Source organism: Bacillus sp. IS1, from assembly GCF_032461585.1.
Classification (GTDB): Bacteria; Bacillota; Bacilli; order Bacillales; family Bacillaceae; genus Bacillus; species Bacillus velezensis.
In genome coordinates this window covers 56536-114206 of the sequence record NZ_JAWCWR010000008.1, presented here as the reverse complement: position 1 = coordinate 114206, position 57671 = coordinate 56536, and the positions used below count along the sequence as shown (strand labels likewise).

The following is a 57671-nucleotide window of genomic DNA, read 5'->3' as shown; positions in this document are numbered from 1 at the left end:
TTCATTTGCGCAAAAAGGTTTATAATAAGAAATGCAGGCATTTTGTCGTGCTCAAATCTGTGTGTTTGACACAAAGTCATCACAGGTGTATTGTATTAAAAGCATTTAACGGATTATGGAGGAATGTCTCATGGTGACAACGGTGCAGCATACGTTCCGAGAGGAAGCAGATCATGCATTACATAAAGCCAAACAAGTCAACCATGCTGTCTTATTGAGCTATTCAAGACGTATTGCGTCTTTAGACCCTCTATCATTTTTCAAAGACGGAGCAAAAAAATATAAAGGCAAACGATTTTTTTGGTCAGAACCCGGTAGTGAATTAACAATAGTCGGTCTTGGCACAGAAGCGCTGTTCCAATCGAATGAAAAAAATGGAAAGCGTTATCACGACGTTTTTGAACAATGGGAGCGCTTTAAAAAGATGGCTTTTCATATTCATGAAGAAGAAGAGGCGGCGCATACCGCGGTCGGCCCTGTCTTATTCGGCGGTTTTTCATTTAATCCCGCTGAAGAGAGAGGAGACGAATGGAACGGGTTCGAAGAAGGACTGTTCTTTATCCCCTCACTCATGCTGACAAAGACGGCAGATGGTGATTATTTAACCGTCAATCAATGGGCGGCAGACGGTAATCAGGCAGAAGATACGCTGAAACGTCTGAAATCTTTTTCGGAAGCTTTTTCAGTTTCTTCAATTGAGTATGAAGAATATCCTGTTTTAACAAAAGCGGAAGAACTTGATGTGGAAAACTGGCTTGAAGCCATTAAAACAGCAACAAATGATATGAAAGCAAATCAATATGATAAAGTCGTGCTGGCAAGGGAAGTCGTTTTGTCATATGATGGGCCTATTCCGGCAGAGAGCGTTGTCCGTAAGCTTTTGAAAGACCAAACGACAAGCTATGTTTTTGCGATTGAGCAGGGAGATAAATGCTTTGTCGGCGCTTCACCGGAACGGCTGATCAAAAAATCCGGCAAAGACGTCATGTCCACCTGTCTGGCAGGTTCAATTAAGCGCGGAGAAAATCAACAAGAAGATGACCGTCTCGGCAAGGAATTGCTGCATGACGAAAAAAATCTCGCGGAACATGATTTTGTGGTTCAGATGATACACGATTCTTTCTTGTCGAGCTGCAGCGATGTGAAAAAGCCTGCAGGTCCGCAATTATATAAAACAAAAAGTGTTCAGCATCTATATACGCCGATCACAGGCCATCTTAAAACGTCCGCTTCGCTGTTTGATTTAATTGAAAAGCTGCATCCCACACCGGCATTGGGCGGAGCTCCCCAGCAGAAAGCTGTTGAAGTTATCGCTGATATTGAACCGATGACACGCGGATGGTACGCGGCACCGATCGGCTGGATGGACGGCAGGGAAAACGGAGAATTTGTCGTGGCTATCCGATCAGGGCTGATTGAAGGCAAAAGTGCGCGGCTTTTCGCAGGCTGCGGTATTGTTGAAGATTCAGATCCGCAATCAGAATATGAAGAAACACAAATTAAACTAAAGCCGATGATCTCTGCTTTAGGAGGTGAAAGGCTTTGACAAACCCGATTACACATTATATCGGAAGCTTTATTGATGAATTCGCTCTATCGGGTGTCACCGACGCGGTTGTTTGCCCGGGATCGAGGTCAACTCCCTTGGCGGTTTTGGCGGCGGCCCACCCGGATATTCAAGTCCATATACAGATTGATGAACGGTCCGCAGGTTTTTTCGCACTCGGTCTTGCAAAAGCCCGCCAGCGTCCGGTCATGCTGATTTGTACGTCAGGAACGGCAGCGGCTAACTTCTATCCGGCCGTGATTGAAGCTCATTATTCAAGAGTGCCTCTTATTGTCCTGACTGCTGACCGGCCTCATGAATTGAGGGAAGTGGGGGCGCCTCAGGCGATTAACCAGCATTTTCTGTTCGGTAACTTTGTTAAGTTTTTCACAGACTCGGCTCTGCCTGAGGAAAATCCTCAAATGCTGAGCTATATCAGAACATTGGCCGGCAGAGCCGTAAGTGAAGCCGGGAAGCGCCCGATGGGGCCGGTCCATATCAATGTGCCGCTCAGAGAGCCTTTGATGCCGGATTTATCAGCCGGACCTTTTGAAAGAATGAGAAAGGGGCGGCACGTCTCAGTCACAACAGGGATTCAGTCAGCTGATCAAGATTCTCTCTGTCATATTACAGAGCGTCTCGCGGGGACCGAAAGAGGTATGATCGTCTGCGGCGAAATTCACGGTGAAGCAGAAAAGCAGCAAATCATCGCGCTTGCCGAGATGCTTCAGTTCCCGATTTTGGCTGATCCGCTTTCAAACCTCCGAAACGGGGAGCATGATAAGACGCTGATTATTGATGCTTATGACTCGTTTTTAAAAGATGAAGAAATAAAAGAGGCGCTGCGCCCTGACGCTGTGATCCGCTTCGGTCCGATGCCGGTTTCCAAACCGCTCTTTTTATGGCTCAGAGATGATCCTGCCATTGAGCAGTTTATCGTCGATGAAGGCGGAGGATGGAGAGATCCCACCCAGGCCGGCGCGCATATGATTCATTGCCATCCGTCTGTGTTTTTGGAAGCGGTCCGTTCAGCTGAAACCGGAAAACGGCCGTCCGGATGGCTTGAGAAATGGCAATTTGTCAATGACCGGTTCCGGAGTCATTTACAGGCCGCGAGCATGGATGATTTATCATTTGAAGGAAATGTATATCGTCAGCTTCAGCACCTTGTCCCTGAAGGCAGTTCGATTTTTGTCGGCAACAGCATGCCGATTCGCGACGTGGATACGTTCTTTGAAAAACAAGATCGCTCCTTCCGTGTCTATGCCAACCGCGGCGCTAACGGAATTGACGGGGTTGTCTCCTCGGCTATGGGGCTGTGTGAGGGTACAAAAGCTCCTGTCACGCTTGTAATTGGAGATTTATCGTTTTACCATGATTTAAACGGGCTGTTAGCGGCTAAAAAACTTGGAATTCCGCTTACGGTTATTTTAATAAACAATGATGGCGGCGGGATTTTCTCGTTTTTGCCGCAGGCATCTGATAAGACTCATTTTGAAGAACTGTTCGGTACGCCGACGGGTCTTGATTTCCGGCATGCCGCCGCACTGTACGGCGGGACGTATACTTGCCCTGAGACATGGGAAGCATTTAAGGATGCGTATCAGCCGCAGGCGGACAAGCCCGGACTTCATATAATCGAGCTGAAAACAGATCGGACATCAAGAGTTCAATTCCATCGCGATCTGCTGCAGGCCGCAGTGCGGGAAGTGAAAAAAGAATGGAAACTGTAACTGTTAAAACGGCCGACGGCGTGTGCTATCGGGCGGCTGATAGCGGACACGAATCGTCTGAAGCTATTGTTTGTCTGCATGGATTTACGGGCAGCAAAGAATCATGGATGTTTTTACGCGGCATGTTTCCCGGCGAACGAATTGTGATGATTGACTGCCTGGGTCACGGGGAGACAGACGCGCCTGTGCAAGCGGCAAGGTATAGTACGAGCCGGCAGGTTGCGGACCTTGCCGCCGTTTTTGATCAATTAAAACTTCACAAAGTGAAACTTATTGGTTATTCTATGGGGGGAAGACTTGCGTATTCCTTTGCACAGGCATTTCCGCATCGGGTGTCAGCGCTTGTTTTGGAAAGTACAACCCCGGGCCTCAGCACGCTTCAGGAACGGAAAAAGCGGATTCAGTCAGACCGGAAGCTTGCTGACTTTATATTGCGGGAAGGTATAACATCGTTTGTTGATTATTGGGAGGGCATTCCGTTGTTTGCCACGCAGCTTTCTCTGCCGGACAGTGTAAAGGCATCCATCCGTGCCGGCAGGCTGAAAAATAATCCGTCCGGACTTGCAGGAAGCCTGCTCGGAATGGGGACGGGCTCACAGCCTTCCTGGTGGGAGGCATTACACCGCATCAAGGCGCCCGTCCTGCTCATATGCGGTGAATGGGATGAAAAGTTTTGCGCTATTAATCAAAAGGTGCATAACCTGCTCCCATCAAGTAAAATAGAGGTTGTCAAACAGGCGGGGCACACGGTACATGTGGAACAGCCGCGAATTTTTGGTAAGATAGTAAGTGAGTTTTTATACGGCTTGTAAAGCATAAAGAAAATAGCTTTTCGGCCGGACTCAGGCAAAAATGAAGGAGGTCATATCAATGGCTGCAGAATGGAAAAGTGAACGTCAGTACGATGAAATCCTGTACGAGACGTATAACGGTATTGCAAAAATAACAATTAACCGCCCGGAGGTACATAACGCATTTACTCCTAAGACGGTATCAGAAATGATTGACGCGTTTGCTTGTGCGCGTGATGACTCCAATATTGGTGTCATCGTTCTTGCGGGAGCGGGAGATAAAGCATTCTGTTCAGGCGGAGACCAAAAAGTCCGCGGTCACGGCGGATATGTCGGAGATGATCAGATCCCGCGTCTGAATGTGCTTGATCTTCAGCGTTTGATCCGTGTTATTCCTAAACCGGTCGTAGCGATGGTATCAGGCTATGCCATCGGCGGAGGCCATGTGCTTCATATCGTCTGTGATTTAACGATTGCGGCCGATAACGCGATTTTCGGTCAAACCGGACCGAAAGTGGGAAGCTTTGACGCCGGTTACGGCTCAGGTTACCTGGCGCGTATCGTCGGACATAAGAAAGCCCGTGAAATCTGGTACCTGTGCCGTCAATACAACGCGCAGGAAGCGCTCGACATGGGGCTTGTCAATACGGTTGTCCCATTAGAGAAACTTGAAGAGGAAACAATTAAATGGTGTGAAGAAATGCTTGAGAAAAGCCCTACAGCCCTTCGTTTCCTTAAAGCGGCATTTAACGCAGATACAGACGGCCTCGCCGGAATTCAGCAATTTGCAGGAGATGCAACGCTTCTTTATTACACGACTGACGAAGCGAAAGAAGGCCGCGATTCCTTTAAAGAGAAACGCAGTCCCGATTTCGGTCAATTCCCTCGTTTTCCGTGATCAGATGACACTACGAAACAGCTTGAGCCGCTCTGGTCCAAGCTGTTTTCTTTTCAAAAAAAGTACTTTTACCTCGGAGATGATAACATGCTGACAGAACAGCCGAATTGGCTCATTCAAAGGGCTCAGCTGACACCAGAGAGAATCGCTCTCATATTTGAAAACAAACAGATGACATTCAGAGAATTATATCATGCTTCTAAACAATTGGCCGCGCGGCTGTCCAAATACTGCTCGCTTAAAAAAGGAGACCGTGCCGCGATTTTGCTTTCTAACAGACCGGAAATGGTTTATGCCGTTCATGCATGCTTCTTATTAGGGGCGGAAGTTGTGCTGTTGAATACGAAACTCTCAAAACAGGAACGGTTGTTTCAGCTCGAAGATTCACAGGCAAAGCTTTTATTGACGGAGGACGGTTTTTGCCGCGAAGATTATGAATCTGCGGTCGCCGCCGCGGACGTGGACGAGCTGCAGGCCAAAGCCGCGGGAGACATTGAACCTGAAGCTTATGTAACACTTGATGATACGGCGACTCTTATGTATACGTCAGGAACAACGGGAAGGCCGAAGGGGGTGCAGCAGACTTTCGGTAATCATTATTCCAGCGCTGTATCGTCTGCGCTGAATCTGGGGGTCACGGAGCGGGACCGCTGGCTTATTGCGCTGCCGCTGTTTCATATCAGCGGTCTGTCTGCGCTGTTTAAGTCGGTCATTTACGGCATGCCTGTCGTGCTTCATCAAAAATTTTCTGTCACTGATGTGCTGGACAGCATCAGCTCCCATCAGGTCACGATCATTTCAGCGGTGCAGACCATGCTTTCGGGCCTGCTTGCGGAAACTGAACAATGTCCTGAATCACTGCGCTGCATTCTGCTTGGCGGGGGGCCGGCACCGCTGCCGCTCCTTGAAGAATGCCGCAGGAAACAATTTCCGGTATTCCAATCTTACGGCTTGACTGAAACCTGCTCGCAGATTGTCACGCTTTCTCCGGAATTCAGCATGGACAAGCTCGGCTCGGCCGGTAAACCGCTGTTTTCATGCGAAATTAGAATTGAAAAAGACGGAAACCCTTGTGCGCCGTTTGAACACGGTGAAATTACGGTGAAAGGCCCGAATGTAATGAAAGGGTATTACCATCGTGACGACGCAAACCAGGCCGCTTTTCATAATGGATGGTTTAAAACGGGCGATCTTGGCTATTTGGATGATGAAGGGTTTTTATACGTGCTGGACAGGCGGTCGGACCTCATTATTTCAGGCGGAGAAAATATCTACCCGGCAGAAGTGGAAGCGGCGCTGCTTGCCCATCCGGCTGTAGCGGAGGCCGGTGTTTCGGGAGCCGAAGATCCGAAGTGGGGGAAAGTGCCGCATGCTTTTCTCGTGCTGACTTCTTCTGTCAGTTCTGAGGAGCTGACCGCCTTTTGCCGTGAGCGGCTTGCAAAATATAAAATACCGGCTGCTTTTTTCGAGGTTGACGAGCTCCCGCGGAACGCGTCCAATAAACTGATGAGACATCGGCTGAATGAGCTTCGTAAAGGAGAATTGTCATGATTAAGATTGAAAAAATCACCCTTTATCATGTAAGTATGAGGCTGAAAAAACCGTTTAAAACAAGTATTGAAACGCTGCAGGACCGTAAATTTTTGATCGTGGAAGCGATCGATGAAACCGGGAGAACCGGCTGGGGGGAGGTATCGGCGTTTTCTTCTCCGTGGTATACAGAAGAAACGATTCAGACATGCGCGCATATGCTGAGAGATTTTTTCATCCCAAATGTCGTAGGCCGCGAGTTTTTCCATCCGTCAGAGGTGCCTGACAGTCTCGCGCGTTTCAAAGGAAACCGCATGGCAAAAGCGGGGCTTGAATCAGCCGTGTGGGATCTATATGCCAAGAAAAAAGGGATATCACTCGCAGAAGCCTTAGGGGGCAAAAGAGATAAAGTGCCCGCCGGCGTGGCGGTGGGTCTGGCTTCGGCTGATGAGATGCTTCGGGAAATTGAGCAATACGTAAAAGAAGGTTATCAACGTATAAAAATAAAAATTCAGCCCGGCCATGACGTTGATCTGGTCAGAGCCATCCGCAGCCGTTTTCCGAACGTACCGCTGATGGCGGATGCCAACTCGGCATATGAACTGAAAGACATCAGCAGGCTGAAAGAGTTGGATGAATTCCAGCTCATGATGATAGAACAGCCGCTTCAGGCAGATGATATTGTCGATCACCGCCACCTGCAGAAACACTTGAGAACCGCGGTATGCCTTGATGAAAGCATATGCTCATATGATGACGCAAGGCGGGCGATTGAGCTTGGGAGCTGTAAAATCATTAACATAAAACCGGCGCGTGTAGGAGGCCTGACAGAGGCTTTAAAAATACATGACTTATGCAGAGAGCATCACATGCCGGTTTGGTGCGGCGGAATGTTTGAAACCGGCATTTCGAGAGCGCAGACAGTCGCGCTTGCTTCGCTGCCGCAATTTACGATACCGGGTGATATTTCCTCATCAGACCGATACTGGGAGGAGGATATTGTCACTCCCGACATCCGTATCGAAGAGGGGTTCATCTCTGTTCCGGACGGTCCCGGACTGGGTGTCGAAGTCAATCAGGAAATAATGAGAAAATACGTCACCCAAATGGACGTTTTTACGACAAACAACTGATAAAAAGACATTTCAGCGTGTTGAGCTGCCTGTAAGCTGCTGTTATATTGAAACTGTTCATCATCACCCCTTCCCCCGTTTGAACCGGCTGTATCAGCCGGTTTTTTTAATGAGCGGACACTTGACAAATGTGAGTTTGTGCGATAATTTTGCACAAAGGAAACTTTTTGTCCTGTATCAATCATTTGTTCTTAAATATAAAGAATTGTCATAAGACTGACATCAACATCACATTTAAAAGAGAACGGGACAAAGGAAAGGGGACGGATATGAAAAAAAGCAGTGTATTGGCGTCTGTGCTGATGGTTTGTTTTGCATTGTCTTCATGCAGCTCTGAATCTTCAGGCGGACAAAAAGGAAAGCTCACGATTACGGCTACCACTTCTCAGGTGGCTGACGCCGCTGAACATATCGGCGGAGACCATGTTGAAGTGACGTCACTGATGGGGCCGGGAGTCGACCCGCATCTTTATAAAGCATCACAAGGAGATACGAAAAAATTAACGGAGGCGGATGTTGTTTTATACAGCGGACTTCACTTAGAGGGGAAAATGGAGCATATGTTAACGAAAATCAGCAGGCAAAAGCCGTCCGCAGCAGTGGCTGAATCAATACCGAAGGAGAAATTGATTCCAGCGGGTGAGAATATGTATGATCCGCATGTATGGTTCAGCATTCCGTTATGGCTGTATGCCGTTGACGAAATCGAAGCGCAATTAAAAAAAGCAAAACCCGAATATGCAGACGACTTTACAAAAAACGCCCAAGAGTATAAAGAGAATTTGAAATCTTTAGATAAAAAATCGAGAGAAAAGATCGGGACAATTCCCGAAAAAAGCCGTGTACTAGTTACAGCACATGATGCCTTTGCGTATTTTGGCAAGGAATACGGATTTGAGGTCAGAGGACTTCAAGGGCTGAGCACGGACTCTGATTACGGACTGAAAGATGTTCAAAAGCTTGTCAGTCTGCTTGCGGATAAGGAAATTAAAGCTGTGTTTACGGAAAGCAGCGTATCGAAAAAGTCAATAAACGCGGTTGTTGAGGGCGCCAAAGAAAAAGGTCATGATGTTTCCGCCGGCGGCTGGCTGTATTCAGATGCCATGGGCGAAAAGGGGACAAAAGAGGGCACGTACGCCGGTATGTTCGCCCATAACATAGATACGATTGTCAGCTCATTAAAATAAACAGGAAGGGAGAGAATGACGTGTATCCTGTCAGCATTGAAAATGTGACGGTAGCCTATCACAAAAAACCGGTCCTGCAGAACGTCACCATGCAGGTGCCGGAAGGAAAACTGATCGGGATTATCGGGCCGAACGGAGCCGGAAAATCAACGTTGATAAAAGCTGTTTTAGGATTAACGCCAAGCGCCTCCGGAACGGTCTCTATTTATGGGAAATCATCAGAAAAGGAGCGGAAGAGGATCGGCTATGTTCCGCAGCGCGGTTCTGTGGATTGGGATTTTCCGACAAGCGCTCTGGATGTCGTTTTAATGGGAAGATATGGGCATATCGGCTGGTGCAGGCGTCCGAAAAAACGTGATATTGATTTTGCTGAAGCCTGTTTGGATAAGGTCGGTATGCTTGATTATGCCAAAAGGCAGATCAGCCAGCTTTCAGGAGGCCAGCAGCAGCGGGTTTTTCTGGCCCGGGCTTTATGTCAGGATGCGGATATATACTTTATGGATGAACCGTTTGTAGGAGTTGATGCCGCTACGGAGCGGGCGATTATCACGCTGTTGACGGAATTAAAACAAAAAGGAAAAACCGTGCTCGTCGTCCATCATGACCTGCAGACGGCAAAGGAGTATTTCGATTGGATGCTGCTGCTGAACATGAGAAAGATTGCTTTCGGACCGACTGAACACGTGTTTACAATCGAAAATTTACAAAAAACGTACGGAGGAAGGCTTGCATTTTTGAAAGATCACCTCCTGGCCGAAGGGGGAACGGGCTGATGGCGCTGTATCATATATGGCTTCAGCTTCAGGAACCGAATACCCAATGGGTGTTGGCGGGAACTTTGCTTCTCGGCATGGCAAGCGGCGTGCTGGGAAGCTTTGTGCTTCTCAGGAGGCAGAGTCTGATCGGCGACGCCATGGCTCATTCGGCTTTGCCCGGAGTATGTCTTGCGTTTCTCATTGCCGGAGAAAAGACGATGCTGTTCTTCTTGATCGGAGCGGCTGCCGCGGGGCTTGCTGGAACTTGGTGCATCCAGAACATCACGGAGCATTCAAAAACGAAGGAGGATTCTGCGATCGGCATCGTATTGTCCGTGTTTTTCGGGATCGGCATTATTCTTCTGACCTATATTCAAAGACTCGGTTCCGGAAGCCAGAGCGGGCTTGATTCTTTTTTATTCGGTCAGGCGGCGTCACTCGTTAAACAGGACATTGTCATCATCGGAGTCATTTCTGCCGTTCTGCTTTTATTGTGCGCCGTCTTTTTTAAGGAATTCAAATTGATCACATTTGATATGGCATTTGCGAAAGGGGCGGGACTGCCTGTCAGGTTTCTGAACGGACTGCTGGTTTTTTTAATTGTTTGTGCGGTTGTGATCGGGCTGCAGACGGTCGGTGTCATCTTAATGGCGGCCATGCTTATTACGCCGGCGATCGCCGCAAGGTATTGGACGGAGCGTTTAACGGTCATGATCGTGCTGTCCGGATTAATCGGCGGGTTATCCGGTGTGGCGGGAACGCTTTTAAGTACGACGACGGACGGTATGGCGACCGGGCCGTTAATTATTTTAAGCGCGGCTTCCGTTTTTCTGTTTTCTCTATTATTCGCTCCGGATCGCGGACTGGTGTCAAAGACGGTTAAACTTTTCCGGCTGAGAAAAAAGACCGCTTTTGAACAAACGCTCTCAGCTATTTACGAGATGAGTGAACAAACGAATGAAACCTCAGTCACCGGGCAGATGTTGAAAAAAGAATGGGAGCGCCCTATCAGGAAACTGGAGAAAAAGGGATACCTCAAGCGCAGCGGAGCCGAACAATGGCGGATGACCGAGGCAGGGCTGACGAAGGGATACGAAATTGTCTTATCACAGCGCATGTATGAAGTTTACCTCATGCATGAAACGGAACTGGCCGGTATAGAAACGGCCGCCAGGGACGAATTTCATCCGGATCTTCTGCCGAAAGAACTGAAAGAAAAGCTTTTGCAGCTTTTACGATTGCACGGGCGAATGCCGAATGAATCACTTCAAAAGGAGAAAGGAGGCGCTTACAATGAGTTATGAAGCGTGGATTATCGCAACGGGAATCTTAGTCGGCGTGAGCTGCGCGTTAATCGGCACTTTTCTTGTGCTGAGAAACATGGCGATGCTTGCTGACGCGATCAGCCACACGGTGCTGCTCGGAATTGTCGGCGCTTTCCTTGTGACGGGAGCCCTTAACGGAATTCCAATGTTTACCGGAGCTGCGGCATCCGGGCTGCTGACGGCTTTTTTCGTACAGTTTCTGCACAGTAAAGGCGTGCAGTCTGACGCGGCTATCGGTGTCGTCTTTACGTCCTTGTTTGCGGTCGGCGTCATTCTGCTGTCTGTATACGGCAAACATGTACATCTTGATATAGAACATTCGCTTATGGGAGAAATTGCTTTCGTTCCGTGGAATACAGCTCAGCTGTTCGGCTTCGATATCGGCCCTAAAGCGTTTTGGATGATTTTATCTGTGCTTATCATCAATGTGCTGCTGATTGTCTGCTGCTATAAAGAATTTAAAATCGCCGCCTTTGACCCGGAAATGGCGATAGCCATCGGCATTCCTGTCCTGGTCATTCATTATGTGCAGATGGGTATGCTGTCGCTTACGACGGTTGCTTCTTTTGATTCAGTGGGAGCGGTTTTAGTCGTTGCGATGCTGATTGTACCGCCCGCAGCCGCCTATTTACTGACAAACCGCCTTTCTTCCATGCTTTTCATCAGCGCGGGTATCGGCGGGCTGTCAGCCGTATTGGGATATGGCGCCGCCACATGGCTCAACGTGTCAATTTCAGGTGCGATGGCTGCGATGACCGGCGTGTTTTTTCTGCTGGCTTTTCTGTTTTCTCCGGCTCAGGGGCTGATTTCAAAAAGGCTTGCGGCGCGGAAATTAAAAAGAGCTGTATAAAACAGCTCTTTTCTTTTATAAATCATGCGGTTTAAAGGTTTTGCAATCCGTTTCTTCACTTTTTTCAGCGGTTTCGCCTGTATGGCTGACCACATAAATAGCGTCGGCCGTGCATTTGTTTCCTCTGCCCCAATATGAACAGTTATTGACTTCACACAGAATTTTTTGGTCCATGCTGGCTCCCCTCCAAGATAAAAGGTACGCCATTAGTATGAGCCGCCCTGATTTCTGTTATTCCTCCTGGCGGATATAACGTCTGTCTTTCATAAAGAGCTTCCAGAAGAAATAAAACCCGGGAAACAAAATGATGAAAGCGACGATATACGTCATAAACAGCGCCCTGAAGGTTGCCGGCTCCGTAAATCCTGACATGACCGTAATATCCGGGTAAATCATATAAGGAAGATGCGCCCGTCCGTATGCATAGCTTGCCAGAAAGTATTGAAGCGCAATGGCGATCATGGCGATTCTCGGTTTGCCGAGGTTGCGGCCGAAGCGCTTATTCGGCAAAAACAGAGCCACGCCGGCAATGATAAATGTAATGACAGACAGAATGAGCCATGTCTTGTCTTTCATCATCCCCGTATACAGCCAGCCGGCTTCAGAGCGTAATGTCAGCATAATGAAGAAGGCAAAAAGAAGCGACAGCGGCCCTGTTAGTAAAGAGCTCCGTCTGTAGATGCGGTACGCATGCTCCTCTTCCGCAACATTTGAAAAATCGGCCAGAAGCAGTGAAGATAAAAATAAAGTGCTTAAAATGGCAAAGCCGATAAACGCATACGTATTAAGGCTTGTAAAGACATTTGCCAAATTCAGGTGATACACGCCGCCCGTCTTCTCAATAAATCCTCCGTGTGTGACCGGAAGGACCAAAATCAGCACAGCGGGAATAATGAAGCCCGAAATTCCGGAGATATATCTCATGATTTTTCTTTCCTTCGCCGTATTGGAGAAGACGAGAAAGCCGCTGCGGATGGCCAAAAGCAGCAAAATAATGCTCCCCGGGATCAATAAAACGGTTCCCAGCACGAAGGTTGCCCCTGGAAAGAAGCTGAATAGGGCGACAACGATCGCGACGATAAAGACGTTGGTCACTTCCCATGTCGGGGACAAATAACGGTTGGCGATGTTTGTCGCCTTTGTTTGTTCTCTATTTAAATAAATCATCGACCAAAAGCCTGCTCCGAAGTCCATCGTTGCCATGACCGCGTAGATAAACACGAAGCCCCATACGATTGATATCGCAATGAGAGCATCCATGGTAATGTCCATTTCAATTCAGCCCTTTCTATTGTTAGGATTCCGCCGCTTTTACATCCTCTTCAACAGGATGTTTGCGGAAATAATAAAGCAGTACATAAATGACTGCGGCTGCCAAAATGGCGTAAACGACCGTAAACAGGATGAACAGCAAACCGATTGAACCGGTTGTCGTGACGACATCAGACGTTTTCAAGAGATGGTAAATCACCCATGGCTGCCGCCCCGTACAAGCGAATATCCACCCGAATTCGATTCCGATCAGACTAAGCGGTCCTGCGGTTAAAAATAAAATCAAAAGCCAAGTCGGAAAGCTGTCTTTCTTTAAAATTTTTCTCCAGACGATGCCGACGATTGAGTACAAAATGAGCAGCATCCCGATGCCGACCATTCCGTTAAAAAGTGTATGGATGAATAAAGGCGGCCACTCGTCTTTCGGAAACGCGTTCAATCCTTTGACGACGGTATCAAAGCTGTTTGCAGCCAAAAAGCTTAAAGCCCAGGGCACTTCTATCGCCCATTTTACTTTTTCTTCTTTTGCGTCAGTAAAACCCCCGATCGCAAGCGGAGCGTGTGATCTAGTTTCAAACAGCCCTTCTGCGCCCGCAAGCTTCTCAGGCTGGTATTGGTAAAGAAGCTGGGCTGACTCGTGACCGTTTAAAGAGGCAAGAATGGAAAAGATTCCGCCGATCGTTAAGGCGAGCAGCAGCGCTTTTCGGTGAAAGCGGTATACCTGCTCCTGTTTTCTCGTTCTCAGCATTTTATAAGCCGCAACTGACGCGACGATAAATGCTCCGGTCATGAAAGCCGTCAGTACGACATGGCCCGCGGTGGTGAAAAAGCTTGGATTAAAAAACGCTGCCCAAGGTTCGACGTCAGTGATTTTGCCGTTTAAAATTTTAAAGCCGGCCGGCGTTCCTTCAAATGCGTGAACATTTGTGATTAAGACGGCGGATGCCGCGGCGCCGATCAAAACGAAAATAACGGCAATGATGCGCATCGCCGGAGTCAGCCGGTCAGCGGCGTAGACATAAATGGACATAAACAGCGCTTCGATAAAGAAAGCATAAATTTCAATCTGAAACGGGAGTGACATCACCCTGCCGATGACTTCCATGAATCCGGGCCACAAAAGGGCAAGCTGTGTACCCGCGATCGTTCCGGTCGGTATCGCCACGCCGAGCAGAACAGCCTGCGCCTTCGTCCACCTTTTCGCCATAATGGCATAATGCGGATCTTTTGTTTTCTGATAAATCAATTCAGCCATTAAAATCATCAGAGGCAAGCCGACACCAAGCGTCGCAAAAATAATATGAAAGCCCATGGTTGTCCCGAACAGGCTTCTGGCTAACACTAAATCATCCACGATCATAAACCGCCTTTCTAAATTACCGTTTTATGTAATGTGGTTATATTATTTGCTGAAGCGATTAGATTATTCTTCTGATTCCATATATGTGCAGGGTTTAGAAACCAAGGGATCAGGGCATATATGATTGACAAGCGGTTATTTAAGGTTTAAAATAAAACGTAATTATTACGATTTGAGAAAGGGAGATCAGCATGAAAAAAGATATTCATCCGGATAACCATCAAGTGATTTTTCAAGATGTGAACAGCGGCTACCGCTTTTTAAGCCATTCTACGAAAACGTCAGAGGAAACGGCAGAGTGGGAAGACGGAAAAACATACCCGCTGATTAAAGTAGAAGTCAGCTCAGATACGCATCCGTTTTATACAGGCCGCCAAAAATTCAACGAAAAAGGCGGGAGAGTCGAACAGTTCAACAAAAAATACAATATGGGGAAATAAGACAAGCCCAATGGGGTTTGTCTTATTTATTGAGCACTTTGTCATCTCGTGCGGGGAGTGACGAATTGACCCGTCTTATGTTATATTGTGAATAAAAAAGCAGAAAGGAAACACCAAGATGAGTCTTCTAAACGATATCATGCAATTTAATGAGCAGTTCACTAAAAACAAAGATTATGAAAAATACCAAACATCTAAATTCCCGGATAAAAAGATGGCGATTTTGTCCTGTATGGACACGCGTCTTGTAGAATTGCTTCCGCATGCGATGAACATGCGAAACGGCGATGTGAAAATTATTAAAAGTGCCGGCGCGCTTGTCGCCCACCCGTTCGGAAGTATCATGCGCAGCCTTTTAGTGGCCGTATACGAATTAAACGCCGATGAAGTCTGCGTTATCGGCCACCATGATTGCGGCATGAGCAAAATCAACAGCGAGGATATGCTTGATAAAATTATCGACCGCGGTATTCCGAAAGAGCGGATTGACATGCTGAAGCACTCAGGAGTTGATCTTGATCAATGGCTGAAAAGCTTTGATTCAGTAGAAGCGAGTGTTACAGACAGCGTAAACGTCATTAAACACCATCCGCTATTCCCTGACAATGTGCCGGTGCACGGTCTGGTGATTGATCCTGAAACCGGTAAACTTGATCTGGTGATCGACGGCTACCAGCATATGGACTAATGTTTTTGTTTTTTGTCCGGTACGGGATCAACACCGCCCGGATGAAAAGGGTGGCACTTTAAAATCCGCTTCAGTGTCAGCCATCCGCCTTTTAATGCGCCGTGAGTCTTGACGGCTTCGATTCCGTACTGCGAACACGTCGGATAAAAGCGGCATGACGGCGGTGTCAGCGGAGAGATGAACTTCTGGTATCCGCGGATGAACGCAATCATTATGGTTTTCATCAAAAAACCACCTTTCTGATGCTAGTATAGAAAAAAAATTTCAGATTGAAAAGCTTCCGCCACAATTCTTATCGGAAAACTGTGTTATAATGGATGCATATTCTGAAAAAAGGGAGTGCCATTATGCCTTCAGTAGAAAGTTTTGAGCTTGACCATAATGCGGTTGTGGCTCCGTATGTAAGACATTGCGGAGTGCATAAAGTCGGAACAGACGGCGTCGTGAATAAGTTTGACATTCGCTTCTGCCAGCCGAACAAACAGGCGATGAAGCCGGATACGATTCATACGCTTGAGCACTTGCTTGCGTTTACGATTCGCACACATTCTGAGAAATACGATCACTTCGACATCATAGATATCTCACCGATGGGCTGCCAGACAGGCTATTATCTTGTTGTCAGCGGCGAGCCGACAGCGGAAGAAATTGTGGACCTGCTTGACGCTACGCTGAAAGAAGCCATCGATATTACGGAGATTCCGGCGGCCAACGAAAAACAGTGCGGCCAGGCGAAACTTCATGATTTAGAAGGCGCGAAACGTCTGATGCGTTTCTGGCTGTCACAGGATAAAGAAGATTTGCTGAAAGTGTTCGGATAAAAAACAGGCCTTTTTGCTGACATGCAAAAAGGCTTTTTTACATATTTCTAAAAAATGTCACACCTTGTGTGTAAGCGTTTGCTAAAATAGAAGCAAACATAAAGGAGTGATGGGATGAAACGGGCTGTATTGGCAGGTATGTGCGGTATGGTATTTCTATTATCTTCCTGCGGGGGTAATTCGGACAAAACCTCCGCGGATGAGGAGCCTAAAGCGCTTGAGGTCAAGCTTACAGGACCGGAAACGGCAGCACCGCATGAAAAAGCGGAATACAAGGCGGAGGTTTTTTACGGCGGCAAGCGTGTCACGGATGCGGATGAAGTCATGTTTGAAGTATGGAAAGAAGGAAAAAAAGGCAGCAGCAAAACAAGCAAGGCCAAGGAGGAAAAAGGGGCGTATCACCTGCGGACTGAATTTGATGAAGAGGGTGTCTATACCGTTCAATCCCACGTAACGGCAAAACAGCAGCATAATATGCCGACTGTAAAAGTGCGTGTCGGGGATGCTGAAGCTGCCGATGATTCCTCCGGCCATGAGGAACAGACGCATCATCATTAAGGATTTTTTTTATCCGTCAAGCCTTTTGATGCGTCCTCCGGCGGGTCAATCGTATGTTTTACATTATAAGCTCTTACAGTCGACCAGATGGATAAAAGCAGCACGGCGAGCACGATAAGAAAGCCGAAGCTCAGAAGAAGCAGCATGAAATCCCTCCTTTTTAACAAATCATAACATATTTTCCATCCGTAAAATCAAGGGCTAAAAATTTATGTTTTAACACACGATATATAGGGTATATCAATAGTAAACCAAAGGAGGAAGATAGGCATGTCAGAAAAACTATTGGATGCAGTCAATAAGCAAGTTGCAAACTGGACGGTCATGTATGTGAAATTACATAACTATCATTGGTACGTCAAAGGGAAGGACTTTTTCACATTGCATGAAAAGTTCGAGGAGCTGTATAACGAAACGGCTACATATATTGATGATCTGGCAGAACGTCTGCTGGCATTAAACGGCAAGCCGATCGGCACAATGACGGAATCATTGAAGACAGCGTCTGTAAAAGAAGCGGAAGGCAATGAGAGCGCAGAACAAATGGTACAGAACATTTATGATGATTTCACTGTCATTGCGGAAGAGCTGAAAAGCGGCATGGACCTCGCAGATGAGGTAGGAGACGAAACGACCGGTGATATGCTGCTTGCCATTCACCAGAATATCGAGAAACATAACTGGATGCTGAAAGCGTATTTAGGATAATCAACAAGGGAAGACCGGGGCTATAAAGCACTCGGTCTTTTATTTGGCTGCCGAAGAGAGGTGTTGTCCATTTTTCTGAAAAATCCAGTCCGTTCCATTCACTTTTCATAGAATAATGTAAGGCCGTTTCTGTGAAAGGATGTTGGATCAAGTGGGCAAAGACTTTGGCATCTTTTCGTTTTTTGCAGTGATCGTGTCGGCAGCGGGGTTTTTCTTCGGAGGTTTTCAGTATTCGTTTCTGATTTTGCTATCGGTCATGGCGATTGAGTTTATCAGTACAAGCTTAAAAGAATCTCTTTTGCAGCAGCTGAGCGCAAGAAAGCTTTTTGCGCGGCTGGTCAAAAAAATCGTGACCCTGGCATTAGTCTCAGTTTGCCATTTTTTTGACCAGCTGCTTCATACCGAAGGCGCCATCCGTAATTTGGCTATCATGTTTTATATCTTATACGAATCGGTTCAGATCGTGATTACGGCAAGCTCGCTGGGCATACCGGTTCCGCAGGTGCTCGTCGACCTATTGGATACCCTGAAAAATAAATTCAAGCGCAAACCGTAACATTTGCTTCAAAGGAGGCTATACTAGCGGGTATGATGGTTTTCCTCTGAATTTTTGATAAAGGGCTTCCGAACAAACGCAACTGTGGTATGATGTATGGAAGATATGAAGGAACGGATTAGAGGGATAAACATGTACGAGTTTAAAGACTATTATCAGAACACTGTTCAGCTCTCCTTTGAACACCAGCCTTTTTCAGACAGCCCGAAGCACGTATGGGTCATATGCCGATATGGAGATAAGTGGCTTTTGACCGAGCATGAAGACCGGGGGTTTGAATTTCCGGGCGGAAAAGTGGAGCCGATGGAATGTGCGGAGGAAGCGGCCCTGCGCGAGGTGAAAGAAGAAACCGGTGCCGCGGTAAGACATCTGAAGTACGTCGGACAGTATAAAGTTCTCGGCAGGGAAAAGGTAATCGTGAAGAATATTTATTTTGCCGATATTGAAAAGCTTGAAAAACAGGCTGACTATTTTGAAACAAAGGGGCCGGTGCTGTTCAGCGAACTGCCGGAGAATCTCCCCCGAAATAAAAGATTCAGTTTCATTATGAAAGATTCGGTGCTTCCGATCAGTCTGAAAAAGCTGAAAGAGGACGGCGTATTTCAATCATAAAAACGAAGACCCGGCGCTTACGCACGGGTCTTTTTTATATTTTTCCTTTCGTCCATTTTCTTTCTAACAGTTCGACTCCCTGATACATCAATGTCGCAAAAATCGCGATGATCAGAAGGCTTAAGAACACAAGAGTGAAATTGAAGACCTGGAATCCGTAAATGATCATGTAGCCCAGACCTTTTTCGGAAACGAGAAACTCGCCGACGATGACACCGACCCAGGATAAACCGACGTTCACTTTAAGCGCGGAAATAATCGCGGGGGCGCACGCCGGCAGAATGACTTCTTTAAACATGATGCTTCTTTTCGCTCCGAAGGTTTTCATCACCTTAATATAGTTTTCATCCACTTCCTGAAAAGCCGTAAAGACGACGATTGTCGTGATAATGACACTGATGACTGCTCCCATGGCGACAATGCTTGTGAAATTCGGTCCGAGTGCCACGATGAGAATCGGTCCGAGTGCGACCTTCGGCATCGCGTTTAAAATGACGAGGTACGGGTCTAAAACCCGGGCGAGCCTGTTTGACCACCATAACAGAGCGGCGAGGCATGTGCCGAGAAGCGTGCCGAGCAAAAAGCCGAGAACGGTTTCTCCTAAGGTTACGCCGATGTGCGCCGCAAGGGATCCGTCCGCAATCTTTTCAACTAAAAGCCTGCAAACGGCGGAGGGTGAGCTGAAGATTAACGGATCGATCCAGCCCGCCCTGCTCGATATTTCCCATCCGGCAAAAAATACGATGAAAATGGCGGCCTGATACGCACGGATCCGGAGCTTTTCTTTTTGGTGTCTTTTCTTAAACTGGTGATGAAGCTGTTCAATCGTGCCGCTGCTGTTTTTCAAGGGAATTCAGCTCCTTCCATATGGTCTGAAACAGCGGCTGAAAGGCCGGATCCTGACGCGCGTCAAACGGATCTAAAGCCGCGAGCTCCTTAGGCACGGTGAATATTTGGTGGATGGTGCCCGGCTGATTCGAAAATAAATAGATCGTATCGCTCATGGCGATGGCTTCACCGATATCGTGGGTGACGAGCACGGCGGTTTTTTGAAAATCCTTTAATGTTCTGAAGACAAGGTTTTCTAAAGAAAGCTTCGTTTGAAAGTCCAGCGCGGAAAACGGTTCATCAAGGAGCAGCAGGCCCGGGTCCGGCGCAAGAGTTCTGGCAAGTGCCGCCCGCTGCCGCATCCCGCCTGAGAGCTCTTTCGGGTATTTCTTTTCAACGCCGATTAATCCGAGCTTAGGCAGAAGGCTGAGAACTTCAGCTCTTTTTTCTTCTGTTAATGTTTTTGAAATGTGTAAACCGAGCAGCACGTTTTCCTCAATTGATTTCCAAGGAAATAAATAATCCTGTTGAAGCATATAACCGATTTGGTGTTCTTTATGGTTCGGCACGCTTCCTTCAATCAGCACCCGGCCTTGCGCAGGGGTGATAAGGCCGGCCAGAATGGACAGGAGTGTTGTTTTTCCGCATCCGCTCGGCCCGAGAAAGGAGATGAAATCCCCTTTTTCAATCTGAAAATGTATATCTTTCACGGCGGTTGTCTTTTCTTTCAGCGAGAAATAAGTATGTGTTACATGATCGACATGTAAAAAAGACATTCATGTTCCTCCTATTGTTCTGAGGTGACTTTTTTGGCGATTTTTGTGTTGACGAGTTTGCTGTACGGAATGTGTTTCGGGAGCTCTCCGGCTTCATCCATAATAGATTGAAGCTGTTCCCATTCATCCTTTTGCAGAACTGGGTCTGCAGAGAATGACTTTTGTTTTTTATAGCGCTCTATTGATGTTTCGATAATGGCCGGATCTGTATCGGCAAATTCCTTCTGAATCGTTTTTGCGATGTCTTTGGCCGGATGGCTTTCCACCCATTGCTGGGCGCGATAGATGGCGCGGGTGAATTTTTCCGCCGTCTTTTCATTGCTTTTCAAATAACTTTCTTTTGCCATAAAGGTTGTGTATGGCACTTGGCCGGAAGCTTCTCCGAAGGATGCGACGATATGGCCGATGCCTTCTTTTTCAAATTGGGATGCCGTCGGTTCAAACAGCTGCACATAATCACCCGTTCCGGATGCGAATGCGTTGGAAATATTGGCGAAATCAATGTTTTGAACGAGGTTAATGTCTTTTTTCGGTTCTATGTGATTCTTTTTCAGGGCGTACTCACCGGCCATTTGGGGCATGCCGCCTTTTCGCTGGCCGAGAAATGTTTTTCCTTTTAAATCGCTCCATTTGAATGATTTCTCATCCTTCCGTGACACGAGAAATGTGCCGTCCGTCTGTGTCAGCTGCGCGAAGTTGATGACCGGATCTTTTGCTCTCTGCGCCTCCACGTAAATGGATGTTTCAGAACCGACCAGCGCGATATCAGACCCGTTTGACAAAAGCGATGTCATCGTTTTGTCTCCGCCCCATGTTGTTTGAAGTGACACTTGGAGCCCTTCTTTTTTAAAGAAACCTTTTGCTTCAGCGACATACATAGGCGTATAGAAGATGGAGTGTGTGACTTCCGCCACCTTTACCTTCGTCAGACTTTCTTCCTGTCTGCAGGCCGGAAGAATGAGCAGGAAAAAGGCGCATATGACAAAAACGCAGCCCGTTTTGAGCCATTTGTTCACGGTGTAACCTCCTTGTTTTAAGCGTTAAAATAACCTTTTCTGCTTTACATATCGTATGATGGGTATAAAAAATGTGTGAGTGCCCATATTCACGTTGGGAAAGAATAAAAAAACTGATGATATAAGGAGGCTCATTGTTTTGCTGGTAGAAAAGAAAAGGTTCCCGTCTCCGAGTCCGCATGTCCGCCTCTTTGCGGTATGCTATGAGTCAGAAGGGCTGAAGGTAAAGGGGCTCCTTGCCGAGCCTGCGGCGCCGGGAACATATGACGGTTTTTTATATTTGCGCGGCGGCATAAAAAATGTCGGCATGGTACGCCCCGGAAGAATCGTTCAATTCGCTTCCCAAGGCTTTGTCGTGTTTGCGCCTTATTACAGAGGCAACCAGGGCGGCGAGGGAAATGAAGATTTTGCGGGAGAGGACAGAGAGGACGCGTTTTCCGCTTTTCGCCTGCTTCGGGAGCATCCGAACGTCAGGGAAGGGCGGGTGCATATTTTCGGTTTTTCCCGGGGCGGAATCATGGGGCTTTTGACCGCGATTGAAATGGGGCATCAAGCGGCTTCGCTCGTATCATGGGGCGGTGTGAGCGATATGGTGCTTACTTATGAAGAGCGGAAGGATATGCGGCGGATGATGAAGCGGGTGATCGGCGGCACGCCGAAAAAGGTGCCGGATGAATACAGATGGCGTTCGCCGTTTGAAAACGCAGACCGCATTCAGGCCCCTGTACTTCTCATCCATGGAGAGAATGATAAGAATGTTTCGATCGAACACGCCCGGATGATCGAGGACAAGCTGAAAGAGGCGGGGAAACCGGTGGAAACCTGGTATTACAGCGGTTTTACGCATTATTTTCCGCCGCAGGAAAACAGACGCATTGTCCGGCGGCTGGCGGAATGGATGAAGACACGGTAAGATGCCTGATTTATGATATGATAATAAAGAATAAGAGAATGAAAGGGGATTTTCATTTTGGGAATGCCTGTTGAATTTAATACCATGATTGTGACAAAAGGCAATGAAAAACGGATAGAGGAAAATATCTTTTTATTGGAGAAAGAGGGCTATCGCGTCTATCCTCTTGATATTCCGATGGACGTGCGCAAAACGAAAACCGGCGAGAAATCCGGCACCGGCGAGGTCCAAAAGCTCGAATGGGCGAACGGCCGGACAAGCATTACATACAGACTCACGTCGCTTCATTCGACAAACTGAAAAAACAAAAGCCGAGGGCATAAACGCCCTTGGCTTTTTTGATTACACGAGAGGTCCGCCGGCTTTGGCAATCGAGTCTGCATGGGAAAACTTTTTAAAGTTTTCTTTAAACTCATTGGCTAAAAACAGCGCTTTTTCGTTGTATGCTTGTTTATCGCTCCATGTGTTTTCAGGCTGAAGAACTTCATCCGGAACGCCCGGAACATGAACGGGACTGCGCAGGCCGAAAATGCTGTCTGCCGTCATGTCAGTCTGGTTCAGCCTGCCTTCAATAGCGGCCTTGACCATCGCTCTTGTATACGAAAGTTTCATCCGTTCTCCGACTCCGTACCCTCCGCCGGTCCAGCCTGTGTTGACCAGGAAGACTTGAACGCCGTGTTCGTCGATTTTATGCCCGAGCATTTCGGCATATACATGCGCCGGAAGCGGAAGGAACGGTGAACCGAAGCACGTCGAGAAAGTCGTTTGCGGAGATGTCACGCCGCGCTCGGTTCCCGCGAGTTTACTGGTGTACCCGCTTAAGAAGTGATACATCGCCTGTTCCTTCGTCAGTTTGCTGATCGGAGGGAGCACACCGAAAGCATCCGCCGTTAAAAAGACGATCGCCTGCGGATGGCCGGCAATGCTCGGCTGCACGATATTGCCGATCATCTCAATCGGATATGCGGCTCTTGTGTTTTCCGTGTAGAAGGAATTGTCGTAATCCGCTTCACCCGTTTTTTCATCAAGCACGACATTCTCAAGAACAGACCCGAAGCGGATCGCACGAAAAATCTGCGGTTCTTTTTCCTCGCTCAGATTGATACATTTAGCGTAACATCCGCCTTCAATGTTGAAAACGCCGGAATCTGACCAGCCGTGCTCGTCATCGCCGATCAGTTTGCGGTCCGCATCGGCTGAAAGCGTCGTTTTCCCTGTGCCGGAAAGACCGAAAAACAGGGCGACATCGCCTTTTTCACCGACATTGGCTGAGCAGTGCATCGGCAGTATATCCTGCTGCGGAAGCAGGAAGTTCATAATGGAGAATATTGATTTTTTCATTTCTCCGGCGTATTCGGTGCCGCCGATTAAAATGACGCGCTTTTCGAAAGAGACAATGATAAATGTTTCCGAATGCGTGCCGTCCGTCTCCGGATCTGCTTTAAAATGCGGAGCCGAGAGAATGGTGAAAGGCTGCGCTTGCGGATCTCTTTCATCCGTCTCCGGTCTGATAAACAGCTGGCGTGCGAATAAATTGTGCCACGCAAATTCATTTACGACCGTAATCGGGAGTCTGTATTTTTCATCCGCTCCTGCGAATCCTTCAAAAACAAACAGTTCATCCCGCTGTTTTAAGTAGCTGACGACTTTGGCGTACAGCTTTTCAAACGCCTCTTCAGAAATGGGCTGATTCACCGCGCCCCAATCAATTTGATTTTCTGTGCTTTGTTCACGGACGATAAATTTATCTTTAGGTGACCGGCCTGTATATGCGCCGGTGGTGGCGCGTACGGCGCCCGTTGATGTCAGCGTTCCTTCATTTCGGCTGATCACTTTTTCGGTAAGTTTTGGAGCCGATAAATTATGATGCACATTCGGACTTGCAAGTAATGCTTGAAGATCTGCGGTTAAATCAACTAATTTCATAAAAACCTTCCTTTGCCGGTTTATTTGTATTTCGCTGAATGTGGAATTAGTATAACATATATCTGAAAATAGTCTATACTATTTACGGTTTTTTGTTTGTGTTTTTCCATTGCTTCCCGAAATAAAGGCGCGTAATCGCTTTAATTCATATTGACACTTTCCGCCCTTTTACGATAAGATATTTCATTGAGCGGATACTCTTATCCCGAGCTGGCGGAGGGACAGGCCCGATGAAGCCCAGCAACCGGTTTCTCTGTAAAAAAGCAGGTGAAAACACTGTGGGAAACCAAGGTGCTAACCTGATGCAAGGTTTAATATTTTCCTTGAGCGATAAGAGTGAAAGGCACACAGACCAAACCCTTTCCTCGAGTGGAAAAGGTTTTTTTATTTCATAAAATATGCCAATTAACATTCTCTGATATAGTATGACATTGTATTAAGAGGGAGCGAGTTCCGTATCATATGAGAAGGTCTTGCAAAAGATCTTTTTTCAGGAGGAAAAGTGAATGAGTAAAAACCGTCGACTATTTACATCTGAATCTGTTACTGAGGGTCATCCGGACAAAATCTGTGACCAAATTTCTGACAGTATCTTAGATGAGATTTTAAAAAATGACCCGAACGCGCGCGTGGCCTGCGAAACATCTGTAACGACAGGACTTGTGCTGGTAAGCGGAGAGATTACTACATCAACATACGTTGACATTCCGAAAACAGTCCGTGAAACGATTAAAGAAATCGGCTATACACGCGCCAAATACGGATTTGATGCGGAGACTTGCGCTGTTTTAACATCAATTGATGAACAGTCTGCGGATATCGCAATGGGTGTCGATCAGGCTCTTGAAGCGCGTGAAGGTACAATGAGCGATGCTGAAATCGAAGCAATCGGAGCGGGAGACCAAGGCCTGATGTTCGGTTATGCGTGTAACGAAACGAAAGAGCTTATGCCGCTTCCGATCTCTTTGGCGCATAAATTAGCCCGCCGTTTGAGCGAAGTCCGCAAAGAAGACATTCTTCCGTACCTTCGCCCTGACGGCAAAACGCAAGTTACCGTTGAATATGATGAAAACAACAAGCCGGTCCGCATAGACGCGATCGTTATTTCAACTCAGCACCACCCGGAAATTACGCTTGAGCAGATTCAGCGCAATCTGAAAGAGCATGTCATTAACCCTGTCGTGCCTGAGGAACTGATCGATGAAGAAACAAAATACTTCATCAACCCTACGGGACGTTTCGTAATCGGCGGACCTCAAGGTGACGCGGGTCTTACCGGCCGTAAAATCATCGTTGACACATACGGCGGATATGCACGCCACGGCGGCGGCGCATTCTCCGGTAAGGATGCGACGAAGGTAGACCGTTCTGCGGCATACGCTGCGAGATACGTAGCGAAAAACATCGTGGCAGCAGGCCTTGCTGATTCTTGTGAAGTGCAGCTTGCATACGCAATCGGCGTGGCACAGCCTGTTTCTATTTCCATCAATACATTTGATACAGGAAAAGCTTCTGAAGAAAAACTGATCGAAGTCGTACGGAATAACTTCGACCTGAGACCTGCCGGCATTATTAAAATGCTTGATCTGCGCCGCCCGATCTATAAGCAGACTGCTGCTTACGGCCACTTCGGACGTCATGATGTGGATCTTCCTTGGGAGCGTACTGACAAGGCGGATGCGCTTCGCAAAGAAGCACTAGGAGAATAATTTTATAGCCGCTTACTTAAGCGGCTTTCCCTTTTTGTAGATGCTGCCATGCTTATTTTTTACATAGCGTGAAACCAATGGCGTAACACAGCGTCTATAAAAAGGGGGTCCAATTAGAAAATTACACTTATGGAGGCTATACTATGTGTGGATTTGTCGGTGTTTTTAATAAGCATCCATTAACTCAAACCGCAGATCAAGAAGAGCTAATCAAACAAATGAACCAAATGATCGTTCACCGCGGTCCTGACAGCGATGGGTATTATCATGACGAGCACGTCGGATTCGGCTTCAGACGGCTCAGTATTATTGACGTAGAAAACGGCGGACAGCCTTTATCATATGAAGACGAAAAATATTGGATCATTTTTAACGGCGAAATCTATAACTACATTGAATTGAGAGAAGAGCTTGAAGCGAAAGGCTACACTTTCAATACAGATTCCGATACTGAAGTGCTCCTTGCGACATACCGTCATTATAAAGAAGAAGCCGCTTCAAAGCTTCGCGGAATGTTTGCGTTTTTAATCTGGAACAAAGCTGACCGCGTCATGTACGGCGCGAGAGACCCGTTCGGCATTAAGCCGCTGTATTACACAACGATCGGGGACAAAGTATATTTTGCATCTGAAAGAAAAAGTTTAATGGCCGCTCAAAACGGCATTGATCTTGATACAGCTTCTTTACAGCAATATATGTCTTTCCAATTCGTTCCTGAACCGAGCACGCTTGACGCTGAAGTGAAAAAAGTCGAGCCGGGCAGCCAGTTTACGATCCGCCCGGAAGGCGACATCGCGTTTAAAACATATTTCAAAGCGAACTTTAAGCCTGTTCAGTCTGATGAAGATAAATTGGTGAAAGAAGTCAGAGACGCAATCTTTGACTCTGTCAAAGTTCACATGAGAAGTGACGTTCCTGTCGGTTCGTTTCTATCCGGCGGTATCGACTCTTCTTTTATCGTCTCAGTTGCGAAAGAATTTCACCCGAGCCTTAAAACATTTTCCGTCGGTTTTGAGCAGCAGGGCTTCAGTGAGGTTGACGTAGCGAAGGAAACGGCTGCCGCGCTCGGGATTGAAAATATCAGCAAAGTCATTTCTCCTGAGGAGTATATGAACGAGCTTCCGAAAATCGTCTGGCACTTTGATGACCCGCTTGCAGATCCGGCGGCGATTCCTTTGTACTTTGTCGCGAAAGAAGCGAAAAAACATGTAACAGTCGCGTTATCCGGGGAAGGCGCGGACGAGCTGTTCGGCGGGTACAATATTTACCGCGAACCGCTTTCGCTTAAACCGTTTGAACGCATTCCGTCCGGTCTGAAAAAAATGCTTCTTCATGTGGCGTCCGTCATGCCTGAAGGAATGAGAGGGAAAAGCCTCTTAGTCCGCGGCTGCACACCGCTTGAGGAGCGTTATATCGGTAATGCGAAGATTTTTGAAGAGCCCGTGAAAAAACAGCTGCTCAAACATTACAATCCAGAGCTTTCATACCGTGATGTCACGAAGCCGTACTTTACGGAAAGCCGTTCATACAGCGACATTAATAAAATGCAGTATGTTGACATCCATACGTGGATGCGCGGCGACATCCTGTTAAAGGCTGACAAAATGACGATGGCCAACTCATTGGAACTGCGCGTGCCGTTCCTTGATAAAGTCGTGTTTGACGTGGCTTCTAAAATTCCGGATGAACTGAAAACGAAAAACGGCACGACGAAATACCTTCTGCGCAAAGCTGCTGAAGGGGTAGTGCCTGATCATGTGCTTAACCGCAAAAAACTCGGCTTCCCTGTGCCGATCCGCCACTGGCTGAAAAATGAAATGAACGAATGGGTTCGCAACATCATTCGTGAAAGTGAAACAGATGCTTATATTGAAAAGGATTATGTCCTTCAGCTTCTGGAAGATCATTGTGCCGACAGAGCGGACAACAGCCGCAAAATCTGGACCGTGCTGATCTTCATGATCTGGCACAGCATCAATGTTGAAAAAAGACTGGTGCCGGAAGAGCTGAATCATCAGCCGAAAGAAGTCATTTTCGTTTAATCCAAAAGGCTTTCGATGTTATCGAAAGCCTTTTTTCTATTGTTTTTTTGTAAACCGTCTATTCCGCTCTGTTTTCGACAAAGTATTACGCAATATTCAGAAAAAGGTTATAATAGGACTAATCGGGTAGATTCCGGAAAGTGTTTTCTGGCTATTTCGTCTCGGTTTGTTGTTTCTTTGTCAAAATCAGGGGGAGGGAGAGTTATGCAAAACAAAGAAAAAACGCTTCACCGCGGCTTGGAAGAGCGGCATATCTCGCTTATGTCGTTGGGCGCCGCGATTGGAGTCGGGCTGTTTCTCGGGTCGGCTTCTGCCATAAAGCTTGCCGGGCCGGGGATTTTAGCCGCTTACGCCTGCAGCGGACTGATTATGTTTTTTATTATGCGGGCATTAGGGGAAATGGCGATTCAAAAGCCTGTAGCCGGCTCATTCAGCCGATATGCCAGAGATTATCTCGGTCCGCTTGCCGGGTTTTTAACAGGCTGGAATTATTGGTTTTTATGGGTTGTTACCTGCATGGCGGAAATCACCGCGGTCGGCATTTATATGGGCTACTGGTTCCCTGACGTGCCGTCATGGATCTGGGCGCTTTGTGCACTCGTCATTATGACGGCTGTCAACTTTCTGGCGGTCAAAGCGTACGGTGAGCTTGAATTCTGGTTTGCGCTCATTAAAGTCTTGGCGATTCTGTCAATGATCGCGATCGGTCTGGTGATGATCGTATTCGGTCTCGGAAACGGAGGCGTTGCGCTCGGAATCAGCAATTTATGGAGCCACGGCGGCTTTTTCCCGAATGGGATTAAAGGGGTGCTGCTGTCGCTTCAAATGGTCATGTTTGCCTATCTCGGGATTGAGCTGATCGGTGTCACAGCCGGTGAGGTCAAAAATCCGGAAAAATCACTGGCGCGGGCCATAGATACTGTTTTTTGGCGCATTCTCATTTTTTACGTCGGAGCTTTGTTTGTCATTATGTCAATTTATCCGTGGCAGGAAATCGGTTCAGGCGGAAGCCCGTTTGTTTTGACATTTGAAAAAATCGGAATCCCCGCTGCAGCCGGAATCATTAATTTTGTCGTATTGACGGCGGCTCTTTCTTCCTGCAACAGCGGGATCTTCAGCACGGGGCGCATGCTGTTCAATCTGGCGGAGCAAAATGAAGCGCCTAAAGCATACGGTACGGTCACAAAAGGCGGTGTGCCGGGAAAAGCGGTATTGGTTTCAGCGGGCGCGTTGTGCATCGGCGTTTTGCTGAACTACGTGGTGCCGGCGAAAGTGTTTACGTGGGTGACGAGCATTGCGACGTTCGGGGCGATTTGGACATGGTCGATTATTTTGCTTTCCCAAATGAAATACCGTAAAAGCTTACAGCCGGAACAACGGAAAAAACTGAAATATAAAATGCCTTTATACCCCTTTTCCTCATATATCTCGCTGGCATTTCTGGCTTTTGTCGTTGTGCTGATGGCTTTTGATGCAGAGACCAGGGTGGCCGTCATCATCGGTCCTGTCTGGTTCGGCATATTATTAGCCGCCTATTACGGGAAAGGTTTCCATAAAAGAAAAGACATAGAACTGGAAAACGGACAGACATTCGCCGAAAAAGCGTAAAAAAAGAGCCCGGGACATGGGCTCTTTTTTTCATAGGATCGGGCCAGCGGGGGAAGAATAAAACAAATTCCTGAACATTTTGCTTCTGTTTCCTGACAATCGGGAGAATGCAAATGGTTTTTACTTAAATAATATTTTGAAAAATGGTACAGTAGTAAAAACAAAGCTGATCTATTTTTATTTCTTTTGCAGTGTTTTATAATATCGGCCTTTTTCAACATATTCCGTTCTGATTCTTTCCATGTCCCGTATGTCTTCTTCTGTCAGCCGGCGGATAACCTTTGCGGGCCGGCCGAACGCAAGACAGCCGGGAGGAATGGTTTTGCCCGGAGGAACGAGACTTCCGGCGCCGATAAACGCGCCTTCTCCGATTTCCGCCCCGTCAAGAATGACGGAGCCCATACCGATTAAAGCATTCTTTTTGATGATTGCGCTGTGCAGTGTAACCTGATGGCCGATCGTGACGTCATCTTCAATAAGAAGCGGGCGGTTCGGACTTTGATGCAGACAGCTCAAGTCCTGTATGCTGACTCTTTTTCCGATCCTTGTCGGCGCAACATCCCCCCGGATGACGGCTGAGAACCAAATGCTTGATTGTTCTCCGATCACGACGTCGCCCGTAATGACGGCGTTATCCGCAATGAACGCTTCAGGATGTATGTCCGGCGTAAATTGTTTATAAGGGTAGATTATCATGTCTCATCCTTCTTTCTCTAAATTTATGTAAGAGGTGAACTGCATGTGGACTTGGAAAGCAGACAGGCCCGTCGGTACCATTGTCATTATCCACGGGGCGAGCGAATACCACGGGCGTTATAAATGGCTCGTTGAAATGTGGAGATCTTCCGGATATAACGTGGTGATGGGCGATTTGCCCGGTCAGGGAACGTCGACCCGCGCCAGAGGGCATATTCGCTCTTTCCAAGAATACATTGATGAAGTAGATATATGGATTGATAAAGCGAGAACGCTTGAAGCGCCCGTTTTCCTTTTGGGCCACAGCATGGGCGGACTGATTGCGATAGAATGGTTTAAGCAGCAGAGAAATCCCCGCATTACGGCACTCATTTTATCATCACCTTGTCTGGGTCTGCAAATAAAAGTCAATAAAGTCCTTGATTTTGCGTCTAAAGGACTGAACGTCCTCGCTCCGTCACTCAGAGTGGATTCCGGCTTATCACCTGATATGGCAACGAGGAATGCGGATATGATTGAAGCGGATCAAAACGATTCTTTATATGTCACGAAGGTATCCGTAAGATGGTACAGAGAGCTTTTAAAAACCATTGATGCCGCTATGGTGCCGACTGATGCGTTTTTAAAGGTGCCGCTTTTGCTTATGCAGGGCGGAGATGACAAAATCGTCGATAAAATGAAGGTCCGCAAATGGTTTTCCGGTGTGGCTTCCCATAATAAATCGTACCGGGAATGGGAAGGGCTTTATCATGAAATTTTTAATGAACCGGAAAGAGAAACTGTGTTTAAGGCGGCAAAAGCCTTTACAGATCAGTATATTTGAATTCGCTGGGGGTGCATATGTTGACAGTACCGGAACATCCTTTTAACCTTATGGCAAAAGTGTATCGGGAAATTTTTCCGCTCGTTCATCAGGAATTGAACATGTGGCGGGAAAAATCAGATTCCATTAAAAATACCGAGCTGCGGCAGCAGGCGGCCGCAAGTATCCGCGATAAATCGTTTCATTGTGAAGGCGGCGGCATTTTAGCCCTGCTTTCGGGAGAGCAGAAACAGAAATGCGTGCAATTTATCATCGCGTATCAGACAATCAGTGATTATCTGGACAATCTGTGCGACCGCAGCACCTCGCTTGATCCCGAGGACTTCCGCATGCTTCATCTCTCCATGCGTGACGCGCTGACGGTCGGTGCCGAGGTGAGGCCGTACTATCAGTACAGAGAGGAGCGGGATGACGGCGGTTATCTTCATGAGCTGGTCAGAACATGCCAGCGGGTGCTCGGGTCAATAGAACATTACGGTATCATTAAACCTTATTTGCTTGAGCTGTGTGATTATTATTGCGATCTTCAGGTTCATAAGCATGTCGTTGAGCATGAACGCGTTCCGAGGCTTAAAGGCTGGTTTGAGCAGTACCGGTCACAGCTTCCGGAAATGGAGTGGTTTGAATTCTCGGCCTGCGCCGGATCGACGTTAGGCATTTTCTGTCTCGTTGCTTACTCATTCCAGCCTGATTTTAACGAACATACCGCTGAGAAAATCCGCAGCAGTTACTTTCCGTACATACAAGGGCTGCATATACTGCTCGATTATTTAATTGACCAGGAAGAGGATCTGCTTGAAGGCGATCTGAATTTCTGTACGTATTATCAGTCTCATGAAGAAATGATGCAGAGACTGCAGCATTTTATTGAAAAAGCGGATGAACATTTGAAAGGCATTCCGCATGAAAATTTTCACCGGCTGATCAACAGGGGGCTGCTCGGCGTCTATTTATCCGATGACAAAGTCGCCGGCCAAAAAGAAATGGGCCGCCTCGCGCGAAAGCTGATCAGGGCAAGCGGAAAAACGTCATTTTTCTTTTATATCAACGGAAGAGCCTACCGCAAATTTCAGAAGATGGCTTGGACGAAAAGTTCATAATGGGTGAACTGCGCCTCTCGTGTAAATCATGACGGCGCAGTTTTTTATTTATGACGTGAAGTATGAAATGAAACATTGTTTGCGCCTGCAGAATATGATACTTTAATTTTATGAAAAAATTAAAGTATTTAGCGGTCATAGCATTACTTTCCATTTCCGGAGGCTGCTCCGTCATCCATGCTTCCGCCGGCTATCATCCTGTCTTGATAGCGCACAGGGGCTCTTCTTCGATTGAGCCGGAACATACAGCTTTGTCTTATGCGCGTGCCATTAAAGACAAAGCAGATTATATTGAGATAGACTTACGGGAGACAAAGGACGGCCATCTGATTGCAATTCACGATAAAACGGTAGATCGGACAACAGATGGTAAAGGGATGACAGATGATCTGTCTTTGGCTCAGATTAAGAAACTGAATGCGGGAAAAGGAGAAAAGATTTTAACATTAGAAGAAATCATACAGAAATTCGGACAAACTGCCAATTACTATATTGAGACAAGAGAAAGCAACGGCAGCCTGGTGATGGAAAAGAAACTGATTGACATATTACAAAAACATAAGCTGATTTCCAGCCATAAAGCAGTCATTGAGTCTTTTAGCGGGAAGAGCTTAAAGAAAGTTCGATCTATGAATAAAAAAGTTCCTCTTGTCCGATTATTAAAAGATAACGAGGCTGAGGAGATAAATGATAAGCAGCTGCAAACCATCAGAACGTATGCTGATACAGTCGGGCTCAACGCCAAATTGGCAAATGAAGCAGTCGTGAAGCGCATTCATCACAATAAGATGAAAGTGCACGTGTTTTTTGATAAGGAAGACGAGCATACGCTGACGCCTATTATGCTGAAACAAAAAGCAGATGGTGTCTTTACAAACAATCCCGCTTATACACGCAGCGTGCTGCAAAACAGTAAATAAAAAGAGACATGCGCATTTTACGCTGTCTCTTTTTTTAACGGTTTCTTTTTTGCCGCAAGGTGCATTGCGAATTTGCCGATCAGCCCGATGACAAAAAATGCAGCAAACCACCAGTAATAGGTTTTCGCGAACTCAAATCCTAAATGTCTTGATAAAATGATGACGAACATCACATAGGGAACACTTGAAAATATGATGCGAAGAATATTCAAACTGCCGCTCCTCCCAGATGTTACACTTGCTTTTTTTCCATTATTTCATAGTAATTGATTTTTCTTGAAAAGTAAACACAAAAAGAGTCGACCCGCTTATGACAGGCCGATTCTTTATTTGCCGGCAGATTTCTTTTCAATCGCTATAATAAACGGCGGGTCGTTTTGCTGGTTGAGAAAGCCGTAGCTCAGCACGCGCGCTTTTTCCTGATCAAGATTGCTGCAGTACTCCAGTAATGCACTTTTTTCCGTCTTGCCTTCAGGATGCCCGTGGTACACAACGAGAACGATCAGCCCGTTCTCCTTCAGCAGTTCAAGGAGCTGTTCGATCGCGGAAATGGTTGAGTGACCGTTTGTCGTAATGCTTTTATCGCCGCCGGGCAGATAGCCGAGATTAAAGACGGCGCAAGCCACACGACCGTGCGCATCTTCAGGCAGCGATGCCTTTATTTGATCATGGCTCTTATGGTGAAGCGTGACGCGCGGGCCGAAGTCGGCACCGAGCCGCTCCTTCGTTTTAGCGAGTGCGTCCGCTTGAATATCAAAAGCATGAACATGTCCTGTCTCACCGACAAGGCCGGCCAGAAAATATGTATCATGTCCGTTGCCCATCGTCGCGTCAACCGTGATATCACCTTCCTGTGCGGCGGACTTCAGCAATTCTTTACTGAAAGGGAGGATGTGCATCAAGGTCATAGGGCGGTCTCCTCCCCGATCTTTCTGAAGAGCTTTCCTTGATAGCTTCCCCGTGTTTCCAGCTCTTTTTGAATGGCGCCCAGTACTTCCCACTTATTGACGCTCCACATCGGTCCGACCATTAATTCGATCGGCCCGTCTCCCGTAATGCGGTGAACAATCATTTCCGGGGGAATGATTTCGAGCTGATCACATACAAGACTTACATATTCTTCTTGAGAAAGGAACTCCAGCTTTCCTTTTTCATATTGCTTCACCATCGGTGTGCCTTTTAATAAGTGAAGCAGGTGAATTTTAATGCCTTGCACATCCAAATCAGCGACGGCTTTGGCCGTCTCCATCATCATGTCCCTGTTTTCAAGCGGAAGCCCGTTAATGATATGGGAACAAACGCGTATGCCGTGTTTTCTCAGTTTATTGACACCCTCAACATAGCAGTCAAAATCATGGGCGCGGTTGATCAGAAGGGCGGTTCGCTCATGTACGGTCTGCAGCCCGAGTTCAACCCATAAATAGGTCCGCTCATTCAGTTCGGCCAAATATTCCACGACATCGTCCGGCAGGCAGTCCGGACGGGTCGCGATCGACATGCCGACAACGCCGTCAAGCTTGAGGACGGATTCGAATTTTTCACGCAGCTCCTCTACCGGGGCATGCGTATTCGTGAACGCTTGGAAATATGCGATATATTTGCCGTCTTTCCACTTTTCGTGCATGCGGTTTTTAATATCGTGAAATTGCGTGAGTAAGTCATCGGCCCGATTGCCGGCAAAATCGCCGGAGCCCGCCGCGCTGCAGAATGTGCAGCCTCCGTGTGCAACCGTGCCGTCCCGATTCGGGCAGTCAAAACCGCCGTCAAGCGCGACTTTAAACACTTTATGCCCGAAATGCTCCCGCAGATGATAATTTAATGTATGGTACCGTTTTTCCGTATTTGAATAAGGAAAAGGGTTATTCTCGTTCAATGTTCAAAAAGCCTCCCTCACATCAGATGCATCCTAAAATTGTAGCATGAATGATGGAGCGGAACAATGAAACAATTATGGAACGGTCAAGACGTAATATCTACCTGGTTTTTCTGTTGTTGTTTTAAACGTTTTGGAGAAATATCACTGAACAATGCAAAAATAATTCCTAAAATAAGAATTACACTGCCTACTTTGAATGTATTATTAAAACTGTCACTTATTTTTTCATTATATAAATTTGAAATTTTTTTCTGGATAGCGATAACTTCCTTCTTTTGAATATTGAAGCTTTTTTGTACTTTTTCTTTATACGGATCCGGGGTTATAGAGAGAATTTCTTCCTCTTTTTTGTTTAATTCAGCAATACTTTTGCTTCGATCGAAACCTTTACTGTCTGAATGCTTTAAGTGAGTTATTATCTCGTTCTTTGCATTTTTATCAAAAACCTGGTTGTTTTCAACGATTTTTATGGCTTCTTTTTTTGCAGAAGCTGCGTGATCATTTATGTTCATTGTAAGCACAGATGTAAGTATGGCAATGCCTAGCGCTTGTCCAACTGTCCGCATCATATTAAGAATACCTGAGGCAATTCCTACTTTCTCAGGAGGAATAAGCCGTATCCCTGAACTCATTGCTGGTCCTATTACAAGCCCTAAAGCTAAGCCGGTCAAACATAACAGAATAATTACTGACGTTATAGAACTGTCGTATCGTATGTATCCATATAAATATGTTGTGATTGTTAAACCGAGCATACCTAGACCCGAAAGCCAAATGCCCCCGAGTTTATCAGATAGCTTTCCAGAAAGTACAGAGGTAAACATAGATGATAGAGCTAATGTAGAAACAATTAACCCCGCTTCTAATTCAGTTTTTCCCATTAAATTCGTGAGGAGTAAAGTAATAATAAGGGTACCGCTTGTTAATCCAAGGCCCTGCATAAAGAGGGTGAAAGAACTGAAACTAAACGTACGTATCTTCAGCATGGATAAGGGAATCATCGGGTTTTTAATTTTAGATTCAATAAAGAAAAACAAACAGAATAATAATACAGAGATTACAAAAAGAGAGATAATTACTGGTGATGACCAGCCTAAGTCAGATACTTTTGCAAAGCCAAAGGTTAAACAGAAGAGAGCTCCGGATAAAATAAGAATCCCCATGTAATCAATTTTTTTGCTCACTGTTTCATCATAACTCTCAGTAATAAAAAATGCTGCTAAAAACAGAGAAATCAGACCTAAAGGAATATTTATGAAGAAGATAGCTTGCCAATTAAAATTTTCAGTTAATAATCCTCCAAGTACAGGTCCTAAAGTAGCTGCTAATCCTGAGAAAGCACCCCAGATTCCAATGATCATTCCTTTTTTATTTTGAGGAACGATGGCCAAAGCAATAGGCATTGTAACAGGTACAATAAAAGCAGCAGATAGTCCCTGAATCACTCTAATTGCGATAAGCATTTCAATTGAAGTGCTCAAACAGGCAATAACTGATGTCAAAATAAAAAGTGCTAATCCAAATATAAAAGCTTTTTTTCTCCCAAAATGGTCTGCCAGTTTTGAGGCACCTACTAATAATACTGCAAAAGCTAAAGTATAACCTGTAGCCACCCAAGCTACTTGAGAAAGGTTACTCGAAAAATAATCCAGCATCTTAGGTAAGGCAATATTTACTATAGTGGTGTCCATTACCGAAATGAATGTACCTAATAATAATGCAGATAACATAATTAATTTTTTGAAATTCAAAACTACAACCTCCATTAGATATTAATCTAAATTTGAATTCGATATTTATCTAAAAACATGATAAGTGTAATCTTAAGAGGTGTCAATATTATTCATAAATTGTTTTTTTCATCCACTTATCTCGAAATCATATTTTTATAATTCAACAATTTTGTAACTTGAAATAACTCAATAAGAGCTAAAATTGACCTGTAAACTAGCTGAGATAATTAAGGATTTCTGAAGAGTGTGACATGAGGAGAACACTTAGCATGAGGTGAGGCAAGTCTAATAAATCTAGGACTGCTCATGATAATGCTAAGTCAGGTATGTGCTTAAAGGAAAATTCTTTAAAATTAGAAATGAATATTCTTTGAAAGTTCCCTTTTGATTGATAATATTAAAAATGTAAAATGTCTGGCATGAAGATAGTACAACGTTTTCCTTGTGGAAAAAGACTTTATGGGGTGTGAAAAAGTGCGGTTAATAATTAATGACAGTGTTTCAGAATTCTTTGACAAGATATCCTCTATTCTATTCTTAAAACACGAGGAATTCTTCAACGATTATACAACCAAATTGGGGTTGAATTTAGATAATGAATATTTTGTATTACTAGATGATCTTAAAAGAATAAAAGAGTTAGATAGTGAGTTTTTACATTTTTATTTTGGCAGCTTTTGCGACTACAAAGATGTTAGGAATGCAAATATTTTTTGTTTAGCCACAACCTTTTTTAAAATACCACAAATTTATACGAAAGATTTTTTTGAAATTATTAATTATTTGTCTGCAGTTACAGAAGAAGAGATAAGAAAAAATATTTTAGAGTCTCTAATTTATTTACAAGGAGATCTTAAAACCGAAACATCTACCCAACAGTATTTAAATGATAGGGAAAGTTTATTTGAGCTGCTTAATAATCTAAATATAAAGCCCGAATTCAAGTGGATCATATTTCAGGTAATGAAATCTCCTAAAACTTATGTAGATCAATTTTGCAATAAATTAATGTTGGTGAATGGTTATCTTAACGATGCGATTTATAATTTAATTAAATTTAGAGATGAGTGGATGAATCAATTAAAAAACATAAATATGGATTTTCCAAAAAAGATAATCAGTACGTTAAAAGGTAAGGAATACTTATCTTGTAATTATATTAATATATATCCAACACTTTTACCTTACACTGCAACTATTACGAAAAGTGAAGATAACATTTATGTTGGACTGGGTTATAAAGTTGATAAAATTTTTGAAAATACATTAGAGAAAGCAGAGATTAATCACATCATTGATTTTTTGAAGCTTTTATCGGATAAAAGTAAGTTCAAGATATTAATCTTACTTAGTCATAAAAAAATGTATGCTAATGAGATTGCTGAACAACTAAATTTAACCAACGCAACGATTTCACACCATATGAGAATTTTGACATTGCAAGGTTTAGTTGAGAGTACGAGAAATCAAAATAAAACATACTATTATCTTAATTCTTCAAAATTCGATTCTCTTTTGAACGGTTTGTTGAAAAAATTTAAAGCTGTTCCAGGCTTAGATGGGGATGATTAAAAAAGGTTGTGGTTTTATAACCTATGAATTGGATACCCAAAAAAATCTGATGAATCCTGGGTGTTTTACACAAAAAAGATAATTTGATGGTGAACAATTTAAAGCGTACCGAAGATCTTGTGAGTGATGTGGAAAAATTTTAATGTTTTTAATAAAAGAAGAATTAAGTTATCGTTCTAAAATGAAGGATTTTTATAAAGAGTTCATTCTGTCTTGATTAAATTATACATTTAATCGTATTTTATACCGTTTCTGTCTTGTGTATGAATTACCTGATATTTCTTGTGAGAATTTATTTGGAATAAGAAATACTATTGATATGACATTATCAATAGGAGGACTGTTTAATGGCAACAAGACAATCAGTAGATGAACATCTCCAAAGAAGCGAACAGGCGTATGAATTTGCGAATGAACAATTTATGACCGCTTCGAAACAAGAGCATTATAATGATAATGAGTACAGTGAAGCGCAAATGATGCTTGAAAACGCGGTGAATGAATTAAACAAGCTGTCATTATCTGCGAATGATCAGCAAAGAGAGCAGCTTTACCGAATGAGATTGCAGCTGCAGACCTTGCAAAACAATATGATTTTGCAGCGTAATTTTGATTACTGACCGCGCCGTTTCAAATGGTTCAGCAAACCTGCCGGAATCCCGGCGGGTTTTTTTGTATTTCTTTTAAAAAAGAATTGACAATAGGCCTGAGTGTGTTTATTGTATTACGTGTACTACTTGATGTAATACACATAAAACACTCAAAAAATGAAATCGACATATAAATGTTAAGCATAGGGAAGGGGAACTTTCATGAAAAACAAAAGATCCGTAAAACAAGATGTGCCTCTTATTATCGCCGCCTCGGTTTTGGCCAGCAGTCTGTTTGCCGTTCTTGTCGTCATCGGATTTCAATGGCAGAACATTTAAAGAAAGAGAGCAGCTCGTAAAAGAAAGAAGGGAAGTAAATGATTCAAATCGATCCGAGAAGCTCAACTCCGATTTATGAGCAGATCATACAGCAACTGAAAGAGCTTTGTTTAAAAGGGATCATGAAGCCGGGGGATAAACTTCCTTCTGTCAGGGAATTGGCAACGATCATTATCGCCAATCCGAACACAGTCAGCAAAGCGTACAAGGAGCTCGAACGCGATGGTGTCATTGAAACGCTGAGGGGAAGAGGAACGTATATATCGGAGAATGCAAAAACGACATTGGTTGAAGGGAAGATGACGATGATAAAAGAGCAATTGAAACAGCTCATCATCGATGCCCATTACGCGGGAGTTGAGCTGGAGAAGCTGCAGGAATGGATAAAGGAAATCAGCGCTGATGTGAAAGGAGGCAAGGACCATGATTGAATTGCGGAATCTCTCAAAAACGATAGACGGTAAAGAAGTGCTCAAGGATATTTCGCTCACCATCGGAAAAGGGGAAATTTTCGGGCTGCTCGGGCGAAACGGATCAGGGAAAACAACGCTGCTCCGGCTCATTCAGCAGATTCTGCTGCCGGATCAAGGGACGGTTTTATTTAATCAGGTGGAAATAAAGCGGCATCCAAAAGTAAAACAGAACATCATTTATATGCCTGTTGAAAATCCTTTTTATGACAAGTATACATATAAACAGCTTGTTGCGATTGTAAGCAGAATCTATCCGAATTTTGATGTGACTTACGCCAATGAGCTGATGAACAGGTACGGCATTCCGGAAACGAAGAAATACCGTGAATTATCGACAGGCCTGAAAAAACAGCTTGCGCTCGTCCTTGCCTTTGCTTCACGTCCGGCTCTTATCCTTTTGGATGAACCGACGGACGGAATTGACGCCGTAACGCGTCATGACGTGCTTCAGCTTATGGTGGATGAAGTGGCTGAACGGGAAACGAGCATTCTGATTACCTCACACCGTTTAGAAGATATTGAGCGAATGTGCAACCGGATCGGGTTTTTGGAAGGAAATCAGCTGACGAATGTGATGGACTTGGATGATATGCAGGAAGAGTACATGAAAATCCAAATGGCATTTGAAGAGGACGTCGCCTTGAAGATCAGAGAACAAAACATACCGATTCTCGACCATGCCGGTGTGTTTTATACGGTGCTGATTCAAAAGAACGATGAAAAGAAAAAGAACTTTCTGCAAGAGCTGCAGCCGAAAGTATGGAACGAACTTCCTGTGAACTTAGAAGAAGTCTTCATCGCGAAGTTTGGAGGGAACCGGAGATGGTAGACAGGGGATTGTTGTACAGGGAATGGATGCAGAATCGAACCATTCTCGTGATGGTCGGCCTTTTTTTAGCGGCGGTCAATCCATTTGAAGTGTTAAATACCTATCTGGTCTATCAGGGCTGTCTGGATACCCACGGAGCATATTGTAAGTTTTATGTGAATTCTTTGGAGAGCGGAATGCTGAACTTGAACTGGGCGCCCGCTGTCATTTTGGCGGTTTGCTTATTCGGACTGGAGCGTACGAAAGGAACGATTGATGCGCTGTTCAGTCTGCCTTATTCCCGCGCTCAGGTGTTTCACACTAAATTTTGGCTCGGGGCGGCGCTCATTACCGGCGCTCAGGTGATCGGCTACGGGCTGGCTGAGCTGCTCATTCTTCTGTTAAAGCCTGAGCGCGTATATTTCTTTCACCATTACAGCGTCGGAGAGATTATTGTGAGTGTTTTGGCTTTTACATTGGTTGCGAGCGCGGGCTGCTTAACGGGGAATACGTTCGCCCAGCTGTTAACGGCGTTTACCGTGTCGATATCACCATACTTGATCATTACGTTGCCATTGTCCAATGTAGAAGTCATCTTCGGAGCCGGCATGTATGAGCTGATGCCGTCAGTCGATGCTTATATCAAAGTATACAATTTTTTTCAATATCTGAATCCAATAACGTACGGTGATACCGATTGGGTATCTGCCAGCAAGTATATATTAATTATCCCGGCAGTGATGAGCATTGTATTTTATGCCATCGGGTACTTTTGCTATGTCAGACAGCCGGTGGAACGGAACGGCCGTTTTTTTCTCTGGAGACAGCTTGACCGGCCCATTCAGATTGTGGTGATCATAATCGCCGTTCTCGGTTTTGGCCTGGCAGGGTACTCGACGGGACATACGATGACAGGGTATGTGGCCGGGATGCTGGTCGGAGGAGCGATCGGATTTTTGGTCAGTTATTTTGTGATTTATAAAAAAACGAAGCATGTGTAAGAGAGGAGGGCCGGAATGATACCGCGGGGATTGTTGTACACAGAATGGAAGAAAAATCAGTGGTTGTTTTTATGCAGCGGCATTCTTTTAATGGCGGCAAACCCTTTTATGGTTTATAACAACTACTCAACATATCAAGAATGTTTGAATAACCCAGCTCTTCAAGATTGTGAATTCGTTGTCAATTATACGAATGGGTCGCTTCTTTCCTTCAGCTGGATTGTGAGTGTCATCATTGCTGTCTTCTTATTAGGCTTGGAACGGACAAAGGGAACGATGGATGCTTTGTTAAGCATGCCTTACAGCAGAGGCCAAATCTTTCAGACGAAATTCTGGCTCGGCGGGGCAGTCATTGTTGCTCCTCAGGCGATAGGCTATGGAGCGGCGTCATTGCTGATATCTTTGCTGAAACCGAGCCATACGTACGATTTTGATCATTTTTCAATCGGAATGATTGTCATCAGTTTTATGGCTTACGCCTTGTTAATGGCATCCGGCGCATTAACGGGACAGATATTCGCCCAGTTGTTAACGGCGTTTACCGTAACGGTTCTGCCCTTTTTACTCATCGGTCTGCCGGCCGCGAATTTGGAGGTTGTTTTCGATTTTAGTGTGGGAGATCAATTTTCTTTTATCAGCAGTTATATCGAATCCCGTCTTTTTATATTCGTAACCCCTATTGGATATGTGTTGAACGACTGGATCAGAGAAAGAGATTTGGTTTTAATCATTCCGATTGTGATGAGCCTAGTCTTTTATCTGATCGGTTACGTCAGCTTTCTGAAACATCCGAATGAGCGGAACGGCAGATTCTTTCTTTGGAGAAAATTGGACCGGCCGGTGCAGATCTTGGTGATTGCCTTTGCCGTTATGGGTTTCGGCGTTTTCGGATATGGGGTCACAGACACGATGTTCGGCTATTTAGCCGGCATTATCTTCGGCGCGATTATCGGGTTTTTCATCAGTTATTTTACGGTTTACAGGAAGTCAAAGCATATGTAGATCTGTTTGAAAATGAGCAGTTTGGAGGAAGGCAAGGTGCCGATTAGCGGTTTGCTTTATAAAGAATGGAAGCAGCGGCAGACGCTGCTGCTTCTTACAGCGGGGTTCTTAGCTATTTTAGGCCCTTTGGCAATTATAAATGAGTATTTTCACTATAAGGATTGTTTGAGTGCGCTTCATGAATATTCAGGTTCAGTTTGTACGTTCAGCATTGATTACAGCAATCGGAATTTGATTGGGCTGCATTTCATTCCTCCGGTTATGATAGGGCTTTTTCTGATAAGAGCAGGCCGGGCTGAAAGGATGTTTACACTGAGTCTTCCGTATTCGAGAAGCCGGATATTTCATACGAAGTTTTTCTTGGGAGCAGCCGTGTTAGCCGGCTCGCAGTTTGTTTCTTACGGAGTATCTGACATATTGTTTCTAGCGCTTAAACCTGACGCTGTCCATCATTTTCAATCATTCAGCGCAGGGATGCTGGTCATCAGCTTGATGATTTATGCATTAGTGACAGCTGCCGGCACGATAACGGGCAATTTAGCGGCGCAGCTGATCACGGCGTTCACGGTTTCCGTCTTTCCGATCGTGGTTATGACGATTTACCTGTTAAACGCTGAGTTCCTTTTTGGCAGGCAGGCTGAGCCGGATATTGATTTCCCTTGGAGCGGATTTCTGATCTATTTCATGCCTGCCGCTTACATCCATACCTCATGGATGTATTACATGAAACACGCATTGTTAATCTCCGCAATTATGGGATTTTGTTTCTATCTATTCGGCTATGCGAATTTCCTGAAAATGCCGAGTGAACGAAGCGGACATTTTATCCTAAGCAAACACATTGAACGCACCATTCAAGTGCTCGTCATGGTGCTCAGTATGCTGGGAAGTGCGGGGGTATGCGGATATGCTTATAACGGTTCGTATACCGGTTACATATTCGGCATGCTTATCGGCGCGGTGATCGGGTTTTTCATCAGTTATTACTTCATCTATAAAAAAACGAAACAGATATAAGGGGGAGTGGTGTACGTGATAGAAGTACAGCATATTGATCATTCATTTAAAATCGGCAGGAAAGGCAGAGAGAGTGAGGTTCCGGTATTGAAGGATGTCTCTTTGACCGTTGAAAAAGGGGAAATCGCCTGTATCGTCGGGCGGAGCGGTTCCGGAAAATCAACGCTTCTGAATTTAATTTCCGGATACATAGCGCCGACGAAGGGCCGTATCGTCATTAATGGCACTGATGTGACGGGCTTCAGTGAAAAAGAGTGGGCGCAGTTCCGCCTCGGGCATTTCGGTTTTATTTTTCAAAGTTTTCAGCTCATTCCGAGTCTGACAACCTATGAAAATGTTGAAATGCCGCTTGCCTTAAAAGGCGTCAAACCGTCTGAACGCAAGCAAAAAGTCGCGGACATGCTGAAACGGGTCGGACTTGAGAATCATGCGAATCATTATCCGAATGAGCTGTCAGGCGGCCAGCAGCAGCGTGTCAGTATCGCAAGAGCCCTGATTTTAAATCCGTCGATTATTTTAGCTGATGAGCCGACGGGAAGCCTCGATTCAGAAACGGAGCTTGAGGTGCTTGCGTTAATTCAGCAGCTGAACCGGGAGCGCGGGATTACATTTGTCATCATTACGCATGACGATGAAGTCGCTTCAATCGCGCATTCAAAATTCCAGCTGCATGACGGTGTATTAAAAGGGGGCGTTACTGTTGAGATTTAAGGATCAGATTCACTTTATCAGAAGAAATATGAAGAAAAACCGGCTGCGTGTTTTCATGACGGTGCTGGCAACGACAATGGCGTGCGCGTTTTTGGTCGTGCTGTCGTCCGTCGGATTCGGCATCCAAAAAACGATTACAGACATTACGATGAGCCAGCAGATTGTTACGGAAATCAATGTGCTCGGCCAAGAGAACGGAAAAGCTGTGAAGAAATCAGACTTGGAAAAGTATAAAAATGTCAAGTCTATCGTTGAAAGAACACAAGTGTATGAACCGAATAAAGCGTCGTTAGGAAACCGAACAAATGAAGATTCAGCCATTGTGCTGACAAACATGAACGATGAAGTCAAAGCCAATATGGAGCTTGATCAGGGAAGGGTCGCCCGTACAGAGAATGAAATCGTGGTCGGCTATGATTTTGCGAAGAACCTATTGACGAAAAAAGAGGCTGACGCTTACGACAAAGAGTTAAAGGATCACCAAGGCGACATGTCGGAGGTGAAAAAACCAAAAGGCTATACGAAAGACCTGCTTAATAAAACGATACAGCTGAGCATCTCCAAAACAAACAAAGACGGAGACGTTGAGAAAACGAAAACGTACGACTTCAAAGTAGTCGGAATTACAAAAAAACCGTCCCAAGATTGGATAGAGGATACAAATATTTTTGTGAGTGATCAATTCAAGAAGGACTTCTCAACATTCTTGGATCTGAAGAATGGAAATGTGGAAAAAAACATCAATGTGTATGCGGACAAATTCGATCATGTCGATCAGCTTACCCATGACCTCACGGATGACGGCTTCTATGTCAGGTCTGTCACAACCGAGCTGAAGGGCGTCAATACCTTTTTCCTCGTCTTTAAAATCGGCCTGATCTTTGTCGGCTTTATCGCCGTCGTGATTTCTGCCATCGGTATTTTCAATACGATGACGATGGCGGTTACGGAACGAACGCAGGAAATCGGGATTATGAAAGCGATCGGCGCAAGCCCGTCCATCATCCGCAGAATGTTCCTGATGGAAAGCGCCTATATCGGGATATTAGGTTCTGTCATCGGGATTATCATTTCTTACGGAGTGAGTTTTGCCGTCAATCTGGCTGTGCCGGTTATCTTGAAAGCGGTAGGGGGAAACACCGGAGCTGAAGATCTTCATTATACCTTCTCCTATATCCCGCTCAGCCTCGTTGTGATCGCAGTTGTCATTTGTGCGGGGGTCGCGGTGATTTCCGGTATGAATCCGGCCCGCAAAGCGACAAAAACCAATGTTCTGACTGCATTAAGAAGAGAACTGTAAAGGAAAAAAGCCGGCTGGACATCAGCCGGTTTTTCCTCTATCTATCAGAAAAGGGCGGATACCATGTTTCACATTTTGTTAATAGAAGATGATAACACTTTGTTTCACGAGATGAAAGAGAGATTAACGGGCTGGTCATTTGCGGTGCACGGAATAAAAGATTTCAGCCGGGTCATCCGGGAGTTTTCCGAAATTAAGCCTGATTTGGTGATCATTGATGTACAGCTGCCGAAATTTGACGGCTTTCATTGGTGCAGAATGATACGCTCCCAATCAAACGTGCCGATTCTCTTTTTGTCCTCGCGCGATCATCCCGCGGATATGGTCATGTCGATGCAGCTCGGGGCAGATGATTTTATTCAGAAGCCTTTTCACTTTGATGTGTTAATCGCGAAAATACAGGCGGTGTTCCGCCGTATGCATCAATACGGCACAGAACCGGCCCTGATGAAAAGATGGTGCGGGGCGGTCATTGACACAGAAACCAACACGGTCAGCCGTAAAAACGGTTCGTTCGAGCTGACCAAAAACGAAATGCTGATCTTAAAACTGCTGGCTGAGCAGAAAAATAAAATCGTCAGCCGGGAAGAACTCATCAGAAGCCTATGGAATGATGAGCGTTTCGTCAGTGATAATACGCTGACGGTGAATGTCAACCGGCTGCGGAAAAAACTCGATCAATTAGGCATCGGGAAAATGATTGAAACCAAGGTGGGGCAGGGATACATCGCAAAGGAAGAAGACGGTCTTTATGATTAAATCATTTCTGCTCGAAAGAAAAAGCTGGATCGCGATGTTTCTTTTGCAGCAGGCTGTGCTCCTTTTTGCGGCATATATTGATCCGTCTATTCCGTTTTTTTCGGTGCTGTATTTCGTTTACCTGTCGCTTCTTGTGTTTCTTGTATTTCTCTTGTTCCGCTATCGTAAAGAGACCGCCTATTATAAAAGCTTAAGAGAGTGGGACGCCAATTTAGACATGTCTTATCTTAAAGCGCCTGAAAGTCCGTTTGAGTCTATCGTTGAAGAAAGCATTGAAGGGCAGACGGAGCAGTTAAGAAAAAGCTCCCTTCATCTTCAGGCGGCGTCAGAGCATGAAAAGGACGATCTGATGTCATGGATTCATGAGGTCAAAACACCGCTGACAGCGATGCATCTCATGATCGAGCGCCTTGATGAACAGCAGCTGAAAGCCCCTTTGCTGTATGAATGGCTGCGGATTCACCATCTCCTGGACCAGCAGCTTCATCAGAAACGATTGTCCTTTATTGAAAATGATTTATCATTCCAGCGAATTCAGCTCAGACCGCTCGTTTTCAAAGAAATTAAAAATCTGCAATCATGGTGTATACAAAAAGGGATCGGGTTTGACATTCAGCTTGATTCACCAGACGTTCACAGTGACGGAAAATGGCTTTCCTTCATCATCAGGCAGCTGTTAAGCAATGCCGTCAAATACAGTGAAGCGGATGACATTACCGTAAAAAGCTATGAACAAAACGGCCGGGTGCATGTGGATATCGAAGACCGCGGCATCGGCATCGAGCCCAAAGATCTTCCGCGCATTTTTGAAAAGGGATTTACCTCGACGCGAATGAGGCGTGATCACGCGTCAACGGGGATGGGCCTGTATTTGGCTCAAAAAGCCGCGGCTCCGCTTCTTATCCGGATCAGCGTGCGCTCTGAGCCGGAAAGCGGCACGGTTTTTACCTTGGTGTTTCCGAAACAGAACGATGCCGTCAGCATGTTCAGCGTGTGACAAAAGTGTCACATGCTTTTCTCTTTTGTTCGCTTAATCAAACGAAAAAAACGGTTTCTGTTTTTAAAATAAAGATAACCAATGTAAAAGGAGAATCATAACGTGATGATTTTAGAAGCAGGCAATATACAAAAAAGCTACGGAAACAAGCTGAATAAACAAGAGGTGCTGAAAGGAATTGATCTTCAGATTCACAAAGGGGAATTCGTCAGCATTATGGGCCCGTCGGGATCAGGGAAAACGACCCTTTTGAATGTGCTTTCCTCCATTGATAAAGTGAGCACGGGCACCATTAAACTGAATGAGACGGAGATTACATCCATGAAAGAAAAACAGCTTGCCGAATTCAGAAAACGGCATCTCGGCTTTATTTTTCAGGATTATAATTTATTGGACACCCTGACCGTGAAAGAAAACATACTCCTGCCATTATCCATTACGAAAATGTCTAAGAAAGAGGCGGACCTGCGATTTGCCGAGACGGCAGAGGAGCTTGGGATCTATGATTTGAGACATAAGTATCCGAGTGAAATTTCCGGCGGGCAAAAACAGAGAACGTCTGCCGCAAGAGCTGTTATTCACGAACCGGGCATTATTTTTGCTGATGAGCCGACCGGAGCGCTCGATTCAAAGGCTGCCATGGATTTACTGAATAAACTCAGCCGCCTGAATCAAAAACGCCGCGCCACCATTGTGATGGTGACGCATGATCCGGTTGCCGCCAGTTATTCCGGACGTGTGGTTTTCATTAAAGACGGCCGTGTGTATACACAGCTGAATAAAGGCGGTCAGGACAGACCGGACTTTTTTCAGGATATTATGAAAACGCAAAGTGTATTGGGCGGGGTTCAGGCATGAGTATTCATCATTTGATCTTCCAGAACCTGAAAAAGAATATGAAAAACTATTACCTTTACGTTTTTGCGCTGGTGTTCAGCGCCGCCCTTTATTTCGCGTTTGTCACGATGCAATACGATCCGGCGCTTGATGAAATGAAAAGCTCCATAAAAGGAGCGGCGGCAATCCGGGCCGCCTCTGTACTGCTTGTGGCGATCGTGTCGGTATTTCTTTTATACGCCAACACCATTTTTATTAAACGGCGCGGCCGGGAAATCGGCTTATTCCGATTAATCGGCATGACGAAAATGCACATTTTCCGCATACTCAGCACAGAAAATTTCATTTTGTATTTCGGATCGATTTGGATCGGTATTTTTGCCGGCTTTTCTCTCTCGAAATTATGTATGATGATGCTGTTTCATACAGTCGGTGTGAAAGCCTCTGTCTCACTGTTTTTTTCAAGCAAGGCGCTCGTTCAGACGTTAATTGTGTTCGGGGCAATTTACCTGCTGATTATGATGATGAATTACTTATTTATTAAACGGCAAAGCATTTTGTCTTTATTTAAAACCGCGTCATCGTCAGAAAGCGGCATAAGGCGGCTCTCTTGGGTGCAGATGGCGATCGGCGTTGTCGGTATTGCGGCCATTATCGCCGGCTATGCCGTGTCCGCAGATTTATTCGGAGGCAGTTTTACGAGCATGAATGAACTGTTTTCGGCAATGGTGTTTATTCTCGGCTCGGTCATTATCGGAACCTATCTGTTTTATAAAGGTTCGGTCAGCTTTCTGGCAAATCTCATCCGGAAATCAAAAGGCGGGTATCTGAATGTCAGTGAAGTGCTGTCTTTGTCATCCATCATGTTCCGGATGAAGTCAAACGCCGTCCTGCTGACGATTATTACGACTCTTTCGGCGCTGGCAATCGGTTTGCTGTCTTTAAGCTATATCTCGTACTATTCCGCGGAAAAATCGGCTGAGCAAAATACAGCCGCGGACTTTGCGTTTGATAACCAAAAGGAGACTGACTCATTTACCGCTTTATTGAAGAAAAACGGAATTGAACACAAAATGAAAACAATCAAGACCATTCAAGCCGGTGTCAATATGAAGAACATCATAAACGGCGATATGAAAAGCTTTCAACAAGACCCGTCCAGCTTGGCGCTGCCGATTATAAGCGAGAAAGACGCAGAAGGGACGGAGCTTTCTGACGGAGAAGCCGTGTTTACCGGATATAATGATATGATGAAAAGATTTCTCGACCTGAAAACGTCAGGTTCCATTGATATAAACGGCAAAACGGATAAAATACCGCTGGCGTATAAGGGCTTGAAGAACGACTTCCTCCTGTCATATACATTTACAAGCGGAGGGCTGCCGACCGTTATCGTCACGCAGCAGGTATTTGATCGGATCGAGAAAGATATCGACCCGTCCATCCAGGGAAAATCAAATCGGTTTTTCGGCATTACACTCAAACGTGAAGAGGACATCCAAAAAGCTGATGGTCTGTTTCAGGCGCAGCACTATTCTGACGGCGCGCTTTCACAATTTGAAACGGCTGACACCCAAAAGAAAAATATGGGGCTGATCATGTTTATTGTCGGCTTTTTGGGATTAACCTTTCTGATCACCTCAGGCTGTATCCTTTATTTTAAACAAATGGGCGAGTGTGAGGATGAGAAGGCTGATTACACAATATTGCGGAAGCTCGGCTTCACAACGGGGGATCTGCTGAAAGGCATCCGCCGGAAGCAGGCGTATCATTTCGGGATTCCGCTCGTTCTCGGGCTGTTCCACAGCTATTTTGCCGTTCAGTCAGGATGGTTTTTATTCGGAACGGAAGTGTGGACGCCGATGATCATCGTCATGGCGCTGTATACGCTGCTGTACTCCATCTTCGGCATGCTGTCGGTGCTTTATTATAAAAAGGTCATTCAATCCGCCTTGTAAAACAAGTTGAGGAGCCTCCGCATAAGCGGAGGCTTTTTTTGTATGAATAGAAGAAAGCGATTTTTAAAAGAATAGACATACGTCATTTTTTCGCGCGGGGGAGCCTTATGCAGAAGTATTTTCAATTGAAATCTGAAACAGGAGCCTTTCATCTTTTTTCCAAGGAACACATTTTCACGCTGTTGATCATCGGATTGCTGGGGGCGGGCGTGATCGTATTCCGGAAAAAGCTCAACCAGAGGTGGCCGAATCGCGTTTTCCGATATGTGCTGTTCATTCTTCTAGCCGTGTCGCAGATCGGCTATCATATATGGCTGCTATGTCATCATGCCTGGTCGCTGAAAACAGCTCTGCCGCTGCAGCTGAGCGACCTTTCCGTCTATTTGGCGATGCTGATGGTCATGACAAAAAGCGAAAAACTGTTCGCCTTCCTCTATTTTGCCGGTTTGGGCAGCGCCGTACAGGCGATGGCAACACCTGATTTAGGGGCGTATTCTTTCCCGCATTTTCGGTACATCGTGTTTTTCGTCTCCCACGGCTGTGTTTTTCTTACCTGTCTATTCATGGCCGCTTCAGAAAGGTACAGGCCGTCGGCGCGCGGGCTGTGGGTATCGGTGCTGATCGTAAATCTGTACGGGGCGTGTGTCTTTTTTATTGACCGTGTGCTGAATGCAAATTACCTATATTTAATGAAAAAATCGAAGACCGCTTCGCTTCTGAACGTTTTCGGACCTTGGCCGTGGTATCTTCTATCAATGGAAGCGGCGGTGATATTGAGCTTTTTCATTCTGTATATCCCGTTTTGGCTGCTGAGGAAAAGAGCATGAGGCCGGCCTGTTTTTATGAATACAATCATTTGTAATTTTTTCAACATTCCGGCATTATTTTTTTCAGATTCTGGTGTTGAAAAAAGGCGTCCGCGGCGATAGAATGAATGTGCTATGATAACGTGTTCGATACGGAGCCGCGGCTTGCGGTTTCCGTTTTTTCATGGGATTTTTTATAGAGAGAGGGGGATCGGTATGCCGCGCGCTTTGAAGATATTAATCATCGGAATGTTTATCAATGTGACGGGCGCATCTTTTTTGTGGCCGCTGAATACGATCTATATTCATAATCATTTAGGGAAATCGCTGACTGTTGCGGGGATTGTTCTGATGCTGAATTCCGGTGCCAGTGTGGCGGGGAATTTATGCGGCGGATTTTTGTTTGATAAAATCGGCGGATTCAAATCCATTATGCTCGGCATTATGATCACATTGGCAAGTCTTCTCGGACTCGTTCTGTTTCACCAATGGCCTGTTTATATTTGGCTGCTCATCATTGTCGGCTTCGGTTCCGGTATCGTGTTTCCGGCCAGTTACGCCATGGCGGGAGCGGTATGGAAAGAAGGCGGGCGGAGAGCTTTTAATGCGATTTATGTAGCTCAGAACGCAGGTGTCGCCGTCGGCTCGGCACTCGGCGGGATGGTTGCGGCGTACTCGTTTACGTACGTGTTTTTAGCCAATGCTATGCTGTATGTGCTGTTTTTCCTTATCGTATTTTTCGGGTTTCGAAATATCAAAACCGGAAATGCGAGCCAGGTTTCTGTCCTGGACTACGAGCCTGTCAGCAGCAGAACGAAATTTACGGCGCTTCTCATATTGAGCGGCGGGTATGTTCTCGGGTGGATTGCCTATTCTCAGTGGTCCACAACCGTTGCGTCACATACTCAAAGCATCGGTATGCCGCTTTCATTATACAGTGTGCTCTGGACCGTAAACGGAATATTAATTGTCGCCGGACAGCCTCTCATAGGAGTTGTTTTGAAAAAATGGTCCGGTGCGTTAAAAACGCAGATGGTCATCGGCTTTTGTATTTTTATCGTCTCGTTCGGCGTGCTTCTCAGCGCCAAGCAATTTCCGATGTACCTCACCGCAATGGTGATTTTAACCGTCGGAGAAATGCTTGTCTGGCCTGCCGTGCCTACCATTGCCAATCAGCTTGCGCCTAAGGGGAAAGAAGGGTTTTACCAAGGATTCGTCAACAGTGCGGCGACGGGCGGCAGAATGATCGGGCCGCTTCTTGGCGGCGTGCTGGTTGATCAGTACGGAATGAGCGTGCTGCTGTTGATCCTGATGGTGCTTCTTGTTGTCAGCATCGCAGCGACGGTGCTGTACGACAAACGCCTGAAAACCGTTAGTAAACAAAACGTCCAAGTGCGATGACGACATAAAAAATCCCGCTGTTTCGGCGGGATTTTTTTGTTTATACGACCGGAAGCACGTTGACCGCGTCCTTAACGTTTAAATATGTCTTTAATGAAGAAAAGCTGGCATCAAGCTGATTCATTCTCATGGCGAGGGAAGGCTTGATCCCGGTGATAATCAATTCCGTGCCGATTAATTTAAGCAGGTGGTGCAATTTGAAAATCCGGTCTGCGGTCTGTTCGTTTACCTCGGCCAGACCTGATAAGTCTATAATTAAGTAATCATCTTTAGATGCGGTTAATATGTCCGTCAAAGTTGTCACGATTGAATCAAATCGTTCTTCCGTTAAGTTTCCCACTAACGGCAAAGCGGAGATGCCGTTTCGGATCGGAACAATCGGCGTTGACAGCGTCGTGATTTCTGCGAGGGAATCCTCAAGGAGCTTTTCGTATTCTTTCTGCTCTGTGATGTCTTTTTGAAAACCGACAAAATAGAGCTTGTCTTCAACATACAGAGGATCAATGTTGAGTTCATTCCAAAATGGGGTGCCGTCTTTTTTGACATTTTTCAGCCGCACCGTGATCTTTTCTTTCTGGTTTAAGCTCTTTCTTATTTTCGCGACTTGTTGACGGTCGGTTTCTTTGCTTTGCAGAAATCTGCAGTTCTTACCTAATATCTCTTCGGAAGAGTAGCCTGTCATATCCATAAATCCCTGATTTGTATATATGATGGGATTGTCCTCAAGAGAGGGGTCTGTAATCACCACGCCGATACGTGCGTGATCAAGCGCCTTTTTGATAAGCTCCAGCTGCTCCGGTTTTCCGAATACATTTGAGTCAGCCATGTAAAACCCCCTTTTGGCCGTAAAGCTGCGCGCTTTTTCAGCCATTGTTTCTCCCCTTTTTAAATGAATCTACAGTAACCGTAGCATAACATATGTTCTGATTCAAGCAGCCGAAGTTTGCAATTTGTCATTCGGGCTTGTCCTCATATACACTGAATATATAAGGGGAAGGCACATCATCGCTAAGTAAGTGACTAGGTCATTGTCACTGGGTGAAAAATGAATCTAATGCATCAAGCTTACCGATCATGTGTTCACATATAATGGAAGAAACAAGCTTTTTACTTTCCTGCTCAATCGCCGGTATGTAGATATCGAAAATCATCGTATTCGTAAGGGGGCTGGATGGCCTGAAGTCGCTTTACTAAATAAGGGCTTTAGGAAGGTGATGAAGATGCTGCATCAGGTAATAATTGCTTGTGTAATTGGAGGAATCATGGGGGTTCTCGGTCATGTGAAAAAGAGAGGCAGGCTGGAGAAACCCAGAATGACAAAGCGGTTTATCTATCTCGGTTTTTTGGAAGATGGTTTTATCGGAATGGCTGCTTCCATCTTACTTGTCTTATCCGCTGACCCCGATTCAGGAATTCAACTCGTCATCTTATCCATAATCGCAGGCTACGGCGGAGAAGCTGTTCTCAGGAGCTTTGATTTTGTCAGAGAACAAAACAGTGATTCGGCCGAAGCAAAACCACACCAGCAAAAAAATCCTCCATCAAAATAATATCCCCGCTCACGACCCGTTCCGGGTACATTCCCATTGTATACAAACCTGCTTGCACTTATGAACAGAATTCTATAAAATACAGGTAAGATTACGGTAGCGATAAGAACAGTGAAGAGGAGCAGTAAGAAGCAGATTTTGCAATCAGAGAGTTGACGGCCGGTGCAAGTCAATCAAGTCTGTTTCCGAACTCGCCTCAGAGTTGCAGCGGCAAAACCGCTGACGCATAACTGCGTTAAAAGTATCAAGTGAGTGCGGCTTAAAAGCGCGCTAACGAGGGTGGTACCGCGGGAAACAAAAATCTCTCGTCCCTTTTTGGGATGAGGGAGTTTTTTTTAGTTTTAGAATAATCTGAATATAATCTTCCTCATCCCGTCAATACTTGGACTACATACGCCGTATTCAATCAGAAGGAGGTTTTTACGTTGAGTTTTCAGCACGAAAAAATAGAAAAGAAATGGCAGAATTACTGGTTGGATCATAAAACGTTCGCCGTCAGTGAAGAGAATGACAAGCCGAAGTTTTACGCGCTTGACATGTTCCCGTATCCTTCAGGAGCCGGCCTTCATGTCGGACATCCGGAAGGCTATACGGCAACCGATATCCTTTCGCGCATGAGACGCATGCAAGGATACAATGTGCTTCATCCGATGGGATGGGACGCGTTCGGGCTTCCTGCCGAGCAATACGCGCTTGACACGGGGAATGATCCGGCTGAGTTCACAAAACAAAATATAGATAATTTCCGCCGTCAGATTCAATCGCTCGGATTTTCTTATGACTGGGATCGTGAAATCAATACGACTGATCCGGACTATTACAAGTGGACGCAATGGATCTTCACTAAGCTGTACGAAAAAGGGCTCGCTTACGTAGACGAAGTGCCGGTCAACTGGTGCCCGGCGCTCGGAACGGTGCTTGCGAACGAAGAAGTCATTGACGGCAAAAGCGAGCGGGGCGGCCATCCGGTTGAACGCCGCCCGATGAGACAATGGATGCTGAAAATCACCGCTTATGCGGACAGGCTTCTTGAAGATTTAGAAGAACTTGACTGGCCGGAAAGCATTAAAGACATGCAGCGCAACTGGATCGGACGCTCAGAAGGCGCAAACGTGCATTTCGCGATCGACGGCACTGATGACACGTTTACCGTGTTTACGACAAGACCGGACACGCTGTTCGGCGCGGCTTATGCCGTACTGGCTCCTGAGCATGAGCTTGTGGAGGCCATCACGACACCTGAACAAAAAGAAGCGGTAGACGCTTATGTTAAAGAAGTTCAGGCGAAAAGTGACCTGGAACGGACGGATCTTGCGAAAACAAAAACGGGCGTCTTCACGGGCGCATATGCCGTAAACCCTGCAAACGGAGAAAAGCTGCCGATCTGGATAGCGGATTATGTCCTCGCCTCTTACGGAACGGGCGCTGTAATGGCCGTGCCGGCGCATGATGAACGTGATTTTGAATTCGCCAAAGTGTTCAGCCTGCCTGTCAAAGAAGTCGTAAAAGGCGGAAACACGGAAGAAGAAGCGTACACGGGAGACGGAGAGCATGTCAATTCCGGCTTTCTGAACGGACTGAATAAAGCGGAAGCGATTGAAAAAGTGATCGCCTGGCTTGAAGAAACGAAAAACGGTGAGAAAAAAGTGACATACCGCCTGCGTGATTGGCTGTTCAGCCGCCAGCGCTATTGGGGCGAGCCGATTCCGGTTATTCATTGGGAAGACGGCACGTCAACAGCCGTTCCTGCGGAAGAGCTGCCGCTGATTCTGCCGAAAACCGATGAGATCAAACCGAGCGGAACAGGTGAATCACCGCTTGCCAACATTAAAGAGTGGGTGGAAGTCACTGATCCTGAAACGGGCAAAAAAGGCAGAAGAGAAACGAACACGATGCCGCAATGGGCGGGAAGCTGCTGGTATTTCCTCCGCTTTATCGACCCGAAAAATCCGGATCAGCTCGCTTCACCTGAGAAACTGGATAAATGGCTGCCCGTTGATATTTACATCGGAGGAGCGGAGCATGCCGTGCTTCACCTTCTGTACGCGCGTTTCTGGCATAAATTCCTCTACGATATCGGTGTCGTGCCGACGAAAGAACCGTTCCAAAAGCTGTATAACCAAGGAATGATTCTCGGGGAAAACAATGAAAAAATGAGTAAATCCCGCGGAAACGTCGTCAATCCGGATGAAATTGTGGCGTCTCACGGAGCAGATACGCTCCGCCTGTACGAAATGTTTATGGGGCCGCTTGACGCATCTATCGCCTGGTCTGAATCAGGTCTTGACGGAGCGCGCCGCTTCCTTGACCGCGTATGGCGTTTGTTTATCGAGGAAAACGGCGAGCTGACGGGCAAAGTGACAGAAGGCGCGGGCGAAACTCTTGAGCGCGTCTATCATGAAACGGTCATGAAAGTGACAGAAAACTTCGAAGCCCTTCGTTTTAACACGGGCATTTCTCAGCTGATGGTCTTCATTAATGAAGCTTACAAAGCGAATGAACTGCCGAGAGAATATATCGAAGGTTTTGTGAAGCTGCTTTCTCCTATTGCGCCGCATTTGGCGGAAGAACTGTGGGAAAAACTCGGCCACGAAGGTTCGATTGCATACGAGGCTTGGCCTGCTTATGACGAATCAAAACTGGTGGATGATGAAGTGGAAATCGTCGTCCAGCTGAACGGAAAAGTAAAAGCGAAATTAATGGTTCCGGCTGATGCTGATAAAGCAGCATTAGAACAGCTCGCACAAGCTGACGAAAAAGTAAAAGAGCAGCTTGAAGGAAAAACGATCCGAAAAATCATTGCCGTACCGGGCAAGCTTGTCAATATCGTGGCAAACTGACCGGACGAAGCCCCTCTCCTACAGAGAGGGGCTTTTTTATCAGGCCTCTATCATAGAAATTGCACCGCGGGCTTTGGTATACTTAACACCATAAAGATGAATGGGAGTGTCACACATTGAAAATAAATGAAATCAGCACAGCCGTACTGGAAGAAAAATTAAAAGCGGGAGAAGAGCTGTATCTGATTGATGTCAGAGAAGACGAAGAAGTTGCCGAAGGAATGATTCCGCAGGCCGTTCACATCCGCATGGGGGACATCCCTGAGAAGATGGATGCGTTAGACAAGGACAAGGAGTATGTATTTATCTGCCGTTCCGGAAAAAGAAGCATGAACGTTTGTATGTATTTACATGAGCAGGGCTTCCGTACGGTTAATGTTGAAGGCGGCATGCTGGAGTGGGAAGGCGAAACAAAGCCGAAGAAATAACGCTTTGAAGTGGAAGAAGAAAAGGGACGTGCGTCTTTTTCTTCTTTTTTTATAAAAAACGGGAGGCGAATCAGGTGAAACCGATGATCCGCGCTATGAAAACAAACGATATCAAACAGGTCCGGCAAGTCGCAGAACGAAGCTGGCATCATACGTATGAAGGGATTATTCCCAGACACATTCAAGATCAGTTTCTCGAATCCGCCTATCAGGATGAGATGATGGAACGCCGGCTCTTGCATTCTCTGTTCTTTGTGGCAGAAGAAGAGGGGCGAGTGCTCGGTTTTGCAAATGTCACCCCGGTTCAAAAAGACGGAAATGCGGAGCTGACCGCCATCTATATTGACCCGGATTGCCAGGGAAGCGGGATAGGAACGGCACTCCTTAAAGAATGCATCAGGCAGTCCGGCGGGGTAAAAAAGCTTTATGTCCATGCAGAAAAAGAGAACCGCATCGCCTTGTCCTTTTATCAAGCGAAAGGGTTTCAATGGGTATGTGAATTTGAAGAAGACTTTAGGGGACACACCTTACAGACGGTCAAACTGGTGCTGAA

General features: G+C 45.8%; 59 protein-coding genes, 1 riboswitch and 1 other annotated feature (1 of these 61 running past the window's edge). Of the genes, 44 read left to right on the top strand and 15 right to left on the bottom strand.

The annotated features are described in order from the left end of the window. Positions 1–130: 130 nt before the first annotated feature. The 10 genes from RUW00_RS20645 (at position 131) to RUW00_RS20600 (ending at position 11748) form a co-directional block, all read left to right on the top strand. Positions 131–1546 (top strand): isochorismate synthase, encoded by a 1416-nt coding sequence (locus tag RUW00_RS20645; RefSeq protein WP_280145413.1) that lies wholly within the window; start codon positions 131–133, stop codon positions 1544–1546. After that, positions 1543–3279, top strand: a complete 1737-nt coding sequence (gene menD, locus RUW00_RS20640) for a 2-succinyl-5-enolpyruvyl-6-hydroxy-3-cyclohexene-1-carboxylic-acid synthase (RefSeq protein ID WP_088056434.1) — start codon at positions 1543–1545, stop codon at positions 3277–3279. Before RUW00_RS20645 ends, menD begins: the two co-directional genes overlap by 4 nt. After that, entirely contained in the window at positions 3267–4091 is an 825-nt protein-coding gene (gene menH / locus RUW00_RS20635) for a 2-succinyl-6-hydroxy-2,4-cyclohexadiene-1-carboxylate synthase (protein WP_095272703.1), read from the top strand. The genes menD and menH overlap by 13 nt, the downstream gene beginning before the upstream one ends. A gap of 58 nt (positions 4092–4149) precedes the next feature. Further along, positions 4150–4968, top strand: coding sequence for a 1,4-dihydroxy-2-naphthoyl-CoA synthase (gene menB / locus RUW00_RS20630; RefSeq protein WP_003152221.1), 819 nt, complete (start codon positions 4150–4152; stop codon positions 4966–4968). Positions 4969–5055: 87 nt separating this feature from the next. After that, positions 5056–6519, top strand: coding sequence for an o-succinylbenzoate--CoA ligase (locus tag RUW00_RS20625; protein ID WP_280145412.1), 1464 nt, complete (start codon positions 5056–5058; stop codon positions 6517–6519). Then, complete coding sequence (gene menC / locus RUW00_RS20620) at positions 6516–7631, top strand: o-succinylbenzoate synthase (RefSeq protein WP_003152223.1); 1116 nt, start codon at positions 6516–6518, stop codon at positions 7629–7631. Before RUW00_RS20625 ends, menC begins: the two co-directional genes overlap by 4 nt. Before the next feature lie 269 nt (positions 7632–7900). Then, a complete protein-coding gene (locus tag RUW00_RS20615) occupies positions 7901–8818 on the top strand; it encodes a metal ABC transporter solute-binding protein, Zn/Mn family (RefSeq protein WP_209387526.1) in 918 nt (305 codons plus the stop codon). Positions 8819–8838: 20 nt separating this feature from the next. Continuing rightward, positions 8839–9591, top strand: a complete 753-nt coding sequence (locus RUW00_RS20610; RefSeq protein WP_014418707.1) for a metal ABC transporter ATP-binding protein — start codon at positions 8839–8841, stop codon at positions 9589–9591. Further along, positions 9591–10877, top strand: a complete 1287-nt coding sequence (locus tag RUW00_RS20605) for a metal ABC transporter permease (protein ID WP_095272696.1) — start codon at positions 9591–9593, stop codon at positions 10875–10877. Before RUW00_RS20610 ends, RUW00_RS20605 begins: the two co-directional genes overlap by 1 nt. Further along, positions 10867–11748, top strand: coding sequence for a metal ABC transporter permease (locus RUW00_RS20600; RefSeq protein ID WP_280145411.1), 882 nt, complete (start codon positions 10867–10869; stop codon positions 11746–11748). The genes RUW00_RS20605 and RUW00_RS20600 overlap by 11 nt, the downstream gene beginning before the upstream one ends. A 15-nt stretch (positions 11749–11763) precedes the next feature. Here the strand turns inward: RUW00_RS20600 and RUW00_RS20595 are convergent, their stop codons facing one another. From RUW00_RS20595 to RUW00_RS20585, 3 genes are read right to left on the bottom strand one after another with little or no spacing between them, the layout of a single operon-like run. Further along, the gene (locus RUW00_RS20595) at positions 11764–11922 is read right to left on the bottom strand and encodes a DUF1540 domain-containing protein (protein WP_007408842.1); all 159 of its coding nucleotides are present in this window, start codon (positions 11920–11922) and stop codon (positions 11764–11766) included. 57 nt (positions 11923–11979) lie between these two features. Continuing rightward, a complete protein-coding gene (locus RUW00_RS20590) occupies positions 11980–13020 on the bottom strand; it encodes a cytochrome d ubiquinol oxidase subunit II (RefSeq protein ID WP_280145410.1) in 1041 nt (346 codons plus the stop codon). A 22-nt stretch (positions 13021–13042) separates the two neighbouring features. Continuing rightward, positions 13043–14374 (bottom strand): cytochrome ubiquinol oxidase subunit I, encoded by a 1332-nt coding sequence (locus tag RUW00_RS20585; protein ID WP_280145409.1) that lies wholly within the window; start codon positions 14372–14374, stop codon positions 13043–13045. Positions 14375–14571: 197 nt separating this feature from the next. Between RUW00_RS20585 and RUW00_RS20580 the strand changes: the two genes are divergently transcribed. Together RUW00_RS20580 and RUW00_RS20575 are read left to right on the top strand one after the other, a co-directional pair. Then, positions 14572–14820 carry a type B 50S ribosomal protein L31 gene (locus RUW00_RS20580; protein WP_003152229.1) on the top strand — a complete coding sequence of 83 codons (249 nt, stop codon included), beginning with the start codon at positions 14572–14574 and terminating at the stop codon, positions 14818–14820. Positions 14821–14938: 118 nt separating this feature from the next. Beyond that, positions 14939–15508, top strand: a complete 570-nt coding sequence (locus tag RUW00_RS20575) for a beta-class carbonic anhydrase (protein WP_003152233.1) — start codon at positions 14939–14941, stop codon at positions 15506–15508. Here the strand turns inward: RUW00_RS20575 and yidD are convergent. After that, the gene (gene yidD / locus RUW00_RS20570) at positions 15505–15732 is read right to left on the bottom strand and encodes a membrane protein insertion efficiency factor YidD (RefSeq protein WP_007408838.1); all 228 of its coding nucleotides are present in this window, start codon (positions 15730–15732) and stop codon (positions 15505–15507) included. The genes RUW00_RS20575 and yidD overlap by 4 nt on opposite strands. 123 nt (positions 15733–15855) lie before the next feature. On the opposite strand from yidD, the gene RUW00_RS20565 reads away from it, so the two are divergent. Then, positions 15856–16329: an S-ribosylhomocysteine lyase gene (locus RUW00_RS20565; protein WP_003152237.1), complete on the top strand. Its 474-nt coding sequence runs from the start codon at positions 15856–15858 to the stop codon at positions 16327–16329. Positions 16330–16443: 114 nt separating this feature from the next. Continuing rightward, positions 16444–16887 carry a FixH family protein gene (locus RUW00_RS20560; RefSeq protein ID WP_014418701.1) on the top strand — a complete coding sequence of 148 codons (444 nt, stop codon included), beginning with the start codon at positions 16444–16446 and terminating at the stop codon, positions 16885–16887. Here the strand turns inward: RUW00_RS20560 and ytzI are convergent. Next, complete coding sequence (gene ytzI / locus RUW00_RS20555; RefSeq protein ID WP_007408836.1) at positions 16884–17033, bottom strand: YtzI protein; 150 nt, start codon at positions 17031–17033, stop codon at positions 16884–16886. The two genes, RUW00_RS20560 and ytzI, sit on opposite strands and share 4 nt — an antisense overlap. A 124-nt stretch (positions 17034–17157) precedes the next feature. Between ytzI and RUW00_RS20550 the strand changes: the two genes are divergently transcribed. The 3 genes from RUW00_RS20550 (at position 17158) to ytkD (ending at position 18763) form a co-directional block, all read left to right on the top strand. Further along, complete coding sequence (locus RUW00_RS20550; RefSeq protein WP_007408835.1) at positions 17158–17595, top strand: Dps family protein; 438 nt, start codon at positions 17158–17160, stop codon at positions 17593–17595. A 151-nt stretch (positions 17596–17746) separates the two neighbouring features. Further along, the gene (locus RUW00_RS20545) at positions 17747–18151 is read left to right on the top strand and encodes a phage holin family protein (protein WP_007408834.1); all 405 of its coding nucleotides are present in this window, start codon (positions 17747–17749) and stop codon (positions 18149–18151) included. 132 nt (positions 18152–18283) lie between these two features. Continuing rightward, a complete protein-coding gene (ytkD, locus tag RUW00_RS20540; RefSeq protein WP_159354508.1) occupies positions 18284–18763 on the top strand; it encodes an RNA deprotection pyrophosphohydrolase in 480 nt (159 codons plus the stop codon). 34 nt (positions 18764–18797) lie between these two features. Here the strand turns inward: ytkD and RUW00_RS20535 are convergent, their stop codons facing one another. From RUW00_RS20535 to RUW00_RS20525, 3 genes are read right to left on the bottom strand one after another with little or no spacing between them, the layout of a single operon-like run. Then, a complete protein-coding gene (locus RUW00_RS20535) occupies positions 18798–19610 on the bottom strand; it encodes an ABC transporter permease (RefSeq protein WP_202735379.1) in 813 nt (270 codons plus the stop codon). Continuing rightward, positions 19585–20367, bottom strand: a complete 783-nt coding sequence (locus RUW00_RS20530; protein ID WP_003152246.1) for an ABC transporter ATP-binding protein — start codon at positions 20365–20367, stop codon at positions 19585–19587. The genes RUW00_RS20535 and RUW00_RS20530 overlap by 26 nt, the downstream gene beginning before the upstream one ends. A gap of 11 nt (positions 20368–20378) precedes the next feature. After that, on the bottom strand, positions 20379–21383 hold the full coding sequence (locus RUW00_RS20525; RefSeq protein ID WP_134986587.1) for an ABC transporter substrate-binding protein: 1005 nt from the start codon (positions 21381–21383) through the stop codon (positions 20379–20381). Between the two features lie 139 nt (positions 21384–21522). Between RUW00_RS20525 and RUW00_RS20520 the strand changes: the two genes are divergently transcribed. Together RUW00_RS20520 and RUW00_RS20515 are read left to right on the top strand one after the other, a co-directional pair. Continuing rightward, the gene (locus RUW00_RS20520) at positions 21523–22296 is read left to right on the top strand and encodes an alpha/beta hydrolase family protein (RefSeq protein ID WP_267543376.1); all 774 of its coding nucleotides are present in this window, start codon (positions 21523–21525) and stop codon (positions 22294–22296) included. 57 nt (positions 22297–22353) lie between these two features. Next, positions 22354–22596 (top strand): DUF2584 domain-containing protein, encoded by a 243-nt coding sequence (locus RUW00_RS20515; protein ID WP_003152249.1) that lies wholly within the window; start codon positions 22354–22356, stop codon positions 22594–22596. 42 nt (positions 22597–22638) lie between these two features. Here the strand turns inward: RUW00_RS20515 and pckA are convergent, their stop codons facing one another. Continuing rightward, positions 22639–24222, bottom strand: coding sequence for a phosphoenolpyruvate carboxykinase (ATP) (gene pckA / locus RUW00_RS20510; protein ID WP_007613256.1), 1584 nt, complete (start codon positions 24220–24222; stop codon positions 22639–22641). Between the two features lie 197 nt (positions 24223–24419). Further along, positions 24420–24559, top strand: a riboswitch (SAM riboswitch). 169 nt (positions 24560–24728) lie between these two features. Between pckA and metK the strand changes: the two genes are divergently transcribed. The 3 genes from metK (at position 24729) to alaP (ending at position 29581) form a co-directional block, all read left to right on the top strand. Continuing rightward, positions 24729–25931, top strand: a complete 1203-nt coding sequence (gene metK / locus RUW00_RS20505; protein WP_003152253.1) for a methionine adenosyltransferase — start codon at positions 24729–24731, stop codon at positions 25929–25931. A 143-nt stretch (positions 25932–26074) separates the two neighbouring features. After that, positions 26075–27973, top strand: coding sequence for an asparagine synthase (glutamine-hydrolyzing) (asnB, locus tag RUW00_RS20500; RefSeq protein WP_003152255.1), 1899 nt, complete (start codon positions 26075–26077; stop codon positions 27971–27973). A 204-nt stretch (positions 27974–28177) separates the two neighbouring features. After that, positions 28178–29581 (top strand): alanine permease AlaP, encoded by a 1404-nt coding sequence (gene alaP / locus RUW00_RS20495; protein WP_095272693.1) that lies wholly within the window; start codon positions 28178–28180, stop codon positions 29579–29581. Between the two features lie 177 nt (positions 29582–29758). Here alaP and RUW00_RS20490 read toward each other — a convergent pair whose 3' ends face one another. Beyond that, positions 29759–30274 carry a gamma carbonic anhydrase gene (locus tag RUW00_RS20490; RefSeq protein WP_032863655.1) on the bottom strand — a complete coding sequence of 172 codons (516 nt, stop codon included), beginning with the start codon at positions 30272–30274 and terminating at the stop codon, positions 29759–29761. Between the two features lie 46 nt (positions 30275–30320). Between RUW00_RS20490 and RUW00_RS20485 the strand changes: the two genes are divergently transcribed. The 3 genes from RUW00_RS20485 (at position 30321) to RUW00_RS20475 (ending at position 33120) form a co-directional block, all read left to right on the top strand. Further along, positions 30321–31100, top strand: a complete 780-nt coding sequence (locus RUW00_RS20485; RefSeq protein WP_003152261.1) for an alpha/beta hydrolase — start codon at positions 30321–30323, stop codon at positions 31098–31100. A gap of 20 nt (positions 31101–31120) precedes the next feature. Beyond that, the gene (locus RUW00_RS20480; RefSeq protein ID WP_032863656.1) at positions 31121–32200 is read left to right on the top strand and encodes a tetraprenyl-beta-curcumene synthase family protein; all 1080 of its coding nucleotides are present in this window, start codon (positions 31121–31123) and stop codon (positions 32198–32200) included. Between the two features lie 110 nt (positions 32201–32310). Next, positions 32311–33120 carry a glycerophosphodiester phosphodiesterase family protein gene (locus tag RUW00_RS20475; protein WP_014418692.1) on the top strand — a complete coding sequence of 270 codons (810 nt, stop codon included), beginning with the start codon at positions 32311–32313 and terminating at the stop codon, positions 33118–33120. A gap of 17 nt (positions 33121–33137) precedes the next feature. Here the strand turns inward: RUW00_RS20475 and RUW00_RS20470 are convergent, their stop codons facing one another. The 4 genes from RUW00_RS20470 to RUW00_RS20455 all read right to left on the bottom strand — a co-directional run bounded on the left by RUW00_RS20470 (position 33138) and on the right by RUW00_RS20455 (position 36747). Then, entirely contained in the window at positions 33138–33332 is a 195-nt protein-coding gene (locus RUW00_RS20470) for a hypothetical protein (protein ID WP_003152265.1), read from the bottom strand. A 114-nt stretch (positions 33333–33446) separates the two neighbouring features. Beyond that, positions 33447–34028: a tRNA 5-(aminomethyl)-2-thiouridylate-methyltransferase MnmM gene (mnmM, locus tag RUW00_RS20465; RefSeq protein WP_025853375.1), complete on the bottom strand. Its 582-nt coding sequence runs from the start codon at positions 34026–34028 to the stop codon at positions 33447–33449. Further along, positions 34025–34993, bottom strand: coding sequence for a tRNA modification radical SAM protein MnmL/YtqA (gene mnmL / locus RUW00_RS20460; protein WP_007408822.1), 969 nt, complete (start codon positions 34991–34993; stop codon positions 34025–34027). The genes mnmM and mnmL overlap by 4 nt, the downstream gene beginning before the upstream one ends. 86 nt (positions 34994–35079) lie before the next feature. Then, entirely contained in the window at positions 35080–36747 is a 1668-nt protein-coding gene (locus RUW00_RS20455; RefSeq protein ID WP_280145408.1) for an MFS transporter, read from the bottom strand. A 441-nt stretch (positions 36748–37188) separates the two neighbouring features. Here RUW00_RS20455 and RUW00_RS20450 point away from each other — a divergent pair, with 441 nt between their 5' ends. The 15 genes from RUW00_RS20450 (at position 37189) to RUW00_RS20375 (ending at position 52300) form a co-directional block, all read left to right on the top strand. Beyond that, a complete protein-coding gene (locus RUW00_RS20450; RefSeq protein ID WP_280145407.1) occupies positions 37189–38301 on the top strand; it encodes an ArsR/SmtB family transcription factor in 1113 nt (370 codons plus the stop codon). A 347-nt stretch (positions 38302–38648) separates the two neighbouring features. Further along, on the top strand, positions 38649–38921 hold the full coding sequence (locus RUW00_RS20445; RefSeq protein WP_003152272.1) for a YtzC family protein: 273 nt from the start codon (positions 38649–38651) through the stop codon (positions 38919–38921). Between the two features lie 347 nt (positions 38922–39268). Continuing rightward, positions 39269–39661: a GntR family transcriptional regulator YtrA gene (gene ytrA, locus RUW00_RS20435; RefSeq protein WP_003152275.1), complete on the top strand. Its 393-nt coding sequence runs from the start codon at positions 39269–39271 to the stop codon at positions 39659–39661. After that, entirely contained in the window at positions 39654–40532 is an 879-nt protein-coding gene (locus RUW00_RS20430; RefSeq protein WP_280145406.1) for an ABC transporter ATP-binding protein, read from the top strand. The genes ytrA and RUW00_RS20430 overlap by 8 nt, the downstream gene beginning before the upstream one ends. Then, positions 40526–41512, top strand: coding sequence for an ABC transporter permease subunit (locus tag RUW00_RS20425; protein ID WP_280145405.1), 987 nt, complete (start codon positions 40526–40528; stop codon positions 41510–41512). The genes RUW00_RS20430 and RUW00_RS20425 overlap by 7 nt, the downstream gene beginning before the upstream one ends. A 15-nt stretch (positions 41513–41527) precedes the next feature. Continuing rightward, a complete protein-coding gene (locus RUW00_RS20420) occupies positions 41528–42514 on the top strand; it encodes an ABC transporter permease (protein WP_100261965.1) in 987 nt (328 codons plus the stop codon). Between the two features lie 36 nt (positions 42515–42550). Next, positions 42551–43531 carry an ABC transporter permease gene (locus tag RUW00_RS20415; RefSeq protein WP_280145404.1) on the top strand — a complete coding sequence of 327 codons (981 nt, stop codon included), beginning with the start codon at positions 42551–42553 and terminating at the stop codon, positions 43529–43531. 15 nt (positions 43532–43546) lie between these two features. Continuing rightward, complete coding sequence (locus tag RUW00_RS20410; protein ID WP_007408816.1) at positions 43547–44242, top strand: ABC transporter ATP-binding protein; 696 nt, start codon at positions 43547–43549, stop codon at positions 44240–44242. Then, positions 44232–45542 carry an ABC transporter permease gene (locus RUW00_RS20405; protein ID WP_280145403.1) on the top strand — a complete coding sequence of 437 codons (1311 nt, stop codon included), beginning with the start codon at positions 44232–44234 and terminating at the stop codon, positions 45540–45542. Before RUW00_RS20410 ends, RUW00_RS20405 begins: the two co-directional genes overlap by 11 nt. A 63-nt stretch (positions 45543–45605) precedes the next feature. Next, positions 45606–46301 (top strand): response regulator transcription factor, encoded by a 696-nt coding sequence (locus tag RUW00_RS20400; protein WP_315956761.1) that lies wholly within the window; start codon positions 45606–45608, stop codon positions 46299–46301. Beyond that, the gene (locus tag RUW00_RS20395; RefSeq protein WP_280145402.1) at positions 46294–47298 is read left to right on the top strand and encodes a sensor histidine kinase; all 1005 of its coding nucleotides are present in this window, start codon (positions 46294–46296) and stop codon (positions 47296–47298) included. The genes RUW00_RS20400 and RUW00_RS20395 overlap by 8 nt, the downstream gene beginning before the upstream one ends. A 102-nt stretch (positions 47299–47400) precedes the next feature. Beyond that, complete coding sequence (locus RUW00_RS20390; protein ID WP_280145401.1) at positions 47401–48156, top strand: ABC transporter ATP-binding protein; 756 nt, start codon at positions 47401–47403, stop codon at positions 48154–48156. After that, complete coding sequence (locus RUW00_RS20385; protein ID WP_280145400.1) at positions 48153–50093, top strand: FtsX-like permease family protein; 1941 nt, start codon at positions 48153–48155, stop codon at positions 50091–50093. Before RUW00_RS20390 ends, RUW00_RS20385 begins: the two co-directional genes overlap by 4 nt. A 107-nt stretch (positions 50094–50200) precedes the next feature. Continuing rightward, entirely contained in the window at positions 50201–50920 is a 720-nt protein-coding gene (locus tag RUW00_RS20380; protein ID WP_280145399.1) for a YwaF family protein, read from the top strand. 195 nt (positions 50921–51115) lie between these two features. Further along, positions 51116–52300 carry an MDR family MFS transporter gene (locus RUW00_RS20375; RefSeq protein ID WP_017418406.1) on the top strand — a complete coding sequence of 395 codons (1185 nt, stop codon included), beginning with the start codon at positions 51116–51118 and terminating at the stop codon, positions 52298–52300. A gap of 40 nt (positions 52301–52340) precedes the next feature. Here the strand turns inward: RUW00_RS20375 and ytvA are convergent, their stop codons facing one another. Further along, the gene (gene ytvA / locus RUW00_RS20370) at positions 52341–53126 is read right to left on the bottom strand and encodes a YtvA family blue-light photoreceptor (protein WP_025649747.1); all 786 of its coding nucleotides are present in this window, start codon (positions 53124–53126) and stop codon (positions 52341–52343) included. Positions 53127–53514: 388 nt separating this feature from the next. Here ytvA and RUW00_RS20365 point away from each other — a divergent pair, with 388 nt between their 5' ends. The 4 genes from RUW00_RS20365 to RUW00_RS20350 form a co-directional block, all read left to right on the top strand. Next, positions 53515–53850, top strand: a complete 336-nt coding sequence (locus RUW00_RS20365; RefSeq protein WP_015418038.1) for a DUF4257 domain-containing protein — start codon at positions 53515–53517, stop codon at positions 53848–53850. A gap of 102 nt (positions 53851–53952) precedes the next feature. Beyond that, positions 53953–54166: a binding site (T-box leader), on the top strand. 109 nt (positions 54167–54275) lie between these two features. Next, a complete protein-coding gene (gene leuS, locus RUW00_RS20360) occupies positions 54276–56690 on the top strand; it encodes a leucine--tRNA ligase (RefSeq protein WP_021494485.1) in 2415 nt (804 codons plus the stop codon). A gap of 116 nt (positions 56691–56806) precedes the next feature. Then, positions 56807–57118, top strand: a complete 312-nt coding sequence (locus RUW00_RS20355) for a rhodanese-like domain-containing protein (protein WP_021494484.1) — start codon at positions 56807–56809, stop codon at positions 57116–57118. An 83-nt stretch (positions 57119–57201) separates the two neighbouring features. Next, positions 57202–57671, top strand: partial view of a GNAT family N-acetyltransferase gene (locus tag RUW00_RS20350; protein WP_014418678.1) — the 5' portion only. The gene runs 7 nt beyond the window's last position; the window shows 470 of its 477 coding nt (coding positions 1–470); it begins with the start codon at positions 57202–57204; its stop codon lies beyond the right edge, outside the window.

Bases quoted from the DNA above. Each gene is read 5' to 3' on its own strand.
- RUW00_RS20645 (WP_280145413.1), top strand. From the start codon at position 131: ATGGTGACAACGGTGCAGCATACGTTCCGAGAGGAAGCAGATCATGCA.
- menH (WP_095272703.1), top strand. From the start codon at position 3,267: ATGGAAACTGTAACTGTTAAAACGGCCGACGGCGTGTGCTATCGGGCG.
- menB (WP_003152221.1), top strand. From the start codon at position 4,150: ATGGCTGCAGAATGGAAAAGTGAACGTCAGTACGATGAAATCCTGTAC.
- RUW00_RS20625 (WP_280145412.1), top strand. From the start codon at position 5,056: ATGCTGACAGAACAGCCGAATTGGCTCATTCAAAGGGCTCAGCTGACA.
- menC (WP_003152223.1), top strand. From the start codon at position 6,516: ATGATTAAGATTGAAAAAATCACCCTTTATCATGTAAGTATGAGGCTG.
- RUW00_RS20615 (WP_209387526.1), top strand. From the start codon at position 7,901: ATGAAAAAAAGCAGTGTATTGGCGTCTGTGCTGATGGTTTGTTTTGCA.
- RUW00_RS20605 (WP_095272696.1), top strand. From the start codon at position 9,591: ATGGCGCTGTATCATATATGGCTTCAGCTTCAGGAACCGAATACCCAA.
- RUW00_RS20600 (WP_280145411.1), top strand. From the start codon at position 10,867: ATGAGTTATGAAGCGTGGATTATCGCAACGGGAATCTTAGTCGGCGTG.
- RUW00_RS20595 (WP_007408842.1), bottom strand. From the start codon at position 11,922: ATGGACCAAAAAATTCTGTGTGAAGTCAATAACTGTTCATATTGGGGC.
- RUW00_RS20590 (WP_280145410.1), bottom strand. From the start codon at position 13,020: ATGGACATTACCATGGATGCTCTCATTGCGATATCAATCGTATGGGGC.
- RUW00_RS20580 (WP_003152229.1), top strand. From the start codon at position 14,572: ATGAAAAAAGATATTCATCCGGATAACCATCAAGTGATTTTTCAAGAT.
- RUW00_RS20575 (WP_003152233.1), top strand. From the start codon at position 14,939: ATGAGTCTTCTAAACGATATCATGCAATTTAATGAGCAGTTCACTAAA.
- yidD (WP_007408838.1), bottom strand. From the start codon at position 15,732: ATGAAAACCATAATGATTGCGTTCATCCGCGGATACCAGAAGTTCATC.
- RUW00_RS20565 (WP_003152237.1), top strand. From the start codon at position 15,856: ATGCCTTCAGTAGAAAGTTTTGAGCTTGACCATAATGCGGTTGTGGCT.
- RUW00_RS20560 (WP_014418701.1), top strand. From the start codon at position 16,444: ATGAAACGGGCTGTATTGGCAGGTATGTGCGGTATGGTATTTCTATTA.
- ytzI (WP_007408836.1), bottom strand. From the start codon at position 17,033: ATGCTGCTTCTTCTGAGCTTCGGCTTTCTTATCGTGCTCGCCGTGCTG.
- RUW00_RS20550 (WP_007408835.1), top strand. From the start codon at position 17,158: ATGTCAGAAAAACTATTGGATGCAGTCAATAAGCAAGTTGCAAACTGG.
- ytkD (WP_159354508.1), top strand. From the start codon at position 18,284: ATGTACGAGTTTAAAGACTATTATCAGAACACTGTTCAGCTCTCCTTT.
- RUW00_RS20530 (WP_003152246.1), bottom strand. From the start codon at position 20,367: ATGTCTTTTTTACATGTCGATCATGTAACACATACTTATTTCTCGCTG.
- pckA (WP_007613256.1), bottom strand. From the start codon at position 24,222: ATGAAATTAGTTGATTTAACCGCAGATCTTCAAGCATTACTTGCAAGT.
- metK (WP_003152253.1), top strand. From the start codon at position 24,729: ATGAGTAAAAACCGTCGACTATTTACATCTGAATCTGTTACTGAGGGT.
- asnB (WP_003152255.1), top strand. From the start codon at position 26,075: ATGTGTGGATTTGTCGGTGTTTTTAATAAGCATCCATTAACTCAAACC.
- alaP (WP_095272693.1), top strand. From the start codon at position 28,178: ATGCAAAACAAAGAAAAAACGCTTCACCGCGGCTTGGAAGAGCGGCAT.
- RUW00_RS20485 (WP_003152261.1), top strand. From the start codon at position 30,321: ATGTGGACTTGGAAAGCAGACAGGCCCGTCGGTACCATTGTCATTATC.
- RUW00_RS20475 (WP_014418692.1), top strand. From the start codon at position 32,311: ATGAAAAAATTAAAGTATTTAGCGGTCATAGCATTACTTTCCATTTCC.
- mnmM (WP_025853375.1), bottom strand. From the start codon at position 34,028: ATGACCTTGATGCACATCCTCCCTTTCAGTAAAGAATTGCTGAAGTCC.
- RUW00_RS20450 (WP_280145407.1), top strand. From the start codon at position 37,189: ATGGGGTGTGAAAAAGTGCGGTTAATAATTAATGACAGTGTTTCAGAA.
- RUW00_RS20445 (WP_003152272.1), top strand. From the start codon at position 38,649: ATGGCAACAAGACAATCAGTAGATGAACATCTCCAAAGAAGCGAACAG.
- ytrA (WP_003152275.1), top strand. From the start codon at position 39,269: ATGATTCAAATCGATCCGAGAAGCTCAACTCCGATTTATGAGCAGATC.
- RUW00_RS20430 (WP_280145406.1), top strand. From the start codon at position 39,654: ATGATTGAATTGCGGAATCTCTCAAAAACGATAGACGGTAAAGAAGTG.
- RUW00_RS20425 (WP_280145405.1), top strand. From the start codon at position 40,526: ATGGTAGACAGGGGATTGTTGTACAGGGAATGGATGCAGAATCGAACC.
- RUW00_RS20420 (WP_100261965.1), top strand. From the start codon at position 41,528: ATGATACCGCGGGGATTGTTGTACACAGAATGGAAGAAAAATCAGTGG.
- RUW00_RS20400 (WP_315956761.1), top strand. From the start codon at position 45,606: ATGTTTCACATTTTGTTAATAGAAGATGATAACACTTTGTTTCACGAG.
- RUW00_RS20395 (WP_280145402.1), top strand. From the start codon at position 46,294: ATGATTAAATCATTTCTGCTCGAAAGAAAAAGCTGGATCGCGATGTTT.
- RUW00_RS20385 (WP_280145400.1), top strand. From the start codon at position 48,153: ATGAGTATTCATCATTTGATCTTCCAGAACCTGAAAAAGAATATGAAA.
- RUW00_RS20380 (WP_280145399.1), top strand. From the start codon at position 50,201: ATGCAGAAGTATTTTCAATTGAAATCTGAAACAGGAGCCTTTCATCTT.
- RUW00_RS20375 (WP_017418406.1), top strand. From the start codon at position 51,116: ATGCCGCGCGCTTTGAAGATATTAATCATCGGAATGTTTATCAATGTG.
- ytvA (WP_025649747.1), bottom strand. From the start codon at position 53,126: ATGGCTGACTCAAATGTATTCGGAAAACCGGAGCAGCTGGAGCTTATC.
- RUW00_RS20365 (WP_015418038.1), top strand. From the start codon at position 53,515: ATGAAGATGCTGCATCAGGTAATAATTGCTTGTGTAATTGGAGGAATC.